The organism is Agromyces laixinhei, assembly GCF_006337065.1.
Lineage (GTDB): Bacteria > Actinomycetota > Actinomycetes > Actinomycetales > Microbacteriaceae > Agromyces > Agromyces laixinhei.
In genome coordinates, this window is the sequence record NZ_CP040872.1 from 340,681 (window position 1) to 396,989 (window position 56,309).

57 protein-coding genes, 3 tRNA genes and 2 pseudogenes (1 of these 62 running past the window's edge) are annotated in these 56,309 nt (G+C 65.0%); 32 read left to right on the forward strand and 30 right to left on the reverse strand.

Features of this window, described 5'->3' with window-relative positions; all coding sequences use genetic code 11:
• The first annotated feature begins 64 nt into the window (after positions 1-64).
• The 5 genes and pseudogenes from FHG54_RS01605 to FHG54_RS01620 form a co-directional block, all read left to right on the forward strand.
• Positions 65-727, forward strand: coding sequence for a pentapeptide repeat-containing protein (locus FHG54_RS01605; RefSeq protein WP_139415600.1), 663 nt, complete (start codon positions 65-67; stop codon positions 725-727).
• A gap of 241 nt (positions 728-968) precedes the next feature.
• Positions 969-1,211, forward strand: a complete 243-nt coding sequence (locus FHG54_RS17065) for a hypothetical protein (RefSeq protein ID WP_139415601.1) — start codon at positions 969-971, stop codon at positions 1,209-1,211.
• A 281-nt stretch (positions 1,212-1,492) separates the two neighbouring features.
• Positions 1,493-1,813: pseudogene (locus FHG54_RS17165) on the forward strand (DDE-type integrase/transposase/recombinase); the annotation flags it as partial.
• Positions 1,805-2,227, forward strand: coding sequence for a transposase (locus FHG54_RS17170; protein ID WP_476726183.1), 423 nt, complete (start codon positions 1,805-1,807; stop codon positions 2,225-2,227). The pseudogene FHG54_RS17165 and the gene FHG54_RS17170, both read left to right, overlap by 9 nt.
• Positions 2,228-2,255: 28 nt before the next feature.
• Positions 2,256-2,516, forward strand: a pseudogene (locus tag FHG54_RS01620) (ATP-binding protein); the annotation flags it as partial.
• A gap of 405 nt (positions 2,517-2,921) precedes the next feature.
• Here FHG54_RS01620 and FHG54_RS01625 read toward each other — a convergent pair.
• The 5 genes from FHG54_RS01625 to FHG54_RS01645 form a co-directional block, all read right to left on the reverse strand.
• A complete protein-coding gene (locus FHG54_RS01625; RefSeq protein WP_168197063.1) occupies positions 2,922-3,401 on the reverse strand; it encodes a hypothetical protein in 480 nt (159 codons plus the stop codon).
• Positions 3,402-3,475: 74 nt separating this feature from the next.
• A complete protein-coding gene (locus FHG54_RS01630) occupies positions 3,476-4,012 on the reverse strand; it encodes a hypothetical protein (RefSeq protein WP_139415604.1) in 537 nt (178 codons plus the stop codon).
• Entirely contained in the window at positions 3,997-4,728 is a 732-nt protein-coding gene (locus tag FHG54_RS01635) for a TIGR04255 family protein (RefSeq protein WP_168197064.1), read from the reverse strand. Before FHG54_RS01635 ends, FHG54_RS01630 begins: the two co-directional genes overlap by 16 nt.
• Positions 4,729-5,207: 479 nt before the next feature.
• The gene (locus tag FHG54_RS01640; RefSeq protein ID WP_139415606.1) at positions 5,208-6,008 is read right to left on the reverse strand and encodes a hypothetical protein; all 801 of its coding nucleotides are present in this window, start codon (positions 6,006-6,008) and stop codon (positions 5,208-5,210) included.
• Between the two features lie 143 nt (positions 6,009-6,151).
• Positions 6,152-8,626: a helicase C-terminal domain-containing protein gene (locus tag FHG54_RS01645; RefSeq protein ID WP_139415607.1), complete on the reverse strand. Its 2,475-nt coding sequence runs from the start codon at positions 8,624-8,626 to the stop codon at positions 6,152-6,154.
• 632 nt (positions 8,627-9,258) lie between these two features.
• On the opposite strand from FHG54_RS01645, the gene FHG54_RS01650 reads away from it, so the two are divergent.
• The 3 genes from FHG54_RS01650 (at position 9,259) to FHG54_RS16225 (ending at position 11,906) form a co-directional block, all read left to right on the forward strand.
• A complete protein-coding gene (locus FHG54_RS01650) occupies positions 9,259-9,465 on the forward strand; it encodes a hypothetical protein (protein ID WP_139415608.1) in 207 nt (68 codons plus the stop codon).
• Between the two features lie 365 nt (positions 9,466-9,830).
• Positions 9,831-11,654 carry a hypothetical protein gene (locus FHG54_RS01655; protein WP_139415609.1) on the forward strand — a complete coding sequence of 608 codons (1,824 nt, stop codon included), beginning with the start codon at positions 9,831-9,833 and terminating at the stop codon, positions 11,652-11,654.
• Between the two features lie 108 nt (positions 11,655-11,762).
• Positions 11,763-11,906: a hypothetical protein gene (locus FHG54_RS16225; protein ID WP_168197065.1), complete on the forward strand. Its 144-nt coding sequence runs from the start codon at positions 11,763-11,765 to the stop codon at positions 11,904-11,906.
• 8 nt (positions 11,907-11,914) lie between these two features.
• Here FHG54_RS16225 and FHG54_RS01660 read toward each other — a convergent pair whose 3' ends face one another.
• The 3 genes from FHG54_RS01660 to FHG54_RS01670 form a co-directional block, all read right to left on the reverse strand.
• Complete coding sequence (locus FHG54_RS01660; RefSeq protein WP_139415610.1) at positions 11,915-12,223, reverse strand: hypothetical protein; 309 nt, start codon at positions 12,221-12,223, stop codon at positions 11,915-11,917.
• Complete coding sequence (locus FHG54_RS01665; protein ID WP_139415611.1) at positions 12,213-12,911, reverse strand: hypothetical protein; 699 nt, start codon at positions 12,909-12,911, stop codon at positions 12,213-12,215. Before FHG54_RS01665 ends, FHG54_RS01660 begins: the two co-directional genes overlap by 11 nt.
• A gap of 164 nt (positions 12,912-13,075) precedes the next feature.
• Entirely contained in the window at positions 13,076-13,291 is a 216-nt protein-coding gene (locus tag FHG54_RS01670) for a hypothetical protein (RefSeq protein WP_139415612.1), read from the reverse strand.
• Between the two features lie 108 nt (positions 13,292-13,399).
• Between FHG54_RS01670 and FHG54_RS01675 the strand changes: the two genes are divergently transcribed.
• Entirely contained in the window at positions 13,400-14,152 is a 753-nt protein-coding gene (locus tag FHG54_RS01675; RefSeq protein ID WP_139415613.1) for a hypothetical protein, read from the forward strand.
• A 14-nt stretch (positions 14,153-14,166) separates the two neighbouring features.
• Here FHG54_RS01675 and FHG54_RS17075 read toward each other — a convergent pair whose 3' ends face one another.
• Both FHG54_RS17075 and FHG54_RS01685 read right to left on the reverse strand, forming a co-directional pair.
• The gene (locus tag FHG54_RS17075; RefSeq protein ID WP_139415614.1) at positions 14,167-14,451 is read right to left on the reverse strand and encodes a helix-turn-helix domain-containing protein; all 285 of its coding nucleotides are present in this window, start codon (positions 14,449-14,451) and stop codon (positions 14,167-14,169) included.
• Positions 14,452-14,493: 42 nt separating this feature from the next.
• On the reverse strand, positions 14,494-14,922 hold the full coding sequence (locus FHG54_RS01685; protein ID WP_139415615.1) for a hypothetical protein: 429 nt from the start codon (positions 14,920-14,922) through the stop codon (positions 14,494-14,496).
• Positions 14,923-15,167: 245 nt separating this feature from the next.
• On the opposite strand from FHG54_RS01685, the gene FHG54_RS01690 reads away from it, so the two are divergent.
• Both FHG54_RS01690 and FHG54_RS01695 read left to right on the forward strand, forming a co-directional pair.
• Positions 15,168-16,814 (forward strand): site-specific integrase, encoded by a 1,647-nt coding sequence (locus FHG54_RS01690; RefSeq protein ID WP_168197067.1) that lies wholly within the window; start codon positions 15,168-15,170, stop codon positions 16,812-16,814.
• Entirely contained in the window at positions 16,811-18,640 is a 1,830-nt protein-coding gene (locus FHG54_RS01695; RefSeq protein WP_139415617.1) for a hypothetical protein, read from the forward strand. Before FHG54_RS01690 ends, FHG54_RS01695 begins: the two co-directional genes overlap by 4 nt.
• A 240-nt stretch (positions 18,641-18,880) precedes the next feature.
• On the opposite strand, the gene FHG54_RS01700 is transcribed toward FHG54_RS01695, so the two are convergent.
• A tRNA-Leu gene (locus FHG54_RS01700) sits at positions 18,881-18,967 on the reverse strand.
• A 404-nt stretch (positions 18,968-19,371) separates the two neighbouring features.
• On the opposite strand from FHG54_RS01700, the gene FHG54_RS01705 reads away from it, so the two are divergent.
• The 9 genes from FHG54_RS01705 (at position 19,372) to pknB (ending at position 31,617) form a co-directional block, all read left to right on the forward strand.
• Positions 19,372-20,253 (forward strand): HAD family hydrolase, encoded by an 882-nt coding sequence (locus FHG54_RS01705; protein WP_233437831.1) that lies wholly within the window; start codon positions 19,372-19,374, stop codon positions 20,251-20,253.
• On the forward strand, positions 20,250-22,763 hold the full coding sequence (locus FHG54_RS01710; protein ID WP_139415618.1) for a glycoside hydrolase family 65 protein: 2,514 nt from the start codon (positions 20,250-20,252) through the stop codon (positions 22,761-22,763). The genes FHG54_RS01705 and FHG54_RS01710 overlap by 4 nt, the downstream gene beginning before the upstream one ends.
• A gap of 77 nt (positions 22,764-22,840) precedes the next feature.
• The gene (locus FHG54_RS01715; protein WP_139415619.1) at positions 22,841-23,590 is read left to right on the forward strand and encodes an FhaA domain-containing protein; all 750 of its coding nucleotides are present in this window, start codon (positions 22,841-22,843) and stop codon (positions 23,588-23,590) included.
• On the forward strand, positions 23,587-24,126 hold the full coding sequence (locus tag FHG54_RS01720) for an FHA domain-containing protein FhaB/FipA (protein WP_139415620.1): 540 nt from the start codon (positions 23,587-23,589) through the stop codon (positions 24,124-24,126). The genes FHG54_RS01715 and FHG54_RS01720 overlap by 4 nt, the downstream gene beginning before the upstream one ends.
• Before the next feature lie 3 nt (positions 24,127-24,129).
• Positions 24,130-25,362 (forward strand): PP2C family protein-serine/threonine phosphatase, encoded by a 1,233-nt coding sequence (locus FHG54_RS01725; RefSeq protein WP_139415621.1) that lies wholly within the window; start codon positions 24,130-24,132, stop codon positions 25,360-25,362.
• Positions 25,363-25,417: 55 nt separating this feature from the next.
• Positions 25,418-26,752 (forward strand): FtsW/RodA/SpoVE family cell cycle protein, encoded by a 1,335-nt coding sequence (locus FHG54_RS01730; RefSeq protein WP_139418239.1) that lies wholly within the window; start codon positions 25,418-25,420, stop codon positions 26,750-26,752.
• Entirely contained in the window at positions 26,749-28,203 is a 1,455-nt protein-coding gene (locus FHG54_RS01735) for a peptidoglycan D,D-transpeptidase FtsI family protein (protein WP_139415622.1), read from the forward strand. The genes FHG54_RS01730 and FHG54_RS01735 overlap by 4 nt, the downstream gene beginning before the upstream one ends.
• The gene (locus FHG54_RS01740; RefSeq protein WP_139415623.1) at positions 28,200-29,867 is read left to right on the forward strand and encodes a protein kinase domain-containing protein; all 1,668 of its coding nucleotides are present in this window, start codon (positions 28,200-28,202) and stop codon (positions 29,865-29,867) included. The genes FHG54_RS01735 and FHG54_RS01740 overlap by 4 nt, the downstream gene beginning before the upstream one ends.
• Before the next feature lie 121 nt (positions 29,868-29,988).
• Positions 29,989-31,617, forward strand: a complete 1,629-nt coding sequence (gene pknB, locus FHG54_RS01745) for a Stk1 family PASTA domain-containing Ser/Thr kinase (RefSeq protein ID WP_420837431.1) — start codon at positions 29,989-29,991, stop codon at positions 31,615-31,617.
• 117 nt (positions 31,618-31,734) lie between these two features.
• On the opposite strand, the gene FHG54_RS01750 is transcribed toward pknB, so the two are convergent.
• From FHG54_RS01750 to FHG54_RS01760, 3 genes are read right to left on the reverse strand one after another with little or no spacing between them, the layout of a single operon-like run.
• Positions 31,735-32,394 (reverse strand): anthranilate synthase component II, encoded by a 660-nt coding sequence (locus FHG54_RS01750; protein WP_139415625.1) that lies wholly within the window; start codon positions 32,392-32,394, stop codon positions 31,735-31,737.
• Between the two features lie 6 nt (positions 32,395-32,400).
• On the reverse strand, positions 32,401-32,556 hold the full coding sequence (locus tag FHG54_RS01755) for a DUF4175 domain-containing protein (protein WP_139415626.1): 156 nt from the start codon (positions 32,554-32,556) through the stop codon (positions 32,401-32,403).
• A gap of 3 nt (positions 32,557-32,559) precedes the next feature.
• Complete coding sequence (locus FHG54_RS01760) at positions 32,560-33,351, reverse strand: class E sortase (protein ID WP_139415627.1); 792 nt, start codon at positions 33,349-33,351, stop codon at positions 32,560-32,562.
• A 72-nt stretch (positions 33,352-33,423) separates the two neighbouring features.
• Here FHG54_RS01760 and FHG54_RS01765 point away from each other — a divergent pair, with 72 nt between their 5' ends.
• Positions 33,424-33,663, forward strand: coding sequence for a cell division protein CrgA (locus FHG54_RS01765; protein ID WP_139415628.1), 240 nt, complete (start codon positions 33,424-33,426; stop codon positions 33,661-33,663).
• Positions 33,664-33,861: 198 nt separating this feature from the next.
• Here the strand turns inward: FHG54_RS01765 and FHG54_RS01770 are convergent, their stop codons facing one another.
• Both FHG54_RS01770 and FHG54_RS01775 read right to left on the reverse strand, forming a co-directional pair.
• Positions 33,862-34,524 (reverse strand): rhomboid family intramembrane serine protease, encoded by a 663-nt coding sequence (locus FHG54_RS01770; protein WP_332310003.1) that lies wholly within the window; start codon positions 34,522-34,524, stop codon positions 33,862-33,864.
• Positions 34,525-34,720: 196 nt separating this feature from the next.
• Positions 34,721-35,260, reverse strand: a complete 540-nt coding sequence (locus FHG54_RS01775) for a peptidylprolyl isomerase (protein ID WP_139415630.1) — start codon at positions 35,258-35,260, stop codon at positions 34,721-34,723.
• A gap of 119 nt (positions 35,261-35,379) precedes the next feature.
• Between FHG54_RS01775 and FHG54_RS01780 the strand changes: the two genes are divergently transcribed.
• Complete coding sequence (locus FHG54_RS01780; RefSeq protein ID WP_139415631.1) at positions 35,380-35,898, forward strand: DNA helicase; 519 nt, start codon at positions 35,380-35,382, stop codon at positions 35,896-35,898.
• Between the two features lie 385 nt (positions 35,899-36,283).
• Here FHG54_RS01780 and FHG54_RS16230 read toward each other — a convergent pair whose 3' ends face one another.
• The 4 genes from FHG54_RS16230 to FHG54_RS01795 all read right to left on the reverse strand — a co-directional run bounded on the left by FHG54_RS16230 (position 36,284) and on the right by FHG54_RS01795 (position 38,518).
• Positions 36,284-36,424, reverse strand: coding sequence for a hypothetical protein (locus FHG54_RS16230; RefSeq protein WP_157006414.1), 141 nt, complete (start codon positions 36,422-36,424; stop codon positions 36,284-36,286).
• An 87-nt stretch (positions 36,425-36,511) separates the two neighbouring features.
• Positions 36,512-36,754, reverse strand: a complete 243-nt coding sequence (locus FHG54_RS01785) for a hypothetical protein (RefSeq protein WP_139415632.1) — start codon at positions 36,752-36,754, stop codon at positions 36,512-36,514.
• A gap of 158 nt (positions 36,755-36,912) precedes the next feature.
• Positions 36,913-37,356: an NUDIX hydrolase gene (locus FHG54_RS01790; protein ID WP_168197068.1), complete on the reverse strand. Its 444-nt coding sequence runs from the start codon at positions 37,354-37,356 to the stop codon at positions 36,913-36,915.
• A 172-nt stretch (positions 37,357-37,528) separates the two neighbouring features.
• Positions 37,529-38,518, reverse strand: a complete 990-nt coding sequence (locus FHG54_RS01795; protein ID WP_139415633.1) for a helix-turn-helix transcriptional regulator — start codon at positions 38,516-38,518, stop codon at positions 37,529-37,531.
• A 93-nt stretch (positions 38,519-38,611) separates the two neighbouring features.
• Between FHG54_RS01795 and FHG54_RS01800 the strand changes: the two genes are divergently transcribed.
• Genes FHG54_RS01800 through FHG54_RS01815 form a run of 4 tightly spaced genes read left to right on the forward strand, consistent with a single transcriptional unit; the run spans position 38,612 to position 40,430 of the window.
• Complete coding sequence (locus tag FHG54_RS01800) at positions 38,612-38,977, forward strand: VOC family protein (RefSeq protein ID WP_139415634.1); 366 nt, start codon at positions 38,612-38,614, stop codon at positions 38,975-38,977.
• Positions 38,978-38,986: 9 nt separating this feature from the next.
• Complete coding sequence (locus FHG54_RS01805) at positions 38,987-39,652, forward strand: NAD(P)-dependent oxidoreductase (RefSeq protein ID WP_139415635.1); 666 nt, start codon at positions 38,987-38,989, stop codon at positions 39,650-39,652.
• Positions 39,649-40,068 carry a hypothetical protein gene (locus FHG54_RS01810; RefSeq protein ID WP_139415636.1) on the forward strand — a complete coding sequence of 140 codons (420 nt, stop codon included), beginning with the start codon at positions 39,649-39,651 and terminating at the stop codon, positions 40,066-40,068. Before FHG54_RS01805 ends, FHG54_RS01810 begins: the two co-directional genes overlap by 4 nt.
• 8 nt (positions 40,069-40,076) lie before the next feature.
• Positions 40,077-40,430 (forward strand): Fe-S protein, encoded by a 354-nt coding sequence (locus FHG54_RS01815; RefSeq protein ID WP_139415637.1) that lies wholly within the window; start codon positions 40,077-40,079, stop codon positions 40,428-40,430.
• A gap of 348 nt (positions 40,431-40,778) precedes the next feature.
• Here FHG54_RS01815 and FHG54_RS01820 read toward each other — a convergent pair.
• From FHG54_RS01820 to dnaA, 9 genes are all read right to left on the reverse strand, one after another.
• Positions 40,779-40,851 (reverse strand) — tRNA-Ala (locus FHG54_RS01820).
• A gap of 56 nt (positions 40,852-40,907) precedes the next feature.
• Positions 40,908-40,981: transfer RNA gene (locus tag FHG54_RS01825), tRNA-Ile, on the reverse strand.
• A gap of 64 nt (positions 40,982-41,045) precedes the next feature.
• Positions 41,046-41,450, reverse strand: coding sequence for a DUF3566 domain-containing protein (locus FHG54_RS01830; RefSeq protein WP_139415638.1), 405 nt, complete (start codon positions 41,448-41,450; stop codon positions 41,046-41,048).
• 7 nt (positions 41,451-41,457) lie between these two features.
• Positions 41,458-43,983 (reverse strand): DNA gyrase subunit A, encoded by a 2,526-nt coding sequence (gene gyrA, locus FHG54_RS01835; protein WP_420837432.1) that lies wholly within the window; start codon positions 43,981-43,983, stop codon positions 41,458-41,460.
• Between the two features lie 88 nt (positions 43,984-44,071).
• A complete protein-coding gene (gene gyrB, locus FHG54_RS01840; protein ID WP_139415640.1) occupies positions 44,072-46,087 on the reverse strand; it encodes a DNA topoisomerase (ATP-hydrolyzing) subunit B in 2,016 nt (671 codons plus the stop codon).
• Between the two features lie 123 nt (positions 46,088-46,210).
• The gene (locus tag FHG54_RS01845) at positions 46,211-46,693 is read right to left on the reverse strand and encodes a DciA family protein (protein WP_139415641.1); all 483 of its coding nucleotides are present in this window, start codon (positions 46,691-46,693) and stop codon (positions 46,211-46,213) included.
• Positions 46,686-47,870 carry a DNA replication/repair protein RecF gene (recF, locus tag FHG54_RS01850; protein ID WP_139415642.1) on the reverse strand — a complete coding sequence of 395 codons (1,185 nt, stop codon included), beginning with the start codon at positions 47,868-47,870 and terminating at the stop codon, positions 46,686-46,688. Before recF ends, FHG54_RS01845 begins: the two co-directional genes overlap by 8 nt.
• A 96-nt stretch (positions 47,871-47,966) precedes the next feature.
• Positions 47,967-49,115, reverse strand: coding sequence for a DNA polymerase III subunit beta (gene dnaN, locus FHG54_RS01855; RefSeq protein ID WP_139415643.1), 1,149 nt, complete (start codon positions 49,113-49,115; stop codon positions 47,967-47,969).
• A 429-nt stretch (positions 49,116-49,544) separates the two neighbouring features.
• Complete coding sequence (gene dnaA / locus FHG54_RS01860; protein WP_139415645.1) at positions 49,545-50,966, reverse strand: chromosomal replication initiator protein DnaA; 1,422 nt, start codon at positions 50,964-50,966, stop codon at positions 49,545-49,547.
• Between the two features lie 426 nt (positions 50,967-51,392).
• Here dnaA and rpmH point away from each other — a divergent pair, with 426 nt between their 5' ends.
• From rpmH to rsmG, 6 genes are read left to right on the forward strand one after another with little or no spacing between them, the layout of a single operon-like run.
• Positions 51,393-51,530, forward strand: a complete 138-nt coding sequence (rpmH, locus tag FHG54_RS01865) for a 50S ribosomal protein L34 (protein WP_022889115.1) — start codon at positions 51,393-51,395, stop codon at positions 51,528-51,530.
• 7 nt (positions 51,531-51,537) lie between these two features.
• Entirely contained in the window at positions 51,538-51,909 is a 372-nt protein-coding gene (gene rnpA, locus FHG54_RS01870) for a ribonuclease P protein component (protein ID WP_139415646.1), read from the forward strand.
• A gap of 1 nt (position 51,910) precedes the next feature.
• Complete coding sequence (gene yidD, locus FHG54_RS17020; protein WP_139415648.1) at positions 51,911-52,378, forward strand: membrane protein insertion efficiency factor YidD; 468 nt, start codon at positions 51,911-51,913, stop codon at positions 52,376-52,378.
• 8 nt (positions 52,379-52,386) lie between these two features.
• Positions 52,387-53,337 carry a membrane protein insertase YidC gene (yidC, locus tag FHG54_RS01880; protein ID WP_139415649.1) on the forward strand — a complete coding sequence of 317 codons (951 nt, stop codon included), beginning with the start codon at positions 52,387-52,389 and terminating at the stop codon, positions 53,335-53,337.
• 4 nt (positions 53,338-53,341) lie between these two features.
• Positions 53,342-53,839 carry a Jag family protein gene (locus FHG54_RS01885; protein ID WP_139415650.1) on the forward strand — a complete coding sequence of 166 codons (498 nt, stop codon included), beginning with the start codon at positions 53,342-53,344 and terminating at the stop codon, positions 53,837-53,839.
• Between the two features lie 29 nt (positions 53,840-53,868).
• On the forward strand, positions 53,869-54,498 hold the full coding sequence (gene rsmG / locus FHG54_RS01890) for a 16S rRNA (guanine(527)-N(7))-methyltransferase RsmG (protein WP_210415455.1): 630 nt from the start codon (positions 53,869-53,871) through the stop codon (positions 54,496-54,498).
• A gap of 1,078 nt (positions 54,499-55,576) precedes the next feature.
• On the opposite strand, the gene FHG54_RS01895 is transcribed toward rsmG, so the two are convergent.
• A protein-coding gene (locus tag FHG54_RS01895; protein WP_233437833.1) for a DUF1214 domain-containing protein crosses the window boundary here: on the reverse strand, positions 55,577-56,309 show its 3' portion. The gene runs 206 nt beyond the window's last position; the window shows 733 of its 939 coding nt (coding positions 207-939); its start codon lies off the right edge, out of view; the stop codon is at positions 55,577-55,579.

Below are 56,309 nucleotides of genomic sequence, written 5' to 3' on the forward strand. Positions count from 1 at the left end.
GAGACCCGCAAACGTCAGCGACCGGCAAACGTCGGAGACCCGCGCGCTTCAGAGAGAGGACGCCATGCCGAGAGACCTTCGGCCCAGGCCACCCCGCATCGACGAGATCGTGGCCGGCGAGCTCCTCGAGGGCGACATCGCCGATCTCGGCGCCGGCGACCGGGTCGAAGGGGTGCAGTACCGCGGCGGCGACCTCTCCGAACGTGATCTGACCGGCGTCACGATCGGCGAGTGCGAGCTCGTCGGGGTGTCGGCCCACGACACGCTCCTCCGCGGCGCCGTGATCACCGAGACCGTGATCGAGCGGCTCGAGGCCCCGGTGCTGCGGGCGCCCCGAGCGAGACTGCGCGACGTGCTCGTCGCGGGCTCTCGCATCGGATCGGTCGAGTTCTACGACAACAACTGGCAGTCGGTGCGTTTCGTCGGCTGCAAGCTCGGCTTCATGAACCTGCGAGGTGCGGAACTCCGCGACATCCGCTTCACCGACTGCACCATCGACGAACTCGACCTCGGCAACGCGAGGGCCGAGCGCATCGCGTTCGAGCACTGCGACGTGCGATCACTCGACGTGACCGGCGCGAAGCTCGGCGACGTCGATCTGCGCGGCCTCGACCTCGCCGCGATCGCCGGTCTCGAGGGCCTGAAGGGCGCCACGATGGACGGCATGCAGGTCGCGCTGCTCGCCACGAGCTTCGCGACGCATTTCGGCATCCGCGTCGTCGAGTGAGACACCGGCGCGGCCCGCAGACGAGAGCGGCCCGGCGTCTCGATGAGACCCGGACCGATTCGAGATGTGGTGGGGAGTTAGCGATATCGGCCATGCCCAGTAAGTGGGCGGCGGATCAGAAGCGCCCAATGTAACAGATCCATAACGACAGTGGTCGCTCTTCCATGCCCTGATCAGCGGGCTTTTCCTACCCCGCGCGCTCCGACGGATCGGAAATACGCGACGGCCTCCGCACTCCTCGTTGATCTCGGAGTGGCGCAAGCAGCGCGACGCGGGCCTTCTCGAGGGCAAGAGCCCCGGTGACGCGATCGGACGCCCCAGCGCCGTGCAGGCCGAGAACGCCCGGTTGAAAGCGCAGCTGCGCAAGGCCGAGCAGAAGCTCGCGACGACCGAGATGGCGCTGGAGATTATGGGAAAAGCGCACGCGCTCTTGGAGCAGATTTCCGAGAGCGCGGACCCCGACGAGCGGCGACCGAAGCGCTGATGGGCACCTATGTTGAACTGACCGGGGCGGGCGTGCCGACCCGGCACGCTGCGGCGCTGACCGGGGTGCCGCGGGCGACCGCGACCCGCACTGTCGCCCGCAGTAACCAGCCGGACCCGGCGCCGGCTGCCCCGCGCCCGGCCCCAGCGAACAAGCTCGGCGACGTCGAGCGGGCGCTGGTGTTGGCAACGCTGAACAGTGACGAGTTCGTCGACAAACCGCCGTTGCAGGTCTACGCGATCCTCCTCGAACGCGGCCAATACGTGGGCTCGGTATCGACGATGTACCGGGTCCTGACCGAGAAGCGGCAGGTCCGCGAGCGGCGCCGGCTGGCGTCGCATCCGCCGCGGAAGGTGCCGGAGCTGATCGCGACCGGGCCCGGGCAGGTGTACTCGTGGGACATCACGAAACTCGCAGGCCCCGTCAAGGGCACGTACTACGACGCGTACGTGATGATCGACATCTTCTCCCGCTACATCGTGGGCGCGATCGTGCACGCGTGCGAGGACGGCCTGCTCGCGAAAGAGATGATGCTGGACGCGTTCGGAATCCACGGCACCCCCGAGGTCGTGCACTCCGACGGCGGCCCATCGATGACGTCGAAGACCGTCAGAACCCTGCTCGCTGACCTCGGCGTGACCGCGTCCAGGTCCCGCCCGCAAGTGTCCAACGACAACCCGTACTCGGAGTCGCTGTTCAAGACGATGAAGTACCTGCCCGTCTTCCCCGACCGGTTCGGCTCCCTCATCGAAGCCCGCGAGTTCCTGGGCGAGTTCGTCCACGCATACAACCATCACCACCGGCATTCGGGGATCGGTATGCATACCCCCGCCGACGTGCACTACGGCCACGCCGACGCCATCGACCGTGATCGCGACGCCGCGCTCGAGGCTGCCCGCCGCGCGCACCCGGAACGGTTCGGCACCCGCGCACAGGCACGGCCGAAGCTCCTCAACCGGGACCCCGCCACCTGGATCAACCAGCCACCAGCCGACGAGATGCAACTCGCCGCCTAACACCCACCGGCCTCATCCGCCTTGACAAATTCCGGGCGAGGCTGCGTCCGCATTGTTCCAGGTCATCAACCAGCGGTACTTGAAGACCTCGATCGTGATCACCACGAACCGGCCCGTCGGGGCTTGGGGCGAGATCCTCGGCGACACGACCGTCGCCGCCGCGATGCTCGACCGGCTCCTCCACCGATCCGTCGTCGTCACCCTCGACGGAGCCTCCTACCGGCTCCGAAACCACCACGCCGCAGCCGAGCAACTCCGCCGCGTCACCACCGGCACAAACCTGCGCTAACCTTGCCCCGCGACCTGAGGAACTTCGATGAGCAACTCTGGGGAAATTCGCTGAGCGCCGTCACCGCCGACGAAAACGGCCCGGCACCTCAATGAGGCCCGGGCCGATTCGATATCGCTAACTGATTCTTGGGAACTCGCTAATTCCCCGTGGTGGGACAGTGGCGAGTTCTCTCATGCCCTTTATGTATGCGGCATGCCAGCGGTCTGCTTGGTAACGGTTCCATAACGGAGCGCAGCAATTTCCACCACGCCTTTTCACCCAGGTCAGAAGACAGTTTCGGGACGGCCACTTGTCGCTCTCTGAGGTCACCGAACGCGAGCAGGGTTGGCTACTAGGGACTTGTGTGTCCAGTCACGTCCCATGATTCTGGCGACCGGATGGCCACACGAGAACTTGGTCGCCTCACTGCGTTTCGTCGTCCGTTGCTCCAGCGGCAACGTCCTCTTCGGCGGGAAGCTGAATCGGATTGAAATGCAGCCGAGCGAGCGTTCCAACAGCCATTGTCTTGTCTGCCTTGGATGGAAACTGGATCGCCTGAATCAGGGCATGTGAGACGTGGTGGGACTTCGGACCTTCAACTTCCTGTGGATACGGGTCAGGCACCACTGAAAACGGCTGGATCACCTCTCCTCCGTTCGTGGTGTATTCAAAACCGTCCACCGACTCGACGATCGCTTCAGCGAGAGAGTCATATCGAGGCGGCTCGAGCACCTCCCGGATATCGATGTTCACTTCATCGAGAACGAGTGGCCGAGATGCCGAGCAACCATCCTTCGAGAAACCGGTCAGCGCGCCTCCGCGGAGTCGCACCCGGGGTACGGCGCCTTCGTCGACAGTTAACAGCTCACTTTCGTGTGGGTTGTTCGGATTGAATCGTCGCAACAGAGCTTCCTCAGCTCCAACAGACAAGAGCAACGGATGATCGTCTGGAAGCGTCTTGAGAGCCTCTGGGAACACTAGGAGGCCTGAAGCCGATGACGCACCGTCTGACTCATGCGAGCAAGAAGTTGCCGGGCCCCTTCGATGGCCTCATCTCCCTCTAGCCATTTGGCAGTGAAACTGCCTCGCAAGGCCGACTGACCGTCGGGCTCCAACGACCACAAGAAGCATGTTCCATCTGCATAGCTATTAACAATCAGCGAGTACCCGTCGACCAGCCACTCGGTTTCAATACCGCCATCGCCGTCACCGGCAATTTGAGGCGTCGGACCATCGTCTGACGCAAGGTGGGCAATGGTGAGTGCCGCATTTCGGATGGCGATCTCGGTCGCGCTCTTGTTGCTTAGGTACACGCGAAGTCGCTCGACCGCTCGCTGAACTAGCTCCTGCCGGCGGATAGAAACAAGGCGCACATCAGAAGGGCCATCGCTGATCAGCGTCGCTGGGGTCGCTTCGTTGCGGCCGATGAACGCTCGGTCGCCGCGTGGTCGTGTGGGACCCGTGCTGAGCGGAGACCAGGCTGCGGGTGCGATTGTGGTCAACTTCTCCCCCATTCCTTCTGCTTCTCGGCTGTCGTAATCGCGACGAACGCGGCGCGGGACACCTCATGCGATCGATCGATAAGTTCTCCGAGCCTAGCTCCAGCCGACAATGCCTCAGGGAACCAACGTGTACTCACAGTGAATAGTTCATTCGTCCGGTTATCGTCTCGCTCTGGCTCGCTCGAAATCGTCAGCTGCCCTCGAGTTCCGTCAGTCTCACTTAGGAGTCGTATCTCCTGAAATCTCATAGCGAGCAGTTCGCCGGGGAGTTCCGAACTGGGTTCGGCGAGATGCCTGAACACCGCACTGGGACGCCCATCATGGACAACCCGATTGAAATAGGTGTACTCAACACTTGAGACAACGATCGATGCGGTCTCACCCTTCCCGATGTCGCGGACGAGACTGGAAAGCTGCTCTTCAAACCGACCTCGAAGTTCTTCGAATCCCGGGTACTCGTTGCCCTCGACGGTGCGCCGCCAGTTGACCAGAAGGCGATCGCGTTGGAGCTGCACAAGGTACTGCCCGTCAGTACTTGTCAGCCAGTATCGGACAGGCGGCACTGAGGCGGATAGCTGAAGGGTGAGCTGCGGACCCGGCTGTCCCGGCGCTTGGCTTGGTTCCAGTGCGGGAACTTCGGTCAGCTCTGGATATTTTTCGGACCAGTGGTCCGCGAACCGAAGGAGATCGAGATTGCTAACGGGCAATGGCGAGAACTCGATGCCCACGACTGCCTCATACACAGGCGGGTGCTCGAACTGTGGTAGTCCCGCATCAGTCACAGTCGCATAGTAGCGCCCGCGGCAAGCGATCGTCTGTAGGCGTAGATCATCGACTCGGCCCTATGTCGAGAACGCTCGACCACCTTCCAGCGACACGGGCGCGAGACGTCCACGCCGTGGCGTCCCTCAGCCGTCTCGAAACGAAACAGGTGTGGACAACTCGCAAACCTCGCCCGCGACGCCGGGTACTGTTCACACTGTGGAAGCCGTCGTCTTGGAGATGCCGCCGAGCGGAGCCGAGGAATGGTGGTCTACGGAACCGCTGCTGCACGACCTAAGCCGTAGCTAGCGCCCCACGTGCTGGGAACTGTGCAGGCTGACACCGCAATATCTCGAACGAAACTACGGCCGCCCCGGCTGCCCGCGGATGGCACGGCTGGCAGAGAGCGCGCCCTGCAGTCTGATGCGGCAATTGTCCTTGTCGACTAGGCAGCGTCCATCCCATAGAGCCGGCGGGCAAACGGAATCAGACGGTTGGCCTCGTACCAACCTTTCGATGAGAGGTGATCCTCCCAGCCAGGCATGTCTTCATTAAGCCGAGCGATATCGATGACATAGCTGAGGTCGTTTGCCGGGATCACGTGAGCATCGGTGAAGTACCAGCCATCAACACGTTCGATCACCCGCCGAAGCGTGTCCCGATATCCCAACGGCACCTGCGAGCGGAGGCCAGCAACGTCTACCAACATTGTGGCGAGTTCTTCAATCGATTGCGTGGGCAGATTCAGTGCCACGCCGAGGTCTCCCCCGGCGGCACGGACCGCTTCGACAAGCTCCTGGTAGAAATCTGCTTCGCTCGTTTCTGGCGGCCACGGGTGCGTGGAGAGCACATTGCCGCGGTCGTCTTCCAGCTGAACGACGAGACTTCCCTCAGCGAACCTGTACCGGTAGTGCAAATTCGTCCACCAAACCGGAGCACGAACTCCCTGTTCCGAGATCAGTTCGTCCGCTGTTGCTCGGGTCAGGGCATCGATCAGTGACTCACGGGTTGCAGTTTCACCGAGCCGACGGTAAAGCCCCTGCATTTCCGCGTGCTCGTTGTATTGCCGATCAATTAGTCCGTCCTGAATCGACTTCAAAGACTGGGCGGTGTCGTCAGCGGCCGCCTGGGCCGTCTCTGCGGCTTGCTGTGCACGATCGCTCTTACGCTCGGCCCGGTCGACCCTTCGGAGGAGTAGTTCACCGGGGATGAGGAGGAGGACAACAACGGCGATGTTCGCCAGCATCGCGCTCCACCAAGGCGACTCCTCACGGAGCAGCCACGACCCAGTCCCGGCGACCAGCCCGGTTAATAGAGTTCCTGTGACCACCCACCAACGAAGAGCTCGCAGCGGCGTTGCAGTCGGGGTTCTTTCGTCGTCCATGGCGCCTAGGAGCCGCCGCGCATCGAGACCATCCGGTTCATGATGCCTGCCGCGTCGAGGTCGTGGCCTGCGATGAGCCGCGAAATGTCTTCAACTCGGTTCCAACCGGTTGCTGCGAGCCCGACACTGAATGCTCGAACGGAGGCTTTGATTTCGGCGAGCACCTGCTGGGTGATCACCTTGGTGCCGACGGGCGCGGTCCCGTCCTTGTACAAGGTCTTTTGCAGGTGAACCATGACCGGGGTTACGGATTCAGAAGCCATGTACCGTTTCCCGAACCACACCATTGACGCCGCGAGCTGCGCAGCGTCCTTCTTCCCGATGAACGCGCTCACGGCACCGCTTTTCGCTTCGATCACCCAATACGCCCCTGGGCCGACCGACCAGAGGTTGTCGGGACCACTCCCATCACGTTCAGGCCGTTGCGAACCGAACCCGAGGAAGAGACCGAGTTCGAGCATCGCTTCTTCGAATTCTTCGGTTGCGGCCGGATCGAACTTGAGGTCCTCCAGGATTTCTTCGACGCCCACCCTCATCCGTTCGACAGACCCGTACATGGTGGTCAGTCGTTGCGAAACGACTTCGGCCTGCGACCCGGCGTACGAAATCGCTTGGTAGGTGATGCCGTCCCGTGGCCTCGTCACGTACCGGTTGGTTGTTCGGGCAATGGCGAGGATCGCCTGAGCCTGCCCCGGATCGAACGGGTTCGCGTACGCCGCTGCTTGCTCTCGCAGCCGGCCTGCCAGACGGGGGTCGACGCAGTTGTCCGCGGCCACTGAAAGCTGTGCGGAGGCGCCGGCGGCGTCGCCGTTCGTTGCGCGATCGAACGCTTGCCGGAGTTCCCTGGCGCTCTCTTCGACGCGAGCGTCCGCGGGCGCAAGGTTTCGCAACGCCTTCTTCGCGAATTTCGTCCACCCTTCGTCACGGTCCAGCGCTTGCTGCGCGGTCGCCATGATGTTGGCCAGAGGGGTGTCGGCCATCCGTTTCGCGACTACACGTGACGCAGCCAGCTGTGCCCCGGTGGCGGGACTGAACCGTTCGAGTGTGCGAGGGTCGACGGTGAGCTGCGACAGGCGCCTGCCGAGGAGGAACACCACGCAGTGATCCTCGTTGCTTCGCACTGCCCGCCCCATGCCCTGCTCAAGGCGTTGAACTTGGCGGTCGTCGATTGCGCCTGTGGTTTTCGTCATCAAGGCTTCGAGTCGTTCGTCTCCGCTGAACGCTTCGGGGAGCCCATCGATGACCAGCACGCGGCATGCATCCTGCGGGAGGTCGATTCCGTCGTACTTGTTGGCGGTCACAACGAGTCCGACATGTTCGCCGGCACGCATCCGGTCGACGATGCTCTTCAGGTTGTTGGCGTCCATCCGGACGACGGTCGGGTCGGTCCATCGGTCCATTGCCTGGGTGCTGGGCACGATGACGAGGGTGTTGTAGTTCCTACTGAGGTTGGTGACAGCTTCACGGACGTCGTCGACAAGGATGCCGGGGTTGATCTCCTGCGGCGCCAAGATCATCCGCTCGCCGATGTCGCCGGCGGTCAACGGCTGAATCGGCTTCCCTACAAGATCGGGGTCGGCATCGAAGTCGGTGACGAGGACGCTGTCGTTCGCCAACGTCGCGGTCAGGAACACCCTCCGTTGCGCTTCCGCGAAACTCGTCACTCGGCCGATCGGCGGGCACGGCGGGACGATCGTCAACGCGTTACGGGTGAAAACGAACCGGCAGAACTCAAGGACGTCACGAACACCTTCGAGCCGACCGCTTCGAACGTCCTCGGCGACGTACTTGCGGAGTGCGATCCGGATGTCGTCAATCTTTGATTGCACCGACCAGAACGGCACCTTCGCGAACCCGCTGCCGGTTCCGTCCTGAATGTCCAGGAGAACTTCCGGTGCTTGGTCCTTCAGGTCTTCGGCGAACAACGCCAAGAGTTCATTGAATACCGGGTTCGACCGCGGGATCGTGAGCGAGAACTGATCACGGAGGGTGGCAACGACAACATGCGCGTCGTCGATGATCACCGCACCGATCGGGACCTGGGGCAGACTCGGGCGCCCATCCGAGAAGATGGTCCGGCCGTTGAACAACCGTGCCGCAGTGACAACTCCGATCGCTTCCCCGGACAGGTACTCGGACGATTCCGGGTCATCGGTGACCGCGATGCCCAGGTTCCCGGCCTCCTGTATCACCTGCTGCACCAGATACTTGTCAGGTGCGACGTAAAGGGCGGGTCGGATTCCTTCGTTCAGGTAGCTCTGCAAAATGACGAGTGCGTCGATCGTCTTCCCACCACCGGTATTGACCTTGATGACAATGTCACGGTCACCGCGGCGCAGGTTCCACGGTTCCAATACCTGTGCTTGCACGTCGCGGAGGTAGCCGTAGCCTGGTTTTTTCGCGGGTAGCTGTTCGTACAGTTCGCGGGGTTCGACTGGCAGGTCAGTCGTGCTTTCACGCAGCAGGGCGTCGAAGTCCATCAGGTCTCACTTCGGGTCCATGGCCGCGACAGCGCAAGCCAGTTGTCGTGTGCGTCTTCGCACACGGGCTCTATCTTTCCCTGCCACTAGGGCACGGCGACGTTGATTTGCCCCCCAATTCGGGTGAGACACGAGGCGCTCCAGTTGAGTTCGGCTTCCCCTCCTTTGGCAACATGTCGCATGGACTAAGCCGCTTCCGGCGCTGGCGCATCGGCGTCGGTTGATCACGGGTTGACGTCGGGGCTGCTTGCGGGAGGTTTCGCACGTTGTGGTGTGTTCGCCGACGCCTGAGTTGAATGCTTTTCCAGTGACGGTTTTACACAGACTGGCTCTCCACAGCCCAAAGGTGTCAAGAAACTTCTCCAACACAGTTGTTAGCAAGTTAAATCCCAGATGAGCGCAATTTCAACCGGCCGCTTCCGCTGAATCTTGTCGACTCTACACAGCTTCACTACACAGGAAATAGGGCGTTTCGCACAGATTGTCCCCATAGTTATCCACAGGCCTAGTTGTGCTGCGCATTCTCGCCATGCACACTCGGACATAGCCGCCAACAAACGGCGAAGCGGTCCGGGACTCCTACATCCCGAACCGCTTCTGAAAGTCGCTCCGCCGTCAAGCAAGGAGAACTCATGGTCAACGATACAGACACACCGGACGAAACGGTCAAGGTCTACCTCGCGCTTCTGAAAAGGGATCACGACGACCTCGAGCGGCTCGACGCCTACTACGTGCACCTGGCCTTCAACCGAGGGTTGATGGTTCCCGACATCGCAGCACGAACCGGCCTCGATGCCATTCAGGTACAACGCATCCTCGCATCACCTCCGCCGTTCTAAGCTGCGAGGATGACCGAGGAAGACGATCGAGGCAAGGGCGCCGCGCACGATGATCCGGACCCGCCCAACTGCCCGGTTGACCTCACTCGGATGGAAGCCGTGGAACGGCACGGTGCCTATTTCTGGCGTTGTCTCGAATGTGGACTCACGCGCCTCTAGAACGCGCTAAGCGCATCGAGGGCACCGGTATCGAACCGGTGCCCTCCTTGCTTCTTCGAGCGTGCTGATGCTCGAGCATCGCGCCCTCAGCCCTGATCGACCTCTACTGTCGCGTTCTTCTCTGCGAGGCTGGAGTGCCTCGAGCACCCCCGCATTGGCATCGGCCGCAGTCGGGTCCCGCGCACAGCGATCCCGGCCGAAGCCCGTTGAGCATCACACACACGACGTTCGATGTGATCGAGGACCATTCGTGTGAAGCTTGGCGAGTGCCGAAGGTTAATAATCGATTCGTGTGGGGATTCCAGCCGCATTTCCGGTCGTCTCTAAAGAGTCTCACTGAAACTGCGTTGAAATCGATCGGCGTTGAAGTCGCCCCTGATGCGTACCTGATCGGATTTCAGGAGGGCGAGGACCCGCGTCCGCAGATTTGGGTGGAGCCGGAGGATCGCGATTTTGAGCCTGCCGAGTTCGTCAACGTGATTGAGCGAGCAGACGCGATGTATGAGAACCACGAGTTGCGATCGATGCACTACGGCGATGCTGCCTCGCATGAACGTATCCACCGCGAACTGCGCGACGAGTGCCGAGCGACCGCGATCGCTGAGGTCCTTGACGCCCGCACCGAGCTGGACCGTCAGCATTTCGTCGGCCTACCGGGTATCGTCGACGGATTCCGCGTCTACCCCGTTGTTCGGGTGATCAGAACGCGGTGGGCCGAGTACCCAGCACTGTCAGCAGTGCAGTCAGAGTCGCGCGTATCCACGCAACTGTCACTGCAGCACGCAGTGATCCACCATGTGCTCGCGGAAGCGACGAAGGCACTGGGTCGCCAGACCGCACCCGTTGAGGTCGGCCGCGTCTCAGATCTTGGACCGGACATTGTCCGCCATGCGCTTGATGATTTCGTTCGTCGATTGACATTTGTGCACGGCAACTGGGACGGAACGGAGTTCGCAGCTTCCATGACGGCAGTCGCCGCTCAGCCGTACGAGGGGCGAACCGGCATCGGGACAGTGATTCTCGCAAAGCCCGATCATGGGGGCGTCGATACCGTCGTCTCTTTCGAATCACCCATTCAGCTGCGACAGACTCGCTCCTTCCGCAAGGCGCTGGAGATGACCGGCCCTGATCTGTTCCTGCTCAGCGACGGCTCGGAAGCGTATGGCCTGGGAAGGCTCTCTGCGTCCTATGAACCAAGTGATGAGAGCCGCTTCCTCGTCCAGGTTGTTGCTCGAGGCGCATGGGAACTTCGCCACGAACGCATGCCGATCGCACGTGTAGACAACGGGATCCCCACGCTGCCCCGTGAGCGAATCTCAAGATCGAAGTTTGTCGACACGGTTCGACGAGTGTTCGGGGAATGCGATCCGGACGCTTTGTGGGATCTCGCGATTCGCGCGGCAGATCAACAACACGGCACCATGCTCGTCATCCATCGAGTTGCCGATGAAGAGGCCGGGCGGCTCGCACCGCAGGCGTTGGCGATCGCCCCACAATTCTTGGACGCGTCAGCGCTGGCTGCGATGACAGCTATCGATGGCGCGGTGCTGGTCGCGCCTGACGGCCGCTGTCACGCTGTGGGCGTGATCCTTGATGGGAAAGCAGTCACTGGCGCGGGCGACGCTGCCCGTGGCGCTCGGTACAACTCCGCCCTGCGGTATCACCATGGCGTCGGAAGCGGCGTCTGCGTCATCGTGATCGTAAGCGAGGACGGAATGATCGATGTTCTCCCCGACTTGAAGCGACAGGTAGGCCGCACCGAAGTCGAGGTGGCCGTTGCAAAACTCGACCGCGCTTCCCGCTCACCGGTTGACTTCGAACGGGCATCCAAAGCCGCACGACACGTAAGATCGCTCGCCTTCTACCTCAACCAGGACCAGTGCGACACGGTGAACGCAGCGCAGGAACGAGTGGAACAAGAACGCGAAAGACTCGTGCACGCCAGCCGGCAGCCCGGCATAACCCGTGTTGGTTACAAAGTCCTTGTGCCCGACGCGGCGATGAACGATTCCTACTTTCTGCCCGCTTGACGTCGCCGGCTGGCGAGCCATCGTCCGCTGCAGGCGGCATACAGCAGGGTCGGCCGTGAGGGCCTCAACGTTCGAGCACACCGGGTTGTGCCGCATGACTCAGAAGACGTGACCAACCACACGAAGTCCTCGAACACCACCGCCCGTTTCGTCGCTGTCTGCAGCCTTTGGTCAGTCATCGGCGTCGCGTTTCTCGAGAACGCGGCTGACATCATCGGCGCTTTCACTAACCTACTCACGGCCATGAGCTGACACGGCATTCATGACGAACGTGCCATAGGCTGCCGGTCGATCCTTACGACCACCGTCGTCGCGCGCGTCGTGTGGAGCACCCCATCCACCCTGAGGTCTATCAAGAGCCGCATGTCGTGTCCGAGCCGGCAGTCGACGAGCTTGAGCAACGTGACAGGTTGCTCGTCGCGGCGAAGCTCGTGATACTCATCGGGCTCGTCTCGATGACGGGTGACAAGCATCTGGTCAAGGTCGACCGTGTACACCGATCCGGTTTCGGTGGTCACGACGTAGACGCCGGACGTCAGACTATTGAGCGTCAGCAGATCACCGAACATCGCCGACTCCTTCGATTGGTTCGCCGTCGTCAAGTCGGTCGATGCTTAGTATCAGCGTCGTTCTCGCCCAGTAGTAGTCAACAAGCGGGTCAGTTGAGCGCGTGGTGATGAACGCGCGTTGGCCGACCGCGCAGTCCTCGAATGTTCGAAGTCGTCCCGAGGTCGGTGCGCCGTACCGAAGGGCGTTTGGTCCCGGGATCCGCTCCCAGGTTCCGTTGTCGAGGTCGATGATGTGTCGTGAACTCTGGGTGCGGAGCACCCATCGACCGGTCGTCTGCGTTGTCAGATCCGTGACGTCCTCGGGCGCTTCCATCATGGACCCTCGGTCGTCGATGAACTCAAGTTCGAGAGTTTCGGTGTTCAGAATCGCGGCGGCCATTCCGGTGCCGCCGACTGGGGGCAGAGTCACGACGCGGCAGACGAAGCATGTCCGGAGACCGGTCGCATAGGCGAGCGTCTTCACTCCGAACGCTGCATCAGCGGCCAACAGCAGCCGCGGTCGGATCGCGAGGAACGCCCGGTGTACTTCGGCTTGCGACGGCGCATCCACGTATTCCTGGTCCATGGACCCGGGCCGTTCGAGGGGCGGCAGATGCGTGAACAAGACGTCTGCATAGCCGCGGCCGATCGCCTCCACGTCACGGTCGTCGACCCGCTGGTTGTCGCGCTCCGATTCCCCGCCGCCCAAGACCGCGAACTTCTGCCCACTTGCGAACTCATCCCCGGAATCCGCGCGGCAGGTATCCGATGCGGCCCGCCACGAACCGGACTTCCTCTCGGTGCCACGTCCAGGGCAGCTCGGAGTCGTGGTTGAACGGGACGAATCGAAGCCGGACAGGGTCGGACGGTCCGTCAAGGAACAACAGCTTCTGCTCGAACGTGGCGAGTGCCCGACTTGGGTTCCGCCGGCAGGTTTCGCCAGTCGACGCCCTCCGGGATCAAGCCGAGGTCGCCGAGCTGCAGCACGGTGCGAATATCGTGTCGGGCGAGCGCGGCCAGCGCCACGGTGAACGATGGCCAATCTGCCTTCACGGTTCCAAGCACGCCGACTTTATCGCCGTATTGCATCAGTAGAGCACCACCGATTTGAGGTCGCGTCCTGTCTCGTGGAACAACGTGGACGGCGGTGCCGGCCGCTCTCGACTGCACTCGGGATCGTGTTGCAACCACTCCATCATGACCTCGCAATGGTTATTTCATTCACCACTACGATACTGTTGCACGGTGAATCTTTCCACCACCGAAATGAGAGGGGACGCACGCGTGAGACTCCGCCGCTACCATCGTCGCGACCCTGGCTGGTCGATTGATCGCCTGGTCGCCGATCCTGTCGCAGACCTCATCGGTGCGAACCGTGCCGAGATCCTTCGAGCCCTCGCCCTGTTCGAGCCCCTGACGATCAAGGACGCCGTCGCACGCACGACCCTTCGTCGCCGTCCCGCCAGGAAGACGCTCGACGACCTCGTCGCAATCGGCCTCGCATCGCAAGATCCGGACGGCGGCTACCGAGTCAACGACAGTTACGTGCTCACGGGGCCGCTCTTGGAAGCCCTCGACGCTCGGACGAGCGCATTCACCCGAATCAGGGCACTGGCCGCAGAGACCGTGGGGCCCGAGACAACCGTCGCCGTCTACGGATCCGGCAGCGAAAAGAACCTGGGCGTGCTCATCATCACGCACCCCGATGAACACGCCGCCGCCGAGCTCGCAGGAATCCTAGAACGCGTCCTCCCGAAGATGCTTGGCGGCAACCCTCGAATCGAGATCTCCGACGAAGCCGAACTCGCCGACCGCATCGAACGACGCGATCCGACGACGTTGAATCACTGGTGGCGGTCAGAAACGGTGTTCGGCCCGAACCTCGCGGACATGATGATGCAATTCGAACGAAAGCTCGGACCCGGCGCAGGAGACCGGCGCCCGAACTGACGGCGGGCAACGCACTACCGGTCGAAGCTCACGCCGGTCGGCCAGAGATTCTGTTCCAGCGCTCTCTCCAGTTTCCCGATCGTCGCCAGGTCCGGCCATGTACGACCTGCGAGAATCGCCAGGACGGTCGCGTGGTCCAAGCCCGCCGACCTCGCTACCGAACGAACCGTGAGATCGCCCATAGCTTCGCGGAGGTTCTGCGCGAACTCCTGTGCCACGCGAGCGATTGGATCAGTGGCCGTCCCATCGGGCCACTCATCGACGAGCTCGGCCGGACTCGCTCGCCTGATCCTCCCCATGACAGCAGCCTAGGAGATCATCCGCCGCGGCGGCCTTCGAGACTACGAGGACTGCGTCGTTCGACGATAGCCCGCTTCTCGCACGGCTTGCATCGCTTCGCCGAGACCGGCCTGCTTGCGTTCTGCCTCCTGCAGGACATATGCCGCCACCAGTTCCTTCTGCGTCGGTTCGCGAACAACGTGGATGACCTCCGGCTCCGAGGCTGCTGAGAAGGTCGCGCCAGTAAGCTGCTCGGCCACGAGTCTTGCGATCTCGGGAAACTCGTTCGCCCACGAAACGAGATCTGTCAGCGTCATCATCGTCTCGCCCCTGAGGATTCGCTCGACACGATCTGCTCGCGCTGGCTGTCCGTCCGGCCGGCCCGGAGGAGCGAACTCTACGAGCGAACGGCCAGCCCGAAGGAGCTGTCCTCGGAACCGATTCGCCACCTGATGTTGCAGCTGCGCGGCGCGGAATCGTTCGTCGTCCACCGCGACACCAGGTGCAGGCTCGAGGTCGATTTCCGTCTGGCCGAACTGTTTCGGATTCGAGCAAAGTTGACGCGGAGAGAAGGTCCTCGCACCCGGTCTTGGTGACCTTGGCATCCCTCGAACCCCCTGTTGAATATGCACCGCGCTTGTAGGTTATGCGCGAGTTGTGCGGAACCTATCCGACCGTTGCGGTGTATCGCCGAATTCGTCGACAGCCGGTTTCGGACCCCCCGCATACAGACCCTATGCACATCTCAATTTGTCCCGACGCCAGCTCACTCAAACTGATCAGCTCGTGGCCACAGAACCCGACCCAGTCCCACTTCAAGGCGGGCCACCGACTCCATATCCGCCCAGGCGTCCCCGCGCAAGATCAACGACAGGGACGAGCGGCTGACACCTGTTATGTCGCTCACCTCCCGGAGCGACCGTTCACCCATGGCGTCTCGAAGGTTCACGGCGAATCGACGCGCGATCTCCCTCACGGGATCGTCGATCCGAAGGTCTGGCCATCCGACGGCATCGACCGCCGGGGCGCGTCGAGTATGGCGCGGACTCATGCCCAGACAGTAGCCGACCGCGCGGGCTCGGTCGATGCTCGCCACCTGTATGCCCACGTGCGCTCCCAGTTCCGCTTCGCCACGTCATCTGCGAACTTGGAGTTCCGGATCCGGTCAGTGCCCGATGGAATCTCGCGGGAGAGCCTTGGCCTGATCAACGCCCGAACACGACGCCGACGGCGATCTACCCGCGACCGAGAGCACATCGCAGCGATCTCAGCATCCATCGCGACAATTCTGAGCTCGCCGTCCGGAGGGTCGCGCACCTGCCAGGCGCTTTGCTTCGGAACTTCCCTCCTCGAAGATCGCGGCGACATCTGCCGCGCGATCGGGACTATGCACCGGCAACTCGAACACGGTACCTTCGACGCGTGCACTGTCCGTATTTACGGACAGATGCCATTCGAATGTGTAATCGCAATGGAGGCGTACCAGCCGGACCTACCGGCCGACCGTTGGGAGCGTATCCGGGACTTCGTCCTCGATGCCGCGGCCACCGCCGCGCCGCAGTGCGTCTACACGGAGCGTCGCCTCCTCTACGTACTGAGCGGATACATCGACTGGGCGCACAACCTGACAGGCCGCCCGCTTGCCGCCAGCCTCCTGTTCCGGCGGGAGATCATCGACCTCTACGTCGCAAACAACGGCAGCCACCTCGCCGAGGGCTCCCGCCGCAACTACCGTGCCGTTCTACTCCGCGCTGCCGAAGCCCTGCTGCCGGATGCCAACCCGGCACCAATGAAGGCGCTCAACGCGCGAGCAACCTATCCCCCGTACTATCCGCGCGAACTCGCGCTGTTGCGGGTGTGGGCAAGCGCTCAACCATCCGAGTACAGCGAACGTCAGGCCACTCTTCTCCTCTCCCTCGCCGCGGGCGCCGGTCTACGAGCACGGGAGATCGGAGGGCTCCGTCTTGAGGACATCGACGTCGACAGCAGCGGGGTGTTGATCACTGTTGCCGTCGCGGATCCCGTACGCCAGGTACCCATGCTCGCCGAGTGGGAGCGTCCGTTTCAGTGGGCGATCGAATCGGGTACTGCGACGGCCCCCGGCGACTATGTGTTCGGTCGCAAGAGCCGAACCAACTACCCGAACATCGTCAACGCGTTCGTCGCCGGCAGCCGCCGTGTCCCTGACGCCCCGCTTCCGCAGTCCAACCGGCTGAGGAACACCTGGCTCATCACGCACCTCGCTGCGAAGACTGACCTCCGCGCTCTCATGCGCGCTGCGGGAATCGCGAAGTTCGAGAACCTCGCCCGTCTTCTCGCACACATTCCGGAGCTCGACAGCGACGACTATCGTGCTGCCCTCCGACAGGAGGGCCGAGCATGATCGGCATCCCACGCGGGAAGCATCTGCCGGCCCTCGAAGCCGCTGATGCGTTCTTCCACTCCTTCGGCAAGCAATTTGACGTTTACCTGTCGATCGAACGGTCGCGCGCCCTCGATGTGCAGTTCGACGATGCTCACCGTCTCGTAATGTTCTCCCGCGTGCCAGACATGATCCGAGGATGGCGGGAGGAAACAGGCCTGAGCGGGGCTCGCGGACCGAAGCCCTCGATCGATGAAGTAGCACTGCTGATCCTGATGCTGATCCAGATCCGACGGAACGGTGATTTTGTGTGGTCAGAACTCGACAAGACTTTGATCGCGCTGAGCGATGAACAACGCTCTCGACTTGGAGTCAGGAACGATGTCGATGGCTGGTACCACCGAATTCGGAGGTGCTACCGCCGCTTGGAGACAATGATCGATGCGTTCCCGGGTCCGAGGCGTAAGGTCCCCACAGCGAAGCAGTACCGCCGGATCCTTAGGCAACGCGAGAACAACGCCGCGGAGCTGTCGATCCGTGCAGGTCGATTCCATCAACTCATCGAAGCCCTGCTCGAGGCATCCATCCAACTCGTTCCTCGTGAGATTCGCCGACGCTGGAAAGGCAACACCACCCAGGACGCAACAAAGGTGCTGATGCTCGGTGCACGCGGCAACCCCGTGGTCCACGATCTGGCCAGCGACCGGACCCCAATCAACTACGACGCCGGCGCCTACTCCAGGAAGGGCAAGCACAAGGGAGACAAAGACAAGGCCAAAGGCAAGAAGACTGACCACGCCATCGAAGCGGAGATCGCCGCGATGGTCAGGAACGCACCCGGCGAGAAGGCTGACTTCCCACGGTTGATCCTCGGTTATGACTTCCACCGACCGGGCGAGATCAAGGGCGCCGCGAAGAAGATGATCGAGAGCATCGTCGGCCGTGGGCACGCGAGCGGGCATTTCATCACAGACCGCGCATACATGCCGTACGGAGCCAAGGAACTCTTCCGAACCCTTTTCCAACACGGCTACGAACCGGTGTTCGATCTGAAGAAGAATGACCTCGGAAAGAAGGACGCCGTTCCCGCATCACGGAAGAGCTCCCTCCCCCACGAACAAATCGCGTCATTGAACGCCCACCTCATCGTCGTCGGCGGATCGCCCTACCTGAGCTTCATGCCCGAGGCGCTCGTCAACGCTCAACACACCTATGTGAAGACCTTGGAGGCGATTCGTGCAGACACCAAGCTGACTCCCGAGCAACGAGCGCACCTGCGAGCGGAAGCCAAGGCCCTGAGAGACGAGCGTTTCCTCGAACGCGAGGTCTACAGACTGACCCGACGTGGCAGCCGCCGGCCGGACGGGAGTCAGCAGTACAACTACCCCGACCCTGCCGGGTACGGGCTCGCCTACGACGAACGCACGGGTGAGATCATCGAGCCGCCGCGCCAGAAGACCATCGTGATCCCATTCGAGGTCGAGGCGAAGTGGATGCAGAAGTACCCGCACAAGAGTCCGCAGTGGAGAGAGATGTATGGACTGAGGAACGCCATCGAGAGCATCAACAAGATGATCAAGGGCGGCACATCAGAGGACACCCTCGTCGCAACGAAACGCGCACCTCGCGGAAACACTTTCTCGGCGCTCGTTGTCGGACTTGCGTGCGTGTCCGTCAACCTTAGGAAGATCCTGAGCTTCTACCGGAAGCGGTTAACCAAGAGGCTTCTGACCTCGCAAAATCGGCTTCACCGGAGCACGTACCTGACGATCGACCAGATCCGCCAACTTCGAGCCATGTACCCAAAGTGGTCTCCACTTACGCCTCCACCGCCGAAGGCTGAGTAGGCCGCCAGCCACCTTCTGACACCGTTCCCCAGCAGTACCCACGGCTTCGCCCTGCCCAAAAGCAGGGCGAAACGTCGTTAACGGCCCCGAACGGCATCGCCAAGTCGCAAAGACCTATCATCGAGCCGCCGTCGACGCAAAGGAGTCGCGGTGATCACGCTCCAACAACGGAAAACGGCCCTGATCCAGGATCAGGGCCGAAACTCGCCAACGTGAAAACCAATTCCCGCTAACTTGCCGTGGTGCGCGAGGGGGGACTTGAACCCCCACACCCTTGCGAGTACTGGCACCTGAAGCCAGCGCGTCTGCCAATTCCGCCACTCGCGCACGTGTGGTCGCACCGCAGTGCGTCCAACCACGAGAGACTAACATCTCGGGCCCGGCAAAGCCATTCGTGCCGGCGGATGCCGCGACGCACGCCGAGTCGCAGGACGGCCGCCGCGACACGCCGCCGCAGGCACGGCGTGTCGCGTGCTTGCTCCTTCATCTCGGCGCCCCGACCCCACGCGAGAGGGCACATCACGTGACGGCACGAGACGACACGACGGAATCCGAACCGCGCCTCCACGAATGCTTCGAGTCCGGCTCACACCTCGCGCTGCGCCGCCACCCGGAATACCATCGGTCTGCGGGTTCCCGTTGCCCCGACCGACGCGACGAAAGGACTCCCCTTGATCTCTGACCGCGAGTCCCCCCGAGCCGACACCGACATGCCCCTCTCCGATTCCTCCATGCCCTCCATCTCCATGCCCTCGCCCTCCACCTCCACGCCCCCGCCCGCCGACGACGGTCCACCCGCCGACCCCGCGGCACGACTGCGCGGCATCCGTGCCTATCTCTTCGACCTCGACGGCGTGCTGACGCCGACGGCGACGGTGCACATGCACGCGTGGGCGCGCCTCTTCACGCCGTACCTCGCACTGCACGGCGCCGCGCCGTACACCGAGGCCGACTACTTCTCGTTCATCGACGGCAAGCCCCGCTACGACGGGGTGCGGAGCCTCCTCGAGAGCCGGGGCATCCGCGTGCCCGAGGGCGCGGTGACCGATCCGCCCGAGGCCGACACCGTGCACGGGCTCGGCAACCGCAAGAACGCCGCCTTCAACGAGACCCTCGCCGAAGAGGGCGTCGAGGCGTATCCGGCGAGCGTCGCCTTCCTCGACGCCGTTCAGGCGAGCGGATGCCTCGTGGCCGTCGTCTCGAGCTCGAAGAACGCCCCATCGGTGCTGGCCGCCGCGGGGCTCGCCGATCGCTTCGAGGTCGTCGTCGACGGCGCGGTCGCTGCGCGCGACGGCATCGCGGGCAAGCCCGCCCCAGACACCTTCGAGCGCGCGGCCCACCTGCTCGGCCTGCCGACCGCGGTGTGCGCCGTGGTCGAAGACGCCGAGTCGGGCGTGACGGCCGGCGCGACGGGCGACTTCGGCGTCGTGATCGGCGTCGACCGCGGCGTCGGCCGCGACGTGCTCGCCCAGCTGGGCGCCGACCTCGTGGTCGACGAGCTCGACGAACTGATCCCCCTGCTCCCCAACCCCGATCCCAACCCCAACCCCAACCCCAGCCTTCACCCCCACCAGCTCCCCGAGCCCCTGACCACCCGAGAGGACCGCGAATGAGGTTCGCCGACCACGACCCGCTGAACCGCACGCGCTTCCCGATCGACGAGTGGGCGCTCGTCGAGACCGCGTTCGGCGACGCCGACATGGGTCGCACCGAGACGTTGTTCGCGGTCGGCAACGGTTACCTGGGCCTTCGCGGCAACGTCGAGGAGGGCCGCGACGGCCACATGCACGGCACCTTCGTGAACGGGTTCCACGAGACGTGGCCGATCCGCCACGCCGAGGAGGCGTTCGGGTTCGCCCGGGTCGGCCAGACGATCGTCAACGCGCCGGATGCGAAGGTCATCCGCCTCTACGTCGATGACGAGCCGCTCGTGCTCACGATCGCCGAGCTCCTCGCCTACGAGCGCCGGCTCGACTTCCGGCTCGGCGCCCTCAGCCGTTCGATCGTCTGGCGCACGCCGTCGGGCAAGCGCGTGCTCATCACGAGCCGCCGCATGGTCAGCTTCACCGACCGACACCTCGCGGTGCTCGACTACGAGGTCGAGATGCTCGACGCGGATGCCGCGGTGACGATCTCGAGCCAGATCCTGAACCGCCAGGACGGGCGCGACGAGTACCGTTCGGGCGTGCCCGAGGTTCCCAGCGGCTTCGACCCGCGCAAGGCCGAGATGTTCAACGAGCGCGTACTGCAGCCGCGAGTCAAGCGCAATGAGGGCGGGCGCCACGTGCTCGCCTACCAGACGACGAACTCGGGCATGACGATCGCCGTCGGCGCCGAGCACGAGATCGCGACCGAGAACCGGTTCACCGAGTCGAGCACGATCGGCGACGACCTCGCCAAGCACATCTACCGGGTGCAGGCCAAGCAGGGAACGCCGATCCGGGTGACGAAGATCATCAGCTATCACACGGCCCGTTCCGTGCCCGCGCGGGAGCTCGTCGATCGCTGCGACCGCACGCTCGACCGCGCCGCCGAGTCCGGCGTCGCGGCGCTCTTCGCGCAGCAGCGCTCGTGGCTCGACGACTTCTGGGCGCGCTCCGACGTCGAGATCGAGGGCCAGGCCGCGATCCAGCAGGCGACCCGGTGGAACCTCTTCCAGCTCGCCGAGGCGACGGCCCGCACCGACGGCGACGGCGTCGCCGCCAAGGGGGTGTCGGGTTCCGGTTACGGCGGCCACTACTTCTGGGACACCGAGGTCTACGTGATGCCGTTCCTCACGTACACGGCTCCCGTCGTGGCACGCAACGTGCTGCGATTCAGACAACGGATGCTTCCTGCCGCCCGCGCCCGGGCGGTGGACCTGAACCAGCGCGGAGCCCTCTTCCCGTGGCGCACGATCAACGGCCAGGAGTCGAGCGCGTACTATGCGGCCGGCACCGCGCAGTACCACATCGACGCCGACATCTCCTACGCGCTCACGCAGTACGTCGCGGCGACCGGCGACGACGACTTCCTCGCCCGCGGCGCCATCGACATCCTCGTCGAGACCGCCCGCATGTGGGAAGATCTGGGATTCTGGCGGTCGAACAACACCGACGACGTCTTCCACATCCACGGGGTCACGGGGCCCGACGAGTACACGACCGTCGTCAACGACAACCTCTTCACCAACGTGATGGCGCGAACGAACCTCGCGTCCGCGGCATCCGCCGTCGACAATCTGCAGGTGCTCGACCCCGTGGCCTACGAACGTCTCGTCGATCGGCTCATGGTGACCCCGGCCGAGGTCGCGAGTTGGCGGCGAGCGGCCGCGCACATGCACATCCCGTTCGACGAGCAACTCGGCATCCACCCGCAGGACAGCGCGTTCCTGCAGAAGGAGCTGTGGGATCTCGAGCAGACTCCCGAAGACCGCCGGCCGCTCCTGCTGCACTACCATCCGCTCGTCATCTACCGCTTCCAGGTGCTGAAGCAGGCCGACGTCGTGCTCGCGCTCTACCTGCAGGGCGACCGCTTCTCCACCGAGGCGAAGCGTGCGAACTTCGAGTACTACGACCCGCTGACGACGGGCGACTCGACGCTCTCGGCCGTCATGCAGTCGATCATCGCGTCGGAGGTCGGCTATCACGAGCTCGCGATCCGGTACTTCCGCTCCGCACTCTTCGTCGACCTCGCCGACCTGCACAACAACACGGCCGACGGCGTGCACGTCGCCTCGACCGGCGGGGTGTGGGCCGCGCTCGTCTCCGGATTCGGCGGGTTCCGCGACCACAACGGCGTCTTCACCTTCGACCCGCGACTGCCCGACGGCTGGGCGAGCCTGACGTTCCGCATCACGCTGCGCGGCACGAGGCTCCGCGTCACCCTCGACCCCGACGCCATCTCCTTCGCGGTCGAGCTCGGCACCGAGGCACGGGTCAGGGTTCGCGGCGCCGAGGTGTTCGTCAGTGCAGGCACGGATGTCTCGGTGCCGCTCGACGGCCAGGGTCCGCGTCTCTTCGGAGCGCCGACGATGCGCGACGTCACGAGCACGCGCCGCGCCGACGGAACCCTGCTCACCGCGTCGATTCCGACCTTCTCGGTCGACGTCGACGAAGCCGATGCGGGGATGCAATTGGACTGATCACGAGTGTTCACAGCCCTTCGGGCTACCATGTCACAGTCACGACAGCGTCGGTGCGAATCTGGAGCGGGAGACCCGTGGGCCTACTGGACAACTTCGAGAAAAGTCTCGAGCGAGCCGTCAACGGCGCCTTCGCGAAGACATTTCGTTCGGGGCTGCAGCCCGTCGAGATCACCTCGGCCCTGAAGCGGGAGATCGACACGAAGGCCGCAGTCGTCTCGCGCGACCGCGTGCTCGTGCCCAACAGCTTCGTCGTGCGCATGGCGCCCGAAGACCACACTCGCATGACGAGCCTCGGCCCCGCGCTCATCGACGAGCTCGTCGATCTCGTGCAGAAGCACGCCGCGAGCCAGCGCTTCCAGTTCGCGGGCGGCATCACGCTCGAGCTGGCGGCCGACCAGGGCCTCAGCGTCGGCATGGTGCAGGTCGACTCGCAGAACGTGAAGGGCCAGGTCGCCTGGACCCCGGTGCTCGACGTCAACGGCAAGCGCTACCCGATCATGAAGGGCCGCACGGTGATCGGTCGCGGCAGCGAGGCCGACGTGACGCTCGACGACTCCGGCGCCTCACGACGACACGCCGAGGTGCAGTGGGACGGCAGTCGTGCCCGCGTGCGCGACCTCGGCTCCACGAACGGCACCCAGCTCAACGGCTCTCCGGTCAAAGACGCCATCCTCGAACCCGACTCCGTCATCGGCATCGGCCGCTCGCGCATCACCTTCAGGGTGCTCGCACAGGCCTCGAACGCGGGCGGAGCCGCTCGCGGCCGCACCGACCCCGCCACCGAACGTCACGACATGGGCGGGTTCTGGGGGCCCGGCGAATGAGCGAACTGACCCTCCTCGTCCTCCAGCTCGGCTTCCTCGTGCTGCTCTGGGTGTTCATCTTCGCGATCGTCTACGCCCTGCGCAGCGATCTGTTCGGCCAGCGCGTGCGCAAGCTGCAGCCCGAGACCGCCGCGCCGGCGGCGGCATCCACGTTCCCGGCTGCGGCGCCCGTGGCCGCGGCGCCGACCTCGCCGGTCACGTCCCGCGCAGCACCCGACGGCTCGAGCGAACTCGCGTCGAGCGACAATGCGACCAGGCTCATCATCACGAGCGGCACGAAGAACGGCACCGAGTTCCCGCTCGGCAACGACGAGATCACGATCGGCCGGTCGAGCGACTCGGCGATCATCATCCGCGATGACTACACCTCGACCCACCACGCGCGGCTCATGCAGTGGAACGGCCGGTGGATGCTGCAGGACCTCGACTCCACGAACGGCACCTTCCTCAACGGCTCCCGAGTGACCGTGCCGACCCCCATCCCGCTCGGAGCCACCGTCAAGGTCGGAGCGACGACGTTCGAGCTGCGACGGTAGCCCGTGGCGACCATCAAGGCGAGCGCCGCGGTCTCGCACGTCGGCCGGATCCGCTCGAACAACCAGGACTCCGGGTACGCCGGACGCCGTCTGTTCATGGTGGCCGACGGCATGGGCGGGCACGCCGGCGGCGATGTCGCGAGTGCGATCGCCACGCGCCGCATCGCCGAGGCCGACGCCGACTACGAGCACACGACCGAGGCCGCGGCCTCCCTCGAAGGCGCCCTGATCGCCGCCAACCGCATGATCGCCGCCACCGTCGCCGAGCATTCGGAACTCACCGGCATGGGCACGACGGTGAGCGGCATTCTGCTCGTCGACGATCACGTCGTCATCTCCCACATCGGCGACTCCCGCATCTACCTGCTGCGCTCGGGCGAGCTCAGCCAGGTCTCCACCGACCACACGTTCGTGCAACGGCTCGTCGACGCCGGTCGCATCACCGCCGAAGAGGCCATGGTGCACCCGCGGCGCTCGGTGCTCATGCGGGTGCTCGGCGACGTCGAAGCCTCGCCCGAGATCGACTCGATGGTGCTCGACACCCGCGAAGGCGACCGGTGGATGCTCTGCTCCGACGGCCTGTCGGGCGTCGTCTCATTCGACGAGATCCACGGGTTCATGTCGGCCGAGGCCGGTGCCAAGCAGGTCGCCGATCGGCTCGTGAAGGCGTCCCTCGACGGCGGCGCCCCCGACAACGTCACCGTGGTCCTCCTCGACATCGGCGAACCGCCCGCGCCGGCGACCCCGCCGCTCGTCGTCGGGTCTGCGGCGGCCCCGCCGGCGTTCGGCCAGGCCGCCGAGCCGGCGCGGCCCCGCGGCATCCGTCTCGCGCCGTTCCGTCCGCACCCGGTGCAGGAGACGCACTTCGAACCCGACTCCGAAGACTTCTTCGACGAGATCATCGAGGAGGACGCCCGGCGCCGGCGCCGGCGCCGCTGGATGTGGAGCTTCTGGATCGTGCTGCTGATCGTCGCGATCGTCGCGACCTTCGCGCTCGGCTACCAGTGGACGCAGACCCGCTTCTACGTGGGCGAATCGAACGGCAGGGTTGCGATCTACCAGGGCATCCAGCAGAACCTCGGGCCGCTGTCGCTGCACGAACTGCACACCGAGACGAAGGTCGACGTCGCAGAACTCCGCACCTACGACCAGCAGCGGGTCGAGCAGACGATCAGCGCCGGTTCGTTCTCCGAGGCGTATCGCATCGTGCAGCGGCTGGAGGAATCCCTTGAGTGACGCACAGACGCCGGCGCGCACCGCCACGCCGCCAGAGGGCATCCGGCGCATCCGGATGCCGCAGAAGCTGCGCCACCTCGAGTTCTGGCTGCTGCTCGCGGCGTGCTTCATCAACGCCGTGGCGATCGTGCTCGTGCAGTTCGGGGCGCTCGGCCGCGTCGACACGCAGCTCGTGCTGCTCGGCGCCGGCCTCTCACTGCTCGTGTTCGGGCTGCACGTCGCGATGCGGTTCGTGGCCCGCGACGCCGACCCGTTCCTGCTGCCGATCGCGACGCTGCTGAACGGGCTGGGCATCGCGATGATCTACCGCATCGACATCGCCGAGGGTGATTCGGGCTGGGAGAGCGCGGCGGTGCGTCAGATCGCCTGGAGCGCGATCGCGATCGTGTGCGCGATCGCGACGATCCTCGTGATCCGAAACCACCGGGTCCTCTTCCGCTACACCTACCTCGCCGGACTCGCGGCGATCGTGCTGCTGCTGCTGCCGCTCGTTCCGGGCCTCGGGCGCGAGGTGTCGGGGGCCCGCGTCTGGATCGGCTTCGGCGACGTCGCGACCTTCCAGCCGGGCGAGATCGCGAAGATCGCGCTGGCCGTCTTCTTCGCCGGCTATCTCGTGCGCAATCGCGACTCGCTGTCGATGGTCGGCACGAAGTTCCTCGGCATGAAGTTCCCCCGCGCGCGCGATCTCGGGCCGCTCCTCATCGTGTGGGCGCTGTCGATGGCCGTCATCGTCTTCCAGCGCGACCTCGGCACCGCCCTGCTCTACTTCGGGCTCTTCCTCGTGATGCTCTACGTCGCGACGAGTCGCATCTCGTGGGTCGTGCTCGGCATGAGCCTCTTCATCGGCGGCGCGATCATCGCGAGCCAGACACTCGACTACGTCGGCAACCGCTTCGCGAACTGGCTCGACCCGTTCGCCCCCGAGCGGTTCGACCAGGAGTTCGGCGGCAGTTACCAACTCGTGCAAGGGCTGTTCGGACTCGCGAACGGCGGCCTCGTCGGCACGGGCTGGGGCCAGGGCCGCCCCGACCTCACCCCGGTGCCGCAGAGCGACTACATCATCGCGAGCCTCGGCGAAGAACTCGGCCTCGCCGGCGTCTTCGCGATCCTCGCCCTCTACCTGCTCTTCGTGGCCCGCGGGTTCCGCATCGGCTTCGCCGGCCAGGACGACTTCGGCAAGCTGCTCGGCGTCGGGCTCGCGTTCGTCGTCGCCCTCCAGGTCTTCATCGTCGTCGGCGGCGTCACGCGGGTCATCCCGCTGACGGGGCTCACGACCCCGTTCCTCGCCGCCGGCGGTTCGTCGCTCGTGGCCAACTGGATCATCGTGGCCCTCCTCCTCCGACTGTCCGATACGGTTCGCAACCATCCGAGGCTGGTGATCGACGGATGAATCGAGAACTCAAGCGCGTCTCCATCGTCGCCTTCCTCATGTTCCTCACCCTGCTCGTCTCGTCGACGATCATCCAGTACGTGCAGGCCGAGGCCCTCTCCGCCGATCCTCGCAACTCGCGCACGCTGTACGAGAGCTATTCGGTCGAGCGCGGCCCGATCCTCGTCGGCGGCGAACCGATCGCCTTCTCGCAGCCCTCAGACGACGACTACCGGTTCCAGCGCATCTACGCCAACGGTCCGCTGTACGCGCCGATCACCGGCTACATCCCCGTCAACGGCGAGGCGACGGGCCTCGAGCGCTCGCTCAACGACGAGCTCAGCGGCCAGTCGTCGAGTCAGTTCTTCGACTCCCTGAACCGACTCATCTCCGGGCAGGACCCGATGGGGGCATCCGTCGAGGTCGCGATCGACCCGGTCGCACAGCAGGCCGCATGGGACGCCCTCGGCGACTACTCCGGCGCGGTCTACGTCTCGGAGCCGTCGACCGGCCGGATCATCGCGATGGTCACCAAGCCGACCTTCGACCCGAACACCCTCGCGGTGCACGACAGCGCACAGGTGACCGCGACCTACGAGGGCCTCCTCGCCGATCCGGGTGATCCGCTCTTCAACCGCGCGACCGGCGGCGACATGAACCCGCCCGGCTCCGTGTTCAAGCTCGTCACCACGGCGGCGGCGCTCGAATCGGGCCGGTACACGCCGGAGAGCCAGTTGCCGAACCCCGGCACGTTCACGCTGCCGGGCACGAATTCCGTCGTGCGCAACACCGAGGGCGGCAACTGCGGCGGCGGCGCGACCGTCAGCCTCGCGACGGCCCTCCGACTCTCCTGCAACATCCCGTTCGCCGAACTCGGCATCGAACTCGGCGACGCCGCCATTCGCGAGCAGGCCGAGAAGTTCGGATTCAACAGCGAGTTCCTGATCCCGACGACCACCGAGCCGAGCGTGTACCCGCGGGTGCTCGACGACGCGCAGACGGCACTGTCGGCCTTCGGCCAGTACGAGGTGCGCACCACCCCCATGCAGATGGCGATGGTGTCGGCGGCGATCGCGAACGGCGGCATCGTGATGAACCCGAACCTCGTCGATCAGGTCACCGCCCCCGACTTCACACCGTTGCAGGAATTCGCGCCCGACGAGTTCGGGCGGGCGATCAGCGAGGAGACGGCGAGCACGATGGTGGAGATGATGGTCAACGGCGTCGAGAACGGGGCCGCGAGTAATGCAAGAATAGACGGCGTCAGCGTGGCCGGTAAAACGGGTACGGCGGAGAACGGCGAGAGTGACCCCTACACTCTCTGGTTCACCGGGTTTGCTCCCGCCGACAATCCTCAGTATGCAATCACGGTACTCATCGAGGATGGCGGGGGATTGGGTCAGGAGGGGTACGGCAATCTCATCGCCGCACCCGTCGCAAAGCAGGTACTAGAGGCGGTGCTGAACAAATGAGACCGAGCGCAGGGCTCACCTTCGGAGGGCGCTACGAACTGCAATCCCGCATCGCGATCGGCGGGATGGGCGAGGTGTGGCAGGCCACAGACCTCGTCATCGGCCGTCAAGTCGCGATCAAGATCCTCAAAGACGAGTATCTCGGCGATCCGGGCTTCCTCGAGCGCTTCCGCGCCGAGGCCCGTCATGCCGCGCTGGTCAACCACGAGGGCATCGCCAACGTCTTCGACTACGGCGAGGAGGACGGCAGCGCCTACCTCGTCATGGAACTCGTGCCCGGCGAGGCGCTGTCGACGATCCTCGAGCGAGAGCACGTGCTCTCGACCGACAAGGTGCTCGACATCGTCGCGCAGACCGCAGCGGCCCTGCAGGCCGCGCACGCGGCCGGCCTGGTGCACCGCGACATCAAGCCCGGCAACCTGCTCATCACACCCGACGGCCGGGTCAAGATCACCGACTTCGGCATCGCGCGCATCGCCGACCAGGTGCCGCTGACGGCCACCGGCCAGGTCATGGGCACCGTGCAGTACCTCTCGCCCGAACAGGCGTCAGGTCACCCCGCGTCGCCGACGACCGACATCTACTCGCTCGGCATCGTCGCGTACGAGTCGCTCGCCGGCCGCCGCCCGTTCACGGGTGAGTCGCAGGTCGCGATCGCGATGGCGCAGATCAACGAGACCCCTCCCGATCTGCCGGTCACGGTCTCCGAGCCCGTGCGCAACCTCGTCTACGCCTGCATCGCGAAGAACCCCGCCGACCGCCCGCAGTCGGCCGCGCATCTGGCCCGCGCCGCCACGGCGCTGCGTCGGGGCGACGTGCAGGCGGCGGCCGCGGCGGTGCCGGCGGTGCTCGGCGCTGCCGGTCTCACCGCTGCGACGATGCTCATGCCGCAGTCCGGCGCCACCGCCGCGACCACGGTGATGCCGTCGGCCGCCGGAGTGCCGGCCGACGATGAAGAGCCGGTCGAAGAGAAGAAGAAGCGCAGCCGCTGGACGTGGCCGCTCATCGTACTCATCGCGCTGCTCGCGATCGTGCTCATCGGCACGATCATCGCCCTTGCACTGAACGGCGGGGCGAAGGAAGCGCCGTCCACAACTCCCACGACGCCGCCTTCGACCTCGAGCACGCCGCCGCCGTCGAGCGCCCCGCCCACCAGCGCGGCCCCGACGACCGCCCAGGTCAACCGTGAGAACTACCTCGGTCTCTCGGTCGATGAGGCGCGGGCGCAGCTCGAGGCGCTCGGCATGGTCGTCAATGCGGTGGAAGGCAACCCCGCTGCGACGCCAGACGAGGCAGGCCTCGTCTACGACGTCAACCCGACGGGCAACATGGATCTCGGCTCCGAGGTGACGATCACGTACTACGCGAGCCCGGTGCCGCCGAGCGCACCGAGCGCACCGCCCACGGTCGACCCGGCCGAGGTCGACGCCGGCGCTCTCGTGAAGGTCACGTGGCCTGCGCAGTCGTGCCCGAGCGGGCAGACGCTGAGCGGCTACGAGGTCGCCGTCACGGGCGACGCGACCCCGCCGAGCCCGGTCGGCGCGAACACGACGACGGTCAACGTGCAGGCAGGCACGCAGCCGTTCGATGTCACCTTCCGGTACTTCTGCGGCCAGATCGATTCGCCGTACTCACCGGCCGCTGCTGTGACGATCGCGCCGTAGCGCGGCAGCCCGGCAGAGCAGGCCGACTGGAGATGAGAGGGAAGAGGATCGCACGGTGAACGATGAAGGACGGGTGCTCGCGGGTCGATACCGCGTCGGCGCCCTCATCGGGCGCGGTGGAATGTCCGATGTGCACGTCGGCACCGATACGCGGCTCGGGCGTCAGGTCGCGATCAAGCTGCTGAAGCCGCAACTCGCGACCGACCCGGCCTTCCGCATGCGGTTCCGTCAGGAGGCACAGTCGGCGGCGCGCATGGCGCACCCGACCATCGTGCGCGTCTTCGACGCCGGTGAGGAGACCGTCGTCGATGGGGCCGGGCAAGAGGTGCAGCTTCCCTTCATCGTCATGGAGTTCGTCGAGGGGCGCCTGCTGAAGGACATCATCCACGACGGACCGCTCGAGCCTTCCGCTGCGGTGCGCGTCATCGACGGCGTGCTCACAGCGCTCGAGTACTCGCACCGGGCCGGCGTCGTGCACCGCGACATCAAGCCCGGCAACATCATGATCACCACCACCGGTCAGGTGAAGGTCATGGACTTCGGCATCGCGCGGGCCGTCTCCGACTCGTCCACGACGGTCGCGCAGACCACCGCGATCCTCGGAACCGCTTCCTACTTCTCACCCGAGCAGGCCAAGGGCGAGACCGTCGACGCGCGAACCGACCTCTACTCCGCCGGCGTGGTGCTCTTCGAGATGCTCACGGGTCGCCCGCCGTTCCGCGGCGACACGCCGGTTGCCGTCGCATATCAGCACGTGAGCGAGCGGCCGGTCAAGCCGAGCGTCATCAACCCGAAGGTCTCGCCGGCACTCGACACCGTCGTGCTGCACGCCCTCGCGAAGGATCGCGACCAGCGCTACCAGACTGCGGCGGAGTTCCGGAACGACGTCGACACCGCGGCATCCGGGCGGGTACCGGTGCATCGCGAGCCCGACCAGGCGACCCTGCTCTTCGGCGCGCCCACCTCCTCGCTCTCGAGCTCCGAGCTGGCGCTGCGCCAGCTCGCCGAAGACGAGACCATGACGAGAACCCAGCGCCGTCCTCCGGCGATCTGGATCTGGTCGGGCATCGTCGGCGTCATCGTGATCGTCATCGCCGTCATGTACTGGGCATTCAATCTTCAGCCGACGACCGAGATCCCGCCGAATGTGCGCGAGATCCCGGTGATGACCGGCTTCACCTACGAAGAGGCGGTCGAAGCACTCCAAGAACTCGGGCTGCCCGCCACCGCCATCGAGACGACCGACGACGCCGTTCCGGCCGACCAGGTGATCCGCACCGATCCTGCTGCGGGCGAGATCGTCGACGCCGGCACCGCGGTGACGGTGTACGTCTCCACCGGCAAGCAGGCCGTCACCGTACCCGACGTACAGAACAAGACGCTCGAGCAGGCGAAGGCCGATCTGACCGCCCTCGGACTGGTGCCGGGGGTCGAGAACCGCGAGTCGTCGCCGACCGTGGCGGGCGACACCGTGCTCGGCACGAGTCCCGAGGCCGGCGCGTCGGTCGAGGCCGGGTCGACGGTCGATTTCCGCATCTCGAGCGGCATGGTCACCCTCACGGATGTCACGGGCCAGACGCTCGCCGCCGCAACCTCCTACCTCGCCGCAGAGAACCTGCAGCTCACGGCCGTTCCGAAGCCCGACGGCTCGTGCGCCTCCGAACCCGGTTCTCCCGTGACCCAGCAATCGATGCCGCCCGGAGACGTGCCACAGCACTCCACGGTCGAACTCACCTACTGCGCCGGGTAGCACCTCGGGTCGTCACCCCGCCGGTCAGCGCTGCACCGATCAGCGCTGCACCGATCAGCGCTGCGCCGGTCAGCGCTGCACCGGCTCGTCGAATCGGGGACCGGCGCGCGTAGCCCGTCAGGCGATCGCGGTCGCCCGCACGAGCGGGCTCAGGCCGACGGCGCGTTCGCGTGCTTCGGGCAGCCCCGCGACCGCGAGCCAGTTGCCGAGCATGCGGTAGCCGCCCTCGGTGAGCACCGATTCCGGGTGGAACTGCACCCCGAGGATCGGAAGGCTCTCGTGCCGCAGGCCCATGATCACGCCGCCCTGGGTGCGGCTCGTCACGACGAGGTCGTCGGGCACGGTGCCGTCGACGACAGCGAGCGAGTGATAGCGCGTTGCAGTGAACGGCTGCGGAACCCCGTCGTAGAAGTCGCTGCCGTCGTGGGTGATGACGGAGGTCTTGCCGTGCATGAGTTCTTCGGCGTTCGTCACGACCCCGCCGAACGCCTCGGCGATCGCCTGGTGGCCGAGGCAGACTCCGAGGATCGGCTGCCCCGATACGAGGGCCGCCTCGACGACCGGGATCGACACACCGGCATCCGCCGGCTTGCCGGGCCCGGGCGAGATGAGCACCGCGTCGTACTCGGCGATGCGCGAGGCCACCTCGTCGATCCCGAACGAGTCGTTGCGCACGACCTCGGTCTCGGCACCGAGCTCCTGCAGGTACCCGTTCAGGGTGTAGACGAAGCTGTCGTAGTTGTCGATGACGAGAACGCGGATCGTCGTGTGTTCCATGTCAGTTCACTCCACCGTGACGTTGATCGGATTCAGAATGCCATCGACCCACGGGAAGACCCAGGTGAACAGCGCGAACACGGCCGCCGCGACGAGCAGCAGCATCAGGATGATCCGCAGCCACACGGGTCCGGGCAGGACCCTCCAGAGTGCACCGTACATGTCTCAGCTCCCCCAGGTCGCCACGATCGGCGCGATCTCGGCCGGCGCGCCGGCCGCACTCGGTTGCCATGACTCGAGCACGCCGTACGCGATGATGCGCTCGGCGGTCGAGTACAGCGGGTTGCAGCTCGTGAGCGTGACGATGCGGTCGGTCGGCGCCAGGTCGGGGTGATGCGGCACTGGGGCCAGCACATCGACGGTCTCGGGCGTCACGTACTCGAAATCGCGGAACCGGTAGGTGTACCAGCCGTCTTTGGTCTGGATGTAGATCGCGTCACCGAGCTGCAGTTGCTCGATCTCGTGCATGCCGCCCCCGTAGGCGCTGCGGTGCGCGGCGATCGCGAAGTTGCCGACCTCGCCGGGCATCTGCGTCTGCGGGTAGTGCCCGACGCCCAGGTCGAAACTGTTGAGCACGTCGAGCCCGTAGCCCTCGGCGATGTTGCGCTGCGAATCCTCGCCGAATCGCGGCACGTACATGACCGCGAAGGCCTCGCTGTCGTCGTACTCGGTCGCGTCGACGACGGGATCGCCGTAGTCGGCCGGCACCGGAGGGGGCGTCTCCCCCTGGCTCGCGCGCGCCTCCTCCTGCCATCGACTGCTGAGTTCGGATGCGGCGGACGACTGCTGTCCGGCCATGATCGCGTCGTTCCACCACAGCTGCCAGCCGAGGAACAGCAGGATCACCGCACCCGCGGTGAGGAGCAGTTCACCGAGCACGCCGACGACGCTCACGCGTGGGCGCCGAGCAACCGAGTCTCGCCGCGCACGCCGCGATTCGGGTTGGGACTCGGGCATGAGGGTGATTCTAGCCCGCGCAACAGTGAACCGAATGTGTCGGCAAGCCCATCCTCGACTAGAATCACCCGCATGGCACGTACGAAATCATCGAAGCCCGCGACCGCAGAGTCGACGAGCCGCGAAGACGCTCCGAATCCGGTCTGGTTCAAGCCCGTCATGTTCGGCTTCATGCTCATCGGACTCGCCTGGATCATCGTGTTCTACGTGAGCCAGGGTGCCTTCCCGATCGCCGAACTCGGATCGTGGAACATCCTCATCGGCTTCGGCATCGCCTTCATCGGCTTCCTCATGACCACACGCTGGCGATAACAGCGCTCAGCGAACGAGAGAGGGCGGATGCTGCAGCATCCGCCCTCTCTCGTTTCGCGTTTCCGCTGCAACAGCCTCGGGGTTATCCACAGGTTGTGGAAAACCTCGGGTCCTCGTGTCCCCTGAAATGGCGACAACTACACCGGTGTAACTCTCCCCAGTTGTGGAGAATCCTGTGGATAACTTCGGGTGCCGGTATCAGGCGATCGGGAAGAAGACGTAGCGAAGGCTCAGCAGCACCAGCACCACGCCCACGGCGACCAGCAGCCAGGTCTGCAGCGACTGCTGCGATCGCTTGCGCGTCTCGACCATGATGAGGCCGATGAGCGCACCGGCGACGAGACCCCCGAGGTGCGCCTGCCAGGCCACGTTCATGCCCGGGATGAAGCCGATGACGAGGTTGATGCCGAGCAGCACGAACAACTGGGTCGCCTGTCCGCCGAGCCGGCGCTGAATGACGAGGAAGGCACCCATGAGACCGAAGATGGCACCGGATGCACCGACGACCGGCACATTCGGCGGGGCGAGCCAGAGCACGCCCACCGAGCCGGCGAACCCGGCGAGGAGGTAGAGCGAGAGATAGCGCCACCGACCGAGCAGGCCTTCGAGCAGCTGTCCGAAGATCCACAGGGTGTACATGTTGAGCAACAGGTGCAGGATGCTTCCGTGTGCGAACACCGAGGTCATCATGCGCCAGGGCTCGAGCGCTCCCGGATGCGAGAAGACGCCCGCGTACCGGATGGAATCAGTGACGCCGAGGCCCGGAATCATCTGCAGAAGGTAGACCGCGACGGATATTCCGATGAGGGCATAGGTGACGACGGGGGCTCCGCGGCCCGCTGCCGATCGCGCGCGCGTCAAGACGGCGGGCTTGGTACGCGGGGCGTTGGCGCGCTGCTCCCGCATGCACTCGGGGCAGATCACCCCGACCGGCGCCTGCGTCTGGCATTCGGGGCAGATCGTGCGCCCGCACCGCTGGCAGAGGATGTAGCTCTGCCGGTCAGGGTGTCGATAGCAGTAGTTCGCCCGCTCAGGCCCCGCGTCGCTCACCTCTCGGTCAGCGCTGCTCGACGGTGATGCTCTCGATGACGATGTCTTCGAGAGGCTTGTCACGACCGTCGGTCGCCACAGCGGCGAGCTTGTCGACGACGGCCTGGCTCGCGGCATCCGTGACCTTGCCGAAGATCGAGTGCTTGCCCTGCAGCCACGTGGTCGGGCCGACGGTGATGAAGAACTGCGAGCCGTTGGTGCCGCGGCCCATCTGGATGCCGGCGTTCGCCATGGCGAGCACGTAGGGCTCGGTGAAGTCGAGTTCCGAGGTGATCTCGTCGTCGAACTGGTAACCCGGGCCGCCGACACCCTGGCCGAGCGGGTCGCCGCCCTGGATCATGAAGCCGGGGATGATGCGGTGGAAGATGACGCCGTTGTAGAGGGGCGCGGTGGACTTCTCGCCGGTGGCCGGGTGGGTCCACTCGATCTCGCCGGTGGCGAGCCCGACGAAGTTCCCGACCGTCTTCGGGGCGTGGTCGCCGTAGAGGTCGACCTTGATCGGTCCGTGGTTGGTGTTGAGCGTCGCGACAGCGGTAGGAATCGGCATCCTCATATTCTGTCATGGGTGGATTCGTCAAGCGGCATGCCGTATTCGGACTCTCACCTCGCTTCCAGCCGCATCAATGGCAAGATGGAGTGGTTCGCTGCATACAGATGGAGGTCGAGATGAGCCTGTCACGCAAGCGCCGGAAGGAACTCAAGCGACTGCAGAGCAACGCTGGAGAACTCTGGGAGAACCAGCAGCACGTGCTCGAGCACGCCAACGCCGTCGCACGTGAGGCCAGCCGTCAACTCGGTCACCTCACGCGCGAAGAGGTCGTACCACGGGTTCGCACCGGCTACGAGAGCTACGTCCAGCCCAACGTCAAGCGGGCCGGCAAGGTCGCCCGTGCGGCCGGCGACACGGTGGAGCGCACCATGGGCAACGCTCTCGGATCGGTGCTCTCGATCGGTGACATCGCCAATGACACCCGGGTGCGCCGTGCCATCGAGCGCGTCTCGCCTCGCGCGGCCGTCGTCGTCAAGGAGAAGAAGGGCCCGGGTGTGGGCACCTATCTCGCGATCGGCGCCGGCATCATCGCTGCGGCCGGCGTCGCGTATGCCGTCTGGCAGACGTTCCGAGCCGACGACGAGCTCTGGGTCGCCGATGACGAGACGGTAGGCGAGGCCTCCCCCACCGTCTGATTCGTGCTGTTTCCCGATGGCCCTGCCTGATCCAGGCGGGGCCATCGGTGTCGATACCGGCGCTGGCGAAGGTTCGAAATCTCAGTGCGGGCACTGATTCTCGGTCAATCTGAGAAAACGCCTTGCGGTCGACATGAAGATCCCGCTAGTGTCGTCAATCGGTGTTCGATACACCGCGACAGAGAGAGGAGTTGATACCCATGATGAAGCACATCTTCACGCCAGCATTCACCGCGGCCCACACGGGAGTCCTCCTCTCCCCTCGGGCCTGCTAGCAATTCGCCCCGACGTCACGCGCAGTAGCGCCTGACTGTCCACTCCGCCCCTCGGGTGTGAGCCTGCGGCCATCGGCCGCACATCCGATCGACGATTCCTCGTCGGCGCCTCAGGCGATCGGATGCACCGGGCTCACCCCGTGCGCGGTCGGTCGAGCGGCACCCATCGGGTGCTCCAGCGCGCCCTCGGGCGCTCCGGCGCCCTTCGTGCCGTTCGCGACCCGCGACCCGCGACGCTGCATGTCGCACATCGCACTGCATCTTCAACCGCAGAATCCTCACCACCACATCCAGAAGGAAACACCGTGAACACGAGTACGCTCACCGTCGGCCGAACCTCACAGGGTCAGGCCTCCACCCTTCGTGCAGACGCACGACAGTTGCATGAACGCCTGGCGCGACGCGCCGGTCTCGGGCTCCTCGCCTGGGGTCGTCGCCGAGACGCCCAGCGCACGCACACCGCGCATGCCGAGCGCCGTCGGAACGAACTGGCAGCAGCACACCTGCAGGCCGCGGACTTCCAGCGGATCGCCCTGCTCGCGCAGCCGTTGATCTGAGCGCGTCATGCCGAAGATCGACACCACACACCGCCGGCCCCCGCTCGGTCTCTCCGTCGCACACGCGATGGCAAGACCGGCGGGGAGCCCGGCAGCCCGCGGCCGTGTCGCGAGCGGTTCGGCCATGACGGCCGGAACGCCGGCGACACGGCCGCGGGTGCGTCCGGCACCCGGAACCAACCTCACGCGGTCGGCGGTACTCCGTCGGCCGGCTCAGCCGCGTTCAGCCGCAGCGCGACGTCGAGCAGGCTCACGCGCTTGAGGCGCGGCACCTCGCCGAGGGCGAACCAGCGAGCCTCGTCGCTCGATCCGCCGATCTCGTTGCGGAGTTCTCCCCCGACCACGTTCGCCCGGTAGACGACGCGCATCGCATAGAGCGGCACCGCGCCGGTGTGACGCTTCGACGCCGGTACGACCATCGTGTCGATGCCGAGCAGCCGATCGACGGATGCCTCGTACCCCGTCTCCTCGAAGATCTCGCGCCGTGCCGCGGCGACGGGGTGCTCGGCCCCTTCGATGCCCCCGCCCGGCAGGGTCCAACCCGAGCGCCCGTGCTCGTTCCAGTGCGAGAGCAGAATCTGGTCGTCGCGGATGATGACCCCGTACGCAGCGATGCGGATGTCCATTCGGACACTGTAGCGGCGGCGAGCCCGGCTAAACTGTGGAGCTTGGGAGAATCGAACTCCCGACATCCTGCTTGCAAGGAACCCATTCTAAAGACAAAAGACCAGCTCAGAAGCGGTTTGCAAATAGCCAAGACGCAATTCCGGCACAAAAATCACCCCTATCCGCGGGTGCTCAAGCCATCTCCTGCTGCCGAGTTTCAGTGTCGCGGTGACGACGAGCGATGACATCGGCGAGGACGGCAACCAGCGCGCGAGCTTCAGGCGGATCGATGATCTCGATGCGGTCCGAGAACTGGAGAAGTTGACGCACGGCATCGAGTTGGTCATAGCCCAGGGTGATGCGCACTGAATCAGCGGTCTCCGTCGGCTCGACGGAGAGCAGCCGGTTGCCCAGGATACGGCGAGCCATGTCCTCGCTCGCGGCCGCCAGCACAGCCGTGACGCGGATGCTGTGTCTGGCCTCCAGTCCCGTGACGAGGGTCGCGGCCAGTTCACGCAGTTCAAGCCCGGGCCGCGTCTGCCGATCTTCGTCGAGGAGCGCCCAGGACCGGAGCCTGCTGAGCGCGAACATACGAGGCTTTCTGCCGACGTCGGCGATGAGGTACCAGCGACCGCCGCGCGAGAACAAGCCGTACGGGTCGATGTCGCGCTCGCTCCAGCCGCCTCTCCCACTGGAGCGGTAGTCGATTCGCAACCGCTTGCCGCGCCGGACGTCGCGTATCAGTGCCGCCACATTCACGGTTTCTTCCGGAGTGAACCACCCGTTGTTGTCGATGCTCACGACCTCGTTCAGCGGAAGGAGGCCGGCGGCAGTGTCATGTGGCCAGGGCCTCCGCGAGGCGAGCTTCTGTGCCGCGGTACGGGCTGCCGCTTCAATCCCGAGCTGCCTCGCTCGAGCGATATCGACACCGATCATTTCCAACACCTCCGCCTCACTCCCCGTGAGGCGATTCACGTCCACTTCTGCGCCGGGCAGCAAGATGATGCCGCCGTAACGCCCACGTTCGGCGATCACTGGAACATCGGCGTCGGCCAGCGCCTGGATGTCGCGGAGGATGGTGCGTCTGGTTACGCCGAACTGAGACGCAAGCTCGGCAGCCGTCATCTGCCGGTTTGCCTGCAGCGCGACGAGCACGGCGAGAAGTCGCTGAGGGCGCTCCATTTCTGAATTTCCTCCCAATAGGTGACATGGGTTGTCTCCTATTGAGGTCAGTGTAGGTCTCGAACCCTTACCAACCAAACATGGAGGCGACTCTTGAGTGCACCCAACCTATTCCTGTTCTACGTCACCGACATCGAGCGTTCCACACGCTTCTACTGCGACCTCTTCGAAATCGAACCTGTCTTCCGCCACCCCTCTTACATCGCATTCGAGACCGGAACGGGAACGCTGTTCTCCCTCTGGAACAGTCGTGGCGAAGCCGTCGCTCGTGAGACACCGCGGTCCTCTGAACTCGGGTTGATGGTGACTGGTGGCGACGAAGCCGTCGATGAGCTGTACGCAAAGTGGAGCGCCAAAGACCTCCTTGTCGTCGAGGAGATCCACGACGAGATTTTCGGACGAACGTTCGTCATCGCCGACCCCGACGGCAACCTCATCCGAGTCTGCCTCGCCGACTAGGGGACGGCTATGGAAGACACCAGCACGCACATCGTGGTCGTCGGAGCGAGCGGGCGAACCGGTCGTCTCGTGGTCGAACAGGCCCTACACCAGGGCCACCGCGTCACGGCCATAGTTCGGAACCTCGGATCTTCCAGGTTCCCGCCCAGCGTCGCAACGGTGGTGGCGGACGTCGTACAAAGTGAAGAAATCGCGCTTCCCGATGATACGGACGTCGTGATCTCCGCGCTCGGGAAGAAATCGAACAAGGAGCGAACGCCGGTGTGCACCGCCGGCACGAAGCACGTGCTCGCCGCCATGCAACGGGCCGGGGTACGACGCCTCGTGGTCACCTCTGCCTCTCCCGTCTTGCAGCGCCGCACCGGCGAACCGGCGTGGTTTCGATGGACCATACGCCCCCTAGTGCGCTGGTTCGGACGACACATCTATACCGACCTCGAAGAGATGGAGACGCTGGTTCGCCACGCAGACGATGTGGAATGGTCGATCGTTCGTCCCGGATACCTTGTGGACCGGCCCGCTGGTCCTTTCGAGCTTGTACAGGAAGCGAACGCGATGGGCGTCGTCCACCGCGCCGACGTCGCCACGGCGCTGCTCTCGATCGCGAGTCGCCCCGAGACTCAGAGAGTCGCATTCGGGATCGCGAGCCGCCCCGAATCGGTGGATGACGCATGAGCATCTTACCGACGCGCGTCATCTCGCGACCGACACGAATCGGTGTCATCGCTGACGGGTGGTTCAAGCTCACACTGGCCGCGGCATACGCGATCTTCATAGCACCGCTCTCCACCTGGTTGGATGCGCCGATGTGGCTCACCGGACTCACGGCTGCCGCGATCGCCGGGGCCGGGGCCGCCGAACTCGCCACGTATCGGGTGCGTGCACGACGCCACGTCCTGCTCCTCGCAGGATATGACGCGGTGTGGCTCCTCGCATCCGTCGGCAGCTACCTCATGGCCCTCGCCGAATTTAGCGCCGCCGGGTCGACCTGGCTCGCCGTCCAAGCGATCGCATCCGCGCTCCTCACCGCCCTTTTCATCACCGGGACGTCTGCTCTCCCCCACTCCAGCGCCCACCGCACCAGAAAGTGAACTCACCCATGGAGACTCTCCGCGATCTCGTCGTTCTCATTCACATCACCGGCTTCGCCATCACTTTCGGTGCATGGTTCACCGCGCTCGCCACAAGACGGAAACGAGTGACGCGAATCATGGACGTCGGGCTTTGGGTATCGCTGGCCAGCGGCCTCATACTGGCGGCCCCCTGGCCCGAAGGCATCGAGCTCGACTACCTAAAGCTGGGCCTGAAATTCGTGATTCTCGCTGCGCTGGGGGGAACCCTCGGCGTCGGCATGCACAAGCAAGACAAGACGGGCGTACGCGCCCCAGCAGGCATCTTCTGGGCGGTCGGCGGGCTCTGCTTCACGAACGCCGCAATAGCCGTTCTCTGGTGAGACGCCAACTGTGCGCGAGCGAACGCGTCGCACCCAAGGGACGTCTCCGCGATCAAGCGAATGGAACGCCGTCGCCCCTCTTCGTCGAAAAACCAGAGCGCACGGGGCGCACATCGACTATTGCCAGCCGAAAAACCGCGGAATCACGGGGAAGTTGGTAGTGGTTGGTGTTGGTTCGGATGTGTCCGGAGCCCCGAATCGATGTAAAGGAAGGATGTTCTCTTGACGAGCTCGGAACGTTGGGTTCGTCTCAAGCAGCATCCGCGACAGCATGATAAATGCCGTCTGACCAGAGGTTTCCTGCGGGCCAAACAAAACCCCGACCGGATGAACTGGTCGGGGTTAGTGTGGAGCCTGGGAGAATCGAACTCCCGACATCCTGCTTGCAAAGCAGGCGCTCTACCAACTGAGCTAAGGCCCCGAGTGGATGCTGTGGCATCCGATCGGTTGCATTGAATTATATGAAGTTGTTCACAGTGGGGATACGAGGACTTGAACCTCGGACCTCTTCGTTATCAGCGAAGCGCTCTAACCGCCTGAGCTATATCCCCGAATTCGGCCAGAGGAAAGACTACCGGACGGGACAGGAATCTCCGAATCCGGCCGAGGTCGGCGTCAGTTGTTCGTGAACCCGACGAGGATGCCGCCGGTGATCTTGACGCTCAGGTTGTAGAGCACCGCGATGATCGCACCGAGCGCCGTCGTGACGACGAGGTTCAGCAGCGCCGCGACCACGGCGAAGCCCATCACGTTGCCGAGCGACAGGATCGACGTGAGGTCGCCGCCGGCGCCCGCGACGTCTTGCACGAGCTCGTTGAGCTTGCCGAAGATGCCGGTCGAGTTCAACACCGTGAAGACGAGGAACGTCGCGACGACGGTGACGACCGCGAAGCACACGGCCACGAGGAACGACAGTTTCACCGCCGACCAGAAGTCGATGTAGACGAGCCGGAGACGCACCTGCTTGGCAGGGGTCTTGCGGTTCGATTTGCGGGCCAGCTTGTCGGCGACGCTACTCATGTAGGGTTTACTCCTCTCGCGCGGGCTCGGCCGCTTCAGACTCTACGGCCTCCTCCACGAGATTCCGTTCGGAATTCTTCGCGATGGCGATGATTCGGTCTTCGTCCGCGAACTTCGCGAAGACGACCCCCATCGTGTCCCTGCCCTTGGCGGGAACCTCGGCGACGTCAGAGCGTACCACCTTGCCGCTGGCAAGAACCACAAGCACCTCGTCGTCGCGACCGACGATCATCGAACCCGCGAGGTCGCCGCGATCGTCACTCAGCTTGGCCACCTTGATGCCGAGGCCTCCGCGGTTCTGCAGTCGGTACTGGTCGACCGCGGTGCGCTTGGCGTAGCCGCCTTCGGTGACCACGAAGACGAATCGAGCGTCGTCGACGTCGTCGGGCTCGTCTGCTGGGCCGGCCGGCACCGGCGCGGTCTCGTCACCGAGCTCAGGGAACGAGCCGGCGACGACGGATGCCTCGAGCAACTCGTCGCCCGCACGGAACGACATGCCCTTCACGCCCGAGGTCGATCGACCCATGGGCCGGAGCGCGGCATCCGTCGCCGCGAATCGCAGGGACATGCCCTTCCTCGAGACGAGGAGGATCTCGTCGTGAACGCCCGCGAGCATCGCAGAGACGAGCTCGTCGCCGTCGCGGAGGTTGATGGCGATGACGCCGCGCGAACGGTTGGTGTCGTAGGCCGTCAGCTCGGTCTTCTTGACGAGGCCGTCGCGCGTGGCCAGCACCAGGTACTGGGCCACGGCGTAGTCGCGGATGTCGAGGATCTCGGCGATCTGCTCGTCGGGGTGCATCTCGAGCAGGTTCGCGACATGCTGTCCCTTCGCGTCGCGGCCGGCCTCCTGGATCTCGTAGGCCTTCGCTCGATAGACCCGCCCCATGTTCGTGAAGAACAGGAGCCAGTGGTGCGTCGTCGTGACGAAGAAGTGCTCGACCACGTCATCGGCGCGCAGCTGGGCGCCCTTCACGCCCTTGCCGCCGCGATGCTGCGAACGGTAGTTGTCGCTGCGCGTGCGCTTGACGTAGCCGCCGCGCGTGACGGTGATCACCATCTCCTCTTCGGGGATGAGATCTTCGACCGACATGTCGCCGTCGAAGCCCGGCATGATGTGCGTGCGCCGGTCGTCGCCGTACTTCGCGACGATCTCGGCGAGCTCTTCGGAGACGATCGTGCGCTGGCGCTCGGGCGAAGCGAGGATCGACTCGTAGTCGGCGATGAGCAGGGCGAGCTCTTCAGCCTCGTCCATGATCTTCTGGCGCTCGAGCGCGGCGAGCCGTCGAAGCTGCAGCTCGAGGATGGCCCGTGCCTGCAGTTCGTCGATGTCGAGGAGACGGATCAGGCCGTCGCGGGCCTCCTCGACGGTGGGTGAACGGCGGATGAGCGCGATGACCTCGTCGAGAGCATCGAGCGCCTTGAGGTAGGCGCGCAAGATGTGCATGCGGGCCTCGGCCTCGCGCAGCAGGTACTGCGTGCGGCGCACGATCACTTCGATCTGGTGGTCGACCCAGTGCGCGATGAAGCCGTCGATCGAGAGCGTGCGCGGCACGCCGTCGACGATCGCGAGCATGTTCGCGCCGAAGTTCTCCTGCAATTGGGTGTGCTTGTAGAGGTTGTTCAGCACGACCTTGGCGACGGCGTCGCGCTTCAGCACGATCACGAGCCGCTGGCCGGTGCGACCGGATGTCTCGTCGCGGATGTCGGCGATGCCGCCGACCCTGCCGTCTTTCACGAGGTCCGCGATCTTGATCGCGAGGTTGTCGGGGTTGACCTGGTAGGGCAGTTCGGTGACGACGAGGCAGGTGCGGCCCTGCAGCTCCTCCACCGAGACGACCGCGCGCATCGTGATCGAGCCGCGCCCCGTGCGATAGGCGTCGTTGATGCCCTTGACACCGAGGATCTGCGCGCCGGTCGGGAAGTCGGGCCCCTTGATGCGCTGGATCAGCGCCTCCTGCAGCTCTTCGCGAGAGGCCTCGGGGTGCTCGAGGTACCACTGAGCTCCGGATGCCACTTCGCGCAGGTTGTGCGGCGGGATGTTCGTGGCCATGCCCACGGCAATACCGACCGAGCCGTTGACGAGCAGGTTCGGGAACCGCGCGGGCAGGATCGACGGCTCCTGCGTGCGGCCGTCGTAGTTGTCTTGGAAGTCGACGGTCTCCTTCTCGATGTCTCGCACCATCTCGAGCGCGAGCGGAGCCATCTTCGTCTCGGTGTATCGAGGGGCGGCCGCACCGTCGTTGCCGGGTGAGCCGAAGTTGCCCTGGCCGAGCGCGAGCGGGTAACGCAGGCTCCACGGCTGCACGAGGCGCACGAGGGCGTCGTAGATCGCCGTGTCGCCGTGCGGGTGGAACTGGCCCATGACATCGCCGACCACACGCGCGCACTTCGAGAACGCGCGATCGGGGCGGTACCCGCCGTCGTACATCGCGTAGATGACTCGGCGGTGCACGGGCTTCAGGCCGTCGCGCACGTCGGGCAGTGCACGCCCGACGATGACGCTCATCGCATAGTCGAGGTACGAGCGCTGCATCTCGAGTTGCAGGTCGACCTGGTCGATCCTGCCGTGGATGCCGTGCCCCTCGCCGGTTCCGTCTGGTCCAGTACCGGGATCGATCACATCAGATGTCAAGGAAACGCACGTCCTTCGCGTTCTTCTGGATGAAATTGCGGCGACTCTCGACGTCTTCGCCCATCAGTGTGGAGAAGATCTCGTCGGCAGACGCCGCATCCTCCATCGTGACCTGCAGCAGCGTGCGAGTCACCGGGTTCATCGTGGTCTCCCACAGCTCCTGGTGGTTCATCTCACCGAGACCCTTGTAGCGCTGCACCCCGTTGTCTTTCGGGATGCGCTTGCCGGCCGCGGCGCCCGCGGTGAGCAGCGCGTCGCGCTCCTTGTCGGAGTAGACGTACTCGTGGTCGGAGTTGGTCCACTTCAGTCGGTACAGCGGCGGCTGGGCGAGGTAGACGTACCCGAGCTCGATGAGCGGGCGCATGTAGCGGAAGAGCAGGGTGAGCAGCAGGGTCGTGATGTGCTGGCCGTCGACGTCGGCGTCGGCCATGAGCACGATCTTGTGGTACCTGGCCTTCTCGGTGTTGAAGTCCTCGCCGATGCCGGCGCCGAACGCCGTGATCATCGCCTGCACCTCGTTGTTGCCGAGGGCGCGGTCGAGCCGGGCCTTCTCGACGTTCAGGATCTTTCCGCGCAGCGGCAGGATCGCCTGCGTCTCGGGGTTGCGCCCCTGCACGGCGGAGCCGCCGGCCGAGTCGCCCTCGACGATGAAGATCTCGCTGATCGACGGGTCTTTCGACGAACAGTCCTTCAACTTGCCGGGCATGCCGCCCGACTCGAGAAGGCCCTTTCGCCGGGTGGCCTCGCGGGCCTTGCGAGCCGCGAGGCGCGCCGTCGCGGCCTGGATCGCCTTGCGGATGATGTCGCGGGCCGTCGCGGGGTTGCGCTCGAACCAGTCGCCGAGCTGGTCGGCCGTGACCTTCTGCACGAACGACTTCGCCTCGGTGTTGCCGAGCTTCGTCTTCGTCTGGCCCTCGAACTGCGGCTCGGTGAGCTTCACCGAGATGACCGCGGTGAGGCCTTCGCGCACATCGTCGCCCGAGAGGTTGTCGTCCTTCTCCTTGATGATGCCCTTCTCACGCGCGTACCTGTTCACGAGCGTGGTGAGCGCCGAGCGGAACCCCTCTTCGTGGGTGCCGCCCTCGTGCGTGTTGATCGTGTTCGCGTAGGTGTGCACCGACTCGGTGTACGACGTCGTCCACTGCATCGCGACCTCGAGCGCGATCTTCCGCTCGGTGTCTTCGGTCTCGAACGAGATGATCTCGTCGTTCACGACGTCGGACTTCTTCGAGCGGTTCAGATATTCGACGTAGTCGACGAGTCCGCGCTCGTAGAGGAAGGTGTCGGTGCGCTGTGCCGGAATCGTGATCGCCCCGGTCGTGGGCGTGTCTTCGGGATCGATCTCGACGTGCCCGCTGCGCTCGTCGGTCAGGGTGATGCGCAGTCCCTTGTTGAGGAAGGCCATCTGCTGGAACCGGGCTCGGAGCGTCTCGTAGTCGAACTCGACGGTCTCGAAGATGTCGGCGCTCGGCCAGAAGGTGGTAGTGGTGCCGGTTTCGTCGCTCGGTTCGTCTTGCGACAGCGGTGCATCCGGCACGCCGACCGTGTACGACTGGCGCCAGACGTGCCCCTCGCGGCGCACCTCGACGTCGAACTTCGTCGAGAGTGCGTTGACGACGGATGCCCCGACGCCGTGCAACCCGCCCGAGACCGCGTAGCCGCCGCCGCCGAACTTGCCGCCGGCGTGCAGCACGGTATGGACGACCTCGACCGTGGAGCGACCCTCGGTCTTGTGGATGCCGACCGGAATTCCGCGACCGTCGTCGATGACGCGCACTGCGCCGTCGGGCAGGATCGTCACATCGATGGAAGTGGCATGGCCCGCAAGCGCTTCGTCGACCGAGTTGTCGACGATCTCGGAGACGAGATGGTGCAACCCTCGGGGACCCGTCGAGCCGATGTACATACCCGGCCGCTTGCGAACCGCTTCGAGGCCCTCGAGTACCTGGATCTCATCAGCACCGTAAGCCGGTGTCTGCTGGGCCTTCGTCGGTTCGGCTGTCATGTGTGAATCGGGCTCCTGACCGTCATTCTTGCGACTCTCGATCCTATCAAATCAGGGGTCGACGCAAGCCCCGAAGCGCCGTTCTGGGGCGATTTCAGCGTTCCAGTGACCGAATTTGCCTGCCTAACCGTAGGTATCGCGTGGGCCACGCCCTGGAACCGATCTGGGGCCCTTTTTCCAGGTGGGGGCATCCGGCCCTTGAAAGCGGATGGTCTCGACTCCCGCGCCCGGGAACCGTGCGGTGATCTCGGTGACGAGGCGGGTGCGCATCATGCGGAGCTGCGTCGCCCAGGCCGTCGACTCGCACCGCACCTGCAGCACGCCGCCCTCGATCGCGATCGGTTCGGAGTGCCGCGCGGTCTCTTCTCCGGCGATGTCGGCCCACGATGCGAGCACGTCGTGCTGCGACAACGGGCCGCTCCAGCCGAGTTGCGCGCTCAATGAATCGATGGTGTCGGCGAGGGGCTTCGGGTCGCGACCGGGAGCGAACGGCTCGCTACCGGATGCCTCGCGGGTGCGAACCCGGCCGGGGCGGCCGCTGCGCAGTCGAGCCTCTCCGCCGAATATCTCGCGGAAGTGCTGGTAGACGCGGGAAGCCTCAGACATCGGCGGCCGTATTCATGGGTGCGGCCGACGGGTCTTCGATTCGCCCGCCCTCGATGTGCACGATGCGGGCCGTCAGCGGAGCCGGGACGTCTTCGAGCACCGCGGCCGTGACCAGCACCTGTTCGAACCCCGAGATCGCCCGGGCGAGCCGCTCGCGCCGCAGGCGGTCGAGTTCGGCGAACACGTCGTCGAGCACGAGCACCGGATCGCCGGTCGTCGAATCGCGACGCAGCAGCTCTGCCGAGGCGAGGCGCAGTGCGAGCGCGAACGACCACGATTCGCCGTGACTCGCATACCCCTTCGCAGGAAGGCCGTTGAGAAGCAGCACCACGTCGTCGCGGTGCGGCCCGGCAAGGGTGACCCCTCGCTCGAGTTCCTTCGGGCGCTGCACGCGCAGCGTCTCGGCGAAGCGTTCGGCCGTGCCGGTGGTCGTGTCGATCGAACCGGCCGCCGTCGACGGCTCGGCGTCGGGATCAGCGCCGTCGATCGAGAGCAACGGCCTCATGCCCGGGCCGTGATCGGCGTCGACGATCGCTCGGTACGCGTCGGCCAGGGGTTCGCGCAGTTCGTCGATGAGCGCGAGCCGCTGGTCGATGAGCTCGGAACCGAAGGTCACGAGACGCTCGTCCCAGATGTCGAGGGTCGTCAGCTTGTCGACCGCGAGCCCGCGAGCCCTGGCGCTCTTCAGCAGGGAGTTGCGCTGCTTCAACACGCGCTCGTAGTCGGCCATGACGCCCGAGAGCCGCGGCGTGCGCTGCACGAGCAACTCATCGAGCATGCGCCGGCGCACCGAAGGCTCGCCGCGCACGATCGCGAGGTCTTCGGGGGCGAAGAGCACGCTGTGCGCATAGCGGGGCAACTCACGCGTCTTCACGGGCGATCGATTCAGTTGCGCCCGGTTGGCGCCGTGGCGATTGAGCTGCAGTTCCACGAGCAGTTCGCGGTCACCGTGCGACAGGAGTGCGCGAACGATCGCGGCATCGGCGCCGGCCCTGATGAGCGCCTGCTCGCCCGAGACCCGGTGAGACCCGAGGGTCGCGAGGTAGCCGATCGCTTCGACGAGGTTGGTCTTGCCCTGCCCGTTGCGGCCGACGAGCACGGTCGCACCCGGCCCGAACTCGAGCTCGGCGCTCGCATAGTTGCGGTAGTCGGTCAGTGAGAGCCGGGCGACATGCACGCTGGGCTCCCTTCAGCACGAGGCATCCGGATGCCCCGGAGCCGACGGAATCGCACCTGATCACGCTACCCCGCACCGCCGACCAGCGACGGACCGCTACCGCAGCAACAGGTTCGGTTGCAGCAGGTAGCGGAAGCTGTCGGCGCCGGCCTGGTCGCGCGACGACTGGCTCGTGATGAGCACCGGACCCGGCTTGTTCGGGTTCTCGGTCTTCGTGAACGAGATGCGAACGAATTCCGAGTGCACCGCGCCGAGGCCGTCGAGCAAGAACTGCGGCTTCAGTGAGACAACCGTGTCGTCACCCGTGAGGATGGCGTCGATCGTCTCGGAGGCCTGTGCCTGCTCACTGCCGATCGCCTCGAGGGTGAGTCCGTCGGAAGAGAAGCTGTAGCGCAGGGCGGCCTCGCGCTCGAGCACGAGTGCCACGCGACGAGTCGCCTCGATGAGCTCGGCCGTGTTGACCACCGCGTAGTTGTCGACCGTCTCGGGAAAGAGCCGGCGTACGGGAGGGAAGTTGCCCTTGATCAGCAGCGAGGTGACCGTCTTCTTCTCGGCGCTGAACGCGATGAGCTCCCGATCGTCGCGGCTCGTGATCGAGACCGAGATGGTGCCGGAGTGGCCGAAGGTCTTGCCGACCTCCTGCAGGGTACGCGCCGGTACGAGCGCCGCGACGGTTTCCTCGCTCGCGACTCCCCCGCCGTCCCAGTCGAGTTCGCGCACTGCGACGCGGTAGCGGTCGGTGGCGACGAGGCTGAGATTGTTCTCGCGCACCTCGAGCTGCACGCCGGTGATGACGGGGGTCACGTCGTCGCGCGACGCGGCGACGGCGACCTGGGCGACGGCGGCGGCGAACTCCTCGGCCGGCACTACTCCGGACTGCTCGTCGATCTCGGGGATCGAGGGGTACTCCTCGACGGGCATCGACAACAGGGTGAAGCTCGCGGATCCGCAACTGACCGAGATGCGGCTCTCTTCGGTCGACACTCGCACCGGAGCGTTCGGCAGACGGCCGGCGATCTCGGCGAGCAGACGGCCGGAGACGAGCACGGTGCCCGGCTCTTCGACGTCGGCCTGGATCTCGGTCTGCGAGGAGACCTCGTAGTCGAACGAGGAGAGCACGAGACCATCGTCGTTCGCCTGGATCAGCACGCCAGAGAGGATCGGCAGGGTGGTGCGTTGAGGCAGCAGCTTGACTGCGAAGGAAACGGCCTCACTGAAGACGTCGCGGTTGACCTGGAACTTCACGGTTCTCCCGTCGTGGATGTCGCTTGCGTGGCTCCCATGCTATCCGGAGAGATCGTTGCGACGCGGGCGAATCCTGCACGACGCTGCACGCTCCACGACTTCGATCGAGCGGCGCCGATCCACAAGGTTGTGGGAATCCCTCCTTCAACCCTTAACTCTTAACAGTGTTAACCGCTGTGGAAACTGTGGATGGTGTTCGGAGACGCGCAGAACGACGCGGATCGCGGGGCATCCGAGCTGTGCACAGTGTGTGGGCACGGCGCGGATGCCTCATGCCGGCGCCGAACGAATGACACCGTTCTGCACAGGGGAGCGCACGGTGTCCACAGGCGCCGGGCGGTTGCTCGTGAATAATCCACAGGTTCTCCACAACTGTGGGAATGACGCTCGAGGCGTCTCGAGTCGCCCCCAGAGACGCGTCGCGGGCGCTCAGCGGTATCGGCTGACCTGCTTGATGCGCGCAGTGAGCTCGGTGACCTGGTTGTAGATGGAGCGCCGCTCCTTCATGAGTTCCGAGATCTTCTTGTTCGCGTACATGACCGTCGTGTGATCGCGGTTGCCGAAGAGCTGCCCGATCTTCGGCAACGAGAGGTTCGTCAGTTCTCGGCAGAGGTACATCGCGATCTGACGGGCGGTGGCCACCGCTTGCGAGCGGCTCGACCCGTAGAGGTCGTCGACGGTCAGCTTGAAGTAGTCGGCGGTCGCCGTGATGATGTCGACGGGCGCGACGACGTTGTCCGTGTCATCCGTGATGAGGTCTTTCAGAACCGTCTGCACGAGCGGCATGTCGACCGGCGTGCGGTTGAGGCTCGCGAAGGCGGTGACGCGGATGAGCGTGCCCTCGAGCTCTCGGATGTTGCTCGACACCTTCGACGCCATGTACTCGAGGATGTCGTCTGGCACCTGCAGGCGCTCGGACTGCGCCTTCTTGCGGAGGATCGCGATGCGCGTCTCGAGGTCGGGTGCCTGGACGTCGGTGATGAGACCCCACTCGAATCGGCTGCGCATGCGGTCTTCGAAGCCAGTGAGGTGCTTCGGCGGCACGTCGCTCGTGATCACGACCTGCTTGTTGTGGTCGTGCAGGGTGTTGAACGTGTGGAAGAACGCCTCCTGCGTCTCGGCCTTGCCCTGCAGGAACTGGATGTCGTCGATCAGCAGGATGTCGATGTTGCGGTAGCGCTGCTGGAAGAGGGATCCGCGGTTGTTCGCGATCGAGTTGATGAAGTCGTTCGTGAACTCCTCGGAACTCACGTACCGCACGCGGATGCCGGGATACAGGCTCATCGCGTAGTGCCCGATCGCGTGCAGGAGGTGCGTCTTGCCGAGGCCCGAGTCGCCGTAGATGAAGAGCGGGTTGTACGCCTTGGCCGGCGCTTCGGCCACCGCGACGGCGGCCGCGTGGGCGAAGCGGTTGGACTGGCCGATGACGAAGCTCTCGAATCCATACTTCGGGTTGAGCCTGGTGTCGCGCGACGCGACCGGAGTCGTGTTCTCGAAGACCGAGTGCGGCGCAGCGGGCATCTCGACCGAATCGACCATCTCGTCGACGAACGGCGACTGCGGTTCGACGGTCCTGGCCTCTTCGAGCTCTGGATTCACGACGACGTAGAACGAGGTCACCGGCGCCGGAGCATCCACCACGCTCATGGCCGACAACAGCGAGACGCGCATGCGCTGGTTCAGCATGGTCGCCGTGAAATCGTTCGGCACCTCGAGGTAGAAGGTGCCCGCGGCGATGCCCTTGGGTTCGACCAGGTTCAGGAATCCCTGGAGCATCGGAGTGATCGCATCGTCGTCTGACAGCCGATCGAGGATCGTCGCCCACGTGTCGGTGATGGGCTGTTCTGTCATCGTTCCCCGCAATCATTCGGTGCCGTCGTCAGGCCGCTCATCGATCCCCCGATCGACGGAGCAAGCGGCACGAGGCGAGAGTTCATCAAGTTGCCCCTCACCTGTGGGCAGATTTCGGAAGAAGCCCGAGAATCCGCGCGGCAAGCTGGGGATAACTGGTGTCAAACGCTATCCGAGGAACCGCCTTCACGACAAATGCCGATTGAGGGATTCGACAGTACGGGCGTGTCGTTCCACAGGGGATCCCGAGGTTCGCGCGATACTGTCTCTTTTGAACTGCGCCGGGTCGGACGTTGTTCGGTTTGACCCAGTGGCCTGGAGGCCGTAGTTTTAATCAGTTGACCCCAGCCCGTGAGGGCACCCAGTTTTCCCGTCCACACGCAGTCGCGCTGTTCGGCGAGGAGATCCGAACGCCGGAGAAGAAGAATGAGCAAGCGTACTTTCCAGCCGAACAACCGCCGTCGCGCCAAGAAGCACGGCTTCCGCCTTCGCATGCGCACTCGCGCCGGTCGTGCCATCCTGTCGGCACGTCGTGCAAAGGGCCGCACCGAACTCTCCGCGTAGTTCTTCGGTGCTCGCCAAAGCCAATCGCATCACGAGCGCCGACGACTATCGAGTCATCGTGCGCCGGGGTGCGAAGGTCGCCGGTGCCCACACCGTGAGCTATCTGCGCTCACGGGAGTCGGGCACTGACGCACGCTTCGGCTTCATCGTCTCGAAGAAGGTCGGCAGCGCGGTGCGACGAAACCTCGTGCGGCGCCGGCTGAAGGCTGTCTGCCATGAGGCACTCCGCGACGGCATCGCAGACGTCGACGTCGTCGTTCGAGCACTGCCGTCGGCGGCACTCGCCGACTGGACCGAGATTCGCGCCGAGGTTCTCGGTGCACTCCACCGGCGACGCAGCCGTGCGTCGACACCCGCAGCACAGGTGAAAGGCGAATAGCGTGAAGAACGCCGCCCTGTTCGCAGTGCTCATCCCCCGCAACCTCGGGGTTCTTCTGCTTCGTGGCTATCGTGCCGCGATTTCTCCGTTGTACGGCGACGTCTGCCGGTACTACCCATCGTGTTCGGCCTACGGCCTCGGCTCGGTGCAGCAGCGCGGCATCCTCATCGGCGCTGCACTCACCGTCTGGCGCATCCTGCGCTGCAACCCCTGGACGGCCGGCGGCATCGACGATGTTCGTGCCGCAACGCACTCCAGGTATCGCATCACCCGATTCGGGTGGGTCGTGCCCGCCGGATGGGCGGATGCCGCGACATCCGCTGAGTACAGGGCCGATTCGGCGCATGGGACGCACTCGCATCGCGGCGACGACTCGCATCGCGGCACCGACTCGTATCGCGGCACCGACTCGTATCGCGGCACCGCGGAGCTCGCACTCTCCTCCCCCACCATGTCCCGGAAGGACTGACCCACTCAATGGACATCATCAGCCTGGTTCTCTGGCCCATCAAGTGGGTCATCGAGCTGATCCTCGTCGCGTTCCACTCCATGTGGACCTTCTTCGGGCTCGACCCCAATGCAGGCCTGACGTGGGTGCTGTCGATCGTCGGCCTCGTCATCGTGGTGCGGGCCGCGCTCATCCCGATCTTCGTCAGGCAGATCAAGAGCCAGCGTCGCATGCTCGAGGTCGCGCCGCAGCTGAAGAAGATCCAAGACAAGTACAAGGGTAAGAAGGATCAGTTCTCGCGCGAGGCGATGTCGCGCGAGACGATGGCGTTGTACAAGAAGACGGGCACCAACCCGCTTTCATCATGTCTGCCGCTGCTTCTGCAGATGCCGATCTTCTTCGGCCTCTTCTCGGTGCTCAACGATGCGCAGCACGACAAGGCCGGCGTCGGCGCATTCACGCAGGATCTCGCGAATTCGTTCGCGAACTCCTCCATCCTCGGCGCGCCGCTCAAGGGCACCTTCATCGGCGCCATGAACGGCGAGTACCCCTGGCAGGTCATGGCCATCGCCGCGGTGATGATCGTGCTCATGACGGCGTCGCAGTTCATCACGCAGTTGCAGATCGTCTCGAAGAACATGTCGCCCGAGACCAAGGCGAGCCCGATGTTCCGCCAGCAGCGCATCATGCTGTACCTGCTGCCCCTCGTCTTCGCGTTCTCTGGTGTCGCCTTCCCCATCGGCGTCATGTTCTACTGGCTCGTCTCGAACTTCTGGACCATGGGCCAGCAGTTCGTGGTGATCCGCAACATGCCGACGCCCGGCAGTGAGGCCGCGAAGGCCCGCGAAGAGCGCCTCGCCCGCAAGGGCAAGCTCGTGGTCGACGAGAAGACCGAGACCGCTCCCGAACCGTCGGAGCCGAAGAAGACGCAGCGTCAGCAGCCCGTGAGCAAGGCTCGCGCGAAGAAGCAGGGGAAGTAGAGCCATGACCGACGTACAACACGACACCGCTGACCGCTCGAACTCACAGCTCGAAGAAGAAGGCGATATCGCCGCCGACTACATCGAGGAGCTCCTCGACATCATGGACCTCGATGGTGACATCGACATCGACGCGCGCAACGGACGAGCATACGTTTCCGTGAACGCCGGTGAAGGTGCGAACCTCAACCTGCTCGCGAAGCCCGAGACGGTCAGCGCCTTTCAGGAACTCACGCGACTCGCGGTGCAGACGAAGACCGGCGCATTCTCGCGCCTGATCCTCGACATCGGCGGATCGCGTGACGCACGTCGCGAAGAGCTCGCCGGTCTTGTCGAGCGCGCGGCCGAGCGCATCGATGGCGGCGCCGCTGATGCTTCCCTGCCACCCATGTCGTCGTACGAGCGCAAGCTGGTGCACGATCTCGTCGCGGAGCGTGGATTGCACTCGGAGTCGCGTGGCGAAGGCGCAGACCGGCACACCGTCATCACCCGCGCCGGCTGACCGCGTTGCGCGATGTTTCACGTGAAACGATGATCGACGGCCTCGAGCCCGAGCCGCCAGCGGCCGCAGAGCTGTTCGGCGAGCACATCGGCGGCGCCCGCTTGTTCACGGCCGCACTCGCACGTCACGGCGAGGAACTCGGGCTCATCGGTCCGCTCGAGTTGCCTCGCCTCTGGACGCGGCACGTACTGAACAGTGCGTTGGTCGCGCCGTTGCTGCGCCCTGGCCGCGTCGGTGATGTCGGCTCCGGTGCCGGTCTGCCCGGCATCGTGCTTGCGATCATGCGACCGGATGTCTCGTTCACCCTGATCGAGCCGATGGAGCGACGAGTCACCTGGCTCGAACGTCAGGCCGAAGAGCTCGAGTTGGCGAACGTGACCGTCGTGCGGGCTCGCGCCGAGGAGTCGAAGCTCTTCGACTCACTCGATCAGGTCACGGCCCGCGCGGTGAGCGCGCTTCGCACGCTGATTCCCGTGACCGCTCCCCTGCTTCGACCCGGTGGCGAACTCGTGCTCATGAAGGGCGCCGGCGTCGACCGTGAGATCGGTGCGGCCGAGAAGGTCATCCGTAAGTACCAATTGCACGATGTCGAGGTGTTGGTGCTCGGCGAAGGGGTGGTCTCCGAGATCACTCGCGTGTTCCGGGCCACGGCGCGCTGAGTTCCGCGTAGTTCGACGGTTTCTCGATCGTCCCGACACCGCCGACGGCTCCCCGCTCCTCTGAACGAGCATCGTGCGTTGTCCGTTCCGCCGTCCGATCCGCCAGTTGTGAGGGTGTAGCGGTGCGTCACCGACGTGGCGGCGGCGCCCGCCGGCGCCTCAACACCGCCCGGCGCACTCCGCCGCCAGCAGGTGGTCGGGGTGCAGTGGGTTCCGACTTCGCCGCGGCCGCTCTTGACCACCGACGGGTTCGCCGACGGGCCTGCGTTCGGGCGTGAGCCCACATCGGTTCACCCTCTCCCGCACCTCGGATCTCCGGCAATGTGGCCCGTTCGGCATGTGATCATCGGGGGCCGCGCCTGCCGTGGTCTGAAGTCTTCCGATGGGTCAGACCGGGATAGCGACGTGGTCGGAGCGGGGCCCGGCCGTTTCACGTGAAACGGCCCGCGACCGAAGTGCGAACGGGGTGCGCTGACGCTACTCCAGGCTGCTGCGTGATCGAATGCACGACGGAGTGCCGTTTCACGTGAAACGCAATGTCGAGCCTTCGGGGACGTACTCCACGGTGAGCGCGGTCTCGCAAGACGCTGCGAGGTTGTGTTGGTCAACCCGTACGGGTGGCTCGAGGTTCGCTCGAGGAGGGTGCCGCGCAGTGTGGCCGCACAGTGCGGTCTGCAGCAGTGTGGTCTGCAGCAGGCATCGGACGTGCTCTCATGTTCACTGACACGGACGGTCACCGACACGGACGGGCACTGACACGGACGGGCACCGACACGGACGGGCACTGACACGGCCGGGCACTGACGCGGGCGGGCGGCGGCGTCGAGCAGCTGACGCCGACGCGCCGCGGTTGATTCCCGAGCGCAACGACCGGATTGCGAACCTGCGCAAAAAGCTGGGCGGTTCCAGCGATCTCGGCGATGAGCAGTGAGTCCACTCCACAGCCACAACGTCGTGGGCGGTGCTTCTACGACCTCACGCAGGTGCCGCGGTGCCGCGATGCACGAACACACAGTCAGCAGCACCCACGCCGGACGCTGCATCGCCGCCCTTCACGATGTGGCTTCCGTGTCGAGCGCTATCGGGTGAGGGTCGGGAAGCTCCATCGGCCATCGATGATCTCAGTGCGGGGCTGATAGAGCCGGACGAGGTAGTTCCATCCCTCCGTGATCGGCAGCACGTTCGGAGCATCTGCGGGATGGTCGCCGAACCGAATGGTGATCGTGCCGTCGTCATTGCGGGCTCCGGTGATGTTGTTGATCGTGTAGGCGTCGCGCTCGTTCGGTTCGAAGAATCCGGCCGCGTTGTACACGGAGACCGACCAGAAGCCGTCTACCGGAACCTCCCCGACGGTCAGTTCGTACTGCCCGATTGGGAGGCGGGGGTCGACCCCGATGTAGCTCGCCTCTGACGAGGGCAGCCCGCCCCATCCGGCCGCGGTGCCGATGAGGTGGCGGACTGGGTCGACCTGATCCTTCGACCCGAACATGCGGTCGAACCCGCTCAGGTTGCGCGCGAGCGAGAGCAGCGAATCGCGGGTCTCGTCGAGGCTGGACATGTCATAGTCGGGCATCTCGAAGGGAATCGATGAGGCGCAGTCGAGTTGGATCCGATCCTGCAACGCCGCCACGTCGGCCAGATCGGACGCATCCGTCGGGTCCACCAGGATACGGACCGCCAACACGATGTAGCGCGTTCCGAACTGCTCGACTGACAGGCGGTATTCGCCTGCATCGTGGAAGATCGCGTCGACGTAGTGGTGTTCGTTGACGACCATCGCCGACAGGTAGCGGCCGGCGTGCTCGGGGATG

Excerpts from the sequence above, each read along its gene's own strand:
- FHG54_RS01605 (WP_139415600.1), top strand. The coding sequence starts at position 65 with ATGCCGAGAGACCTTCGGCCCAGGCCACCCCGCATCGACGAGATCGTG.
- FHG54_RS17170 (WP_476726183.1), top strand. The coding sequence starts at position 1,805 with ATGACGTCGAAGACCGTCAGAACCCTGCTCGCTGACCTCGGCGTGACC.
- FHG54_RS01630 (WP_139415604.1), bottom strand. The coding sequence starts at position 4,012 with ATGGGGGAGAAGTTGACCACAATCGCACCCGCAGCCTGGTCTCCGCTC.
- FHG54_RS01640 (WP_139415606.1), bottom strand. The coding sequence starts at position 6,008 with ATGCTGGCGAACATCGCCGTTGTTGTCCTCCTCCTCATCCCCGGTGAA.
- FHG54_RS01645 (WP_139415607.1), bottom strand. The coding sequence starts at position 8,626 with ATGGACTTCGACGCCCTGCTGCGTGAAAGCACGACTGACCTGCCAGTC.
- FHG54_RS01650 (WP_139415608.1), top strand. The coding sequence starts at position 9,259 with ATGGTCAACGATACAGACACACCGGACGAAACGGTCAAGGTCTACCTC.
- FHG54_RS01660 (WP_139415610.1), bottom strand. The coding sequence starts at position 12,223 with ATGTTCGGTGATCTGCTGACGCTCAATAGTCTGACGTCCGGCGTCTAC.
- FHG54_RS01670 (WP_139415612.1), bottom strand. The coding sequence starts at position 13,291 with ATGCAATACGGCGATAAAGTCGGCGTGCTTGGAACCGTGAAGGCAGAT.
- FHG54_RS01675 (WP_139415613.1), top strand. The coding sequence starts at position 13,400 with ATGACCTCGCAATGGTTATTTCATTCACCACTACGATACTGTTGCACG.
- FHG54_RS17075 (WP_139415614.1), bottom strand. The coding sequence starts at position 14,451 with ATGGGGAGGATCAGGCGAGCGAGTCCGGCCGAGCTCGTCGATGAGTGG.
- FHG54_RS01690 (WP_168197067.1), top strand. The coding sequence starts at position 15,168 with ATGCACATCTCAATTTGTCCCGACGCCAGCTCACTCAAACTGATCAGC.
- FHG54_RS01695 (WP_139415617.1), top strand. The coding sequence starts at position 16,811 with ATGATCGGCATCCCACGCGGGAAGCATCTGCCGGCCCTCGAAGCCGCT.
- FHG54_RS01705 (WP_233437831.1), top strand. The coding sequence starts at position 19,372 with ATGCCCTCCATCTCCATGCCCTCGCCCTCCACCTCCACGCCCCCGCCC.
- FHG54_RS01710 (WP_139415618.1), top strand. The coding sequence starts at position 20,250 with ATGAGGTTCGCCGACCACGACCCGCTGAACCGCACGCGCTTCCCGATC.
- FHG54_RS01720 (WP_139415620.1), top strand. The coding sequence starts at position 23,587 with ATGAGCGAACTGACCCTCCTCGTCCTCCAGCTCGGCTTCCTCGTGCTG.
- FHG54_RS01730 (WP_139418239.1), top strand. The coding sequence starts at position 25,418 with ATGCCGCAGAAGCTGCGCCACCTCGAGTTCTGGCTGCTGCTCGCGGCG.
- FHG54_RS01735 (WP_139415622.1), top strand. The coding sequence starts at position 26,749 with ATGAATCGAGAACTCAAGCGCGTCTCCATCGTCGCCTTCCTCATGTTC.
- FHG54_RS01740 (WP_139415623.1), top strand. The coding sequence starts at position 28,200 with ATGAGACCGAGCGCAGGGCTCACCTTCGGAGGGCGCTACGAACTGCAA.
- pknB (WP_420837431.1), top strand. The coding sequence starts at position 29,989 with ATGTCCGATGTGCACGTCGGCACCGATACGCGGCTCGGGCGTCAGGTC.
- FHG54_RS01750 (WP_139415625.1), bottom strand. The coding sequence starts at position 32,394 with ATGGAACACACGACGATCCGCGTTCTCGTCATCGACAACTACGACAGC.
- FHG54_RS01755 (WP_139415626.1), bottom strand. The coding sequence starts at position 32,556 with ATGTACGGTGCACTCTGGAGGGTCCTGCCCGGACCCGTGTGGCTGCGG.
- FHG54_RS01760 (WP_139415627.1), bottom strand. The coding sequence starts at position 33,351 with ATGCCCGAGTCCCAACCCGAATCGCGGCGTGCGCGGCGAGACTCGGTT.
- FHG54_RS01765 (WP_139415628.1), top strand. The coding sequence starts at position 33,424 with ATGGCACGTACGAAATCATCGAAGCCCGCGACCGCAGAGTCGACGAGC.
- FHG54_RS01775 (WP_139415630.1), bottom strand. The coding sequence starts at position 35,260 with ATGCCGATTCCTACCGCTGTCGCGACGCTCAACACCAACCACGGACCG.
- FHG54_RS01780 (WP_139415631.1), top strand. The coding sequence starts at position 35,380 with ATGAGCCTGTCACGCAAGCGCCGGAAGGAACTCAAGCGACTGCAGAGC.
- FHG54_RS16230 (WP_157006414.1), bottom strand. The coding sequence starts at position 36,424 with ATGTGCGACATGCAGCGTCGCGGGTCGCGGGTCGCGAACGGCACGAAG.
- FHG54_RS01790 (WP_168197068.1), bottom strand. The coding sequence starts at position 37,356 with ATGGACATCCGCATCGCTGCGTACGGGGTCATCATCCGCGACGACCAG.
- FHG54_RS01795 (WP_139415633.1), bottom strand. The coding sequence starts at position 38,518 with ATGGAGCGCCCTCAGCGACTTCTCGCCGTGCTCGTCGCGCTGCAGGCA.
- FHG54_RS01805 (WP_139415635.1), top strand. The coding sequence starts at position 38,987 with ATGGAAGACACCAGCACGCACATCGTGGTCGTCGGAGCGAGCGGGCGA.
- FHG54_RS01810 (WP_139415636.1), top strand. The coding sequence starts at position 39,649 with ATGAGCATCTTACCGACGCGCGTCATCTCGCGACCGACACGAATCGGT.
- FHG54_RS01815 (WP_139415637.1), top strand. The coding sequence starts at position 40,077 with ATGGAGACTCTCCGCGATCTCGTCGTTCTCATTCACATCACCGGCTTC.
- FHG54_RS01830 (WP_139415638.1), bottom strand. The coding sequence starts at position 41,450 with ATGAGTAGCGTCGCCGACAAGCTGGCCCGCAAATCGAACCGCAAGACC.
- gyrA (WP_420837432.1), bottom strand. The coding sequence starts at position 43,983 with ATGCAGCGCTCGTACCTCGACTATGCGATGAGCGTCATCGTCGGGCGT.
- gyrB (WP_139415640.1), bottom strand. The coding sequence starts at position 46,087 with ATGACAGCCGAACCGACGAAGGCCCAGCAGACACCGGCTTACGGTGCT.
- FHG54_RS01845 (WP_139415641.1), bottom strand. The coding sequence starts at position 46,693 with ATGTCTGAGGCTTCCCGCGTCTACCAGCACTTCCGCGAGATATTCGGC.
- dnaA (WP_139415645.1), bottom strand. The coding sequence starts at position 50,966 with ATGACAGAACAGCCCATCACCGACACGTGGGCGACGATCCTCGATCGG.
- rpmH (WP_022889115.1), top strand. The coding sequence starts at position 51,393 with ATGAGCAAGCGTACTTTCCAGCCGAACAACCGCCGTCGCGCCAAGAAG.
- yidC (WP_139415649.1), top strand. The coding sequence starts at position 52,387 with ATGGACATCATCAGCCTGGTTCTCTGGCCCATCAAGTGGGTCATCGAG.
- FHG54_RS01885 (WP_139415650.1), top strand. The coding sequence starts at position 53,342 with ATGACCGACGTACAACACGACACCGCTGACCGCTCGAACTCACAGCTC.
- rsmG (WP_210415455.1), top strand. The coding sequence starts at position 53,869 with ATGATCGACGGCCTCGAGCCCGAGCCGCCAGCGGCCGCAGAGCTGTTC.